Source organism: Microbacterium sp. ZKA21, assembly GCF_050434165.1.
In the GTDB taxonomy this organism is placed as follows: Bacteria; Actinomycetota; Actinomycetes; order Actinomycetales; family Microbacteriaceae; genus Microbacterium.
The window spans coordinates 786187-843857 of record NZ_JBNPVV010000001.1; the positions used below are offsets into that span (position 1 = coordinate 786187).

56 protein-coding genes, 2 tRNA genes and 1 other RNA gene (2 of these 59 only partly in view) are annotated in these 57671 nt (G+C 68.3%); 25 read left to right on the plus strand and 34 right to left on the minus strand.

Annotated features, from left to right (window positions below; translation table 11 throughout):
* Positions 1–1298 carry the 3' portion of an acetate--CoA ligase gene (acs, locus tag M2317_RS03975; protein WP_429457495.1) on the plus strand. It extends 670 nt beyond the left edge of the window, so the window shows 1298 of its 1968 coding nt (coding positions 671–1968); its start codon lies off the left edge, out of view; its stop codon occupies positions 1296–1298.
* Between the two features lie 100 nt (positions 1299–1398).
* Here acs and M2317_RS03980 read toward each other — a convergent pair whose 3' ends face one another.
* The gene (locus M2317_RS03980) at positions 1399–1857 is read right to left on the minus strand and encodes a RidA family protein (protein WP_429457497.1); all 459 of its coding nucleotides are present in this window, start codon (positions 1855–1857) and stop codon (positions 1399–1401) included.
* Positions 1854–2078, minus strand: a complete 225-nt coding sequence (locus M2317_RS03985; RefSeq protein WP_429457499.1) for a hypothetical protein — start codon at positions 2076–2078, stop codon at positions 1854–1856. Before M2317_RS03985 ends, M2317_RS03980 begins: the two co-directional genes overlap by 4 nt.
* Positions 2079–2273: 195 nt before the next feature.
* Here M2317_RS03985 and M2317_RS03990 point away from each other — a divergent pair, with 195 nt between their 5' ends.
* Together M2317_RS03990 and M2317_RS03995 are read left to right on the plus strand one after the other, a co-directional pair.
* Positions 2274–4817: a transglycosylase domain-containing protein gene (locus tag M2317_RS03990; RefSeq protein WP_429457501.1), complete on the plus strand. Its 2544-nt coding sequence runs from the start codon at positions 2274–2276 to the stop codon at positions 4815–4817.
* Positions 4817–5761 (plus strand): metallophosphoesterase, encoded by a 945-nt coding sequence (locus M2317_RS03995; protein WP_429457503.1) that lies wholly within the window; start codon positions 4817–4819, stop codon positions 5759–5761. The genes M2317_RS03990 and M2317_RS03995 overlap by 1 nt, the downstream gene beginning before the upstream one ends.
* A gap of 83 nt (positions 5762–5844) precedes the next feature.
* Here M2317_RS03995 and M2317_RS04000 read toward each other — a convergent pair whose 3' ends face one another.
* Complete coding sequence (locus M2317_RS04000) at positions 5845–6855, minus strand: alpha/beta fold hydrolase (RefSeq protein WP_429457505.1); 1011 nt, start codon at positions 6853–6855, stop codon at positions 5845–5847.
* 193 nt (positions 6856–7048) lie between these two features.
* Between M2317_RS04000 and M2317_RS04005 the strand changes: the two genes are divergently transcribed.
* The 4 genes from M2317_RS04005 to M2317_RS04020 all read left to right on the plus strand — a co-directional run bounded on the left by M2317_RS04005 (position 7049) and on the right by M2317_RS04020 (position 9114).
* A complete protein-coding gene (locus M2317_RS04005) occupies positions 7049–7231 on the plus strand; it encodes a hypothetical protein (RefSeq protein ID WP_429457506.1) in 183 nt (60 codons plus the stop codon).
* Positions 7232–7337: 106 nt separating this feature from the next.
* Positions 7338–7411: transfer RNA gene (locus M2317_RS04010), tRNA-Pro, on the plus strand.
* 55 nt (positions 7412–7466) lie between these two features.
* A complete protein-coding gene (locus M2317_RS04015; RefSeq protein WP_429457508.1) occupies positions 7467–8225 on the plus strand; it encodes an HAD-IIB family hydrolase in 759 nt (252 codons plus the stop codon).
* A 37-nt stretch (positions 8226–8262) separates the two neighbouring features.
* On the plus strand, positions 8263–9114 hold the full coding sequence (locus M2317_RS04020) for a DUF1295 domain-containing protein (protein WP_429457510.1): 852 nt from the start codon (positions 8263–8265) through the stop codon (positions 9112–9114).
* A gap of 84 nt (positions 9115–9198) precedes the next feature.
* Here M2317_RS04020 and M2317_RS04025 read toward each other — a convergent pair whose 3' ends face one another.
* The 12 genes from M2317_RS04025 to M2317_RS04080 all read right to left on the minus strand — a co-directional run bounded on the left by M2317_RS04025 (position 9199) and on the right by M2317_RS04080 (position 25082).
* Complete coding sequence (locus tag M2317_RS04025; RefSeq protein ID WP_429457512.1) at positions 9199–10461, minus strand: alpha-hydroxy acid oxidase; 1263 nt, start codon at positions 10459–10461, stop codon at positions 9199–9201.
* Positions 10461–11198 carry a FadR/GntR family transcriptional regulator gene (locus M2317_RS04030; protein ID WP_429457514.1) on the minus strand — a complete coding sequence of 246 codons (738 nt, stop codon included), beginning with the start codon at positions 11196–11198 and terminating at the stop codon, positions 10461–10463. The genes M2317_RS04025 and M2317_RS04030 overlap by 1 nt, the downstream gene beginning before the upstream one ends.
* A gap of 504 nt (positions 11199–11702) precedes the next feature.
* The gene (locus M2317_RS04035) at positions 11703–12359 is read right to left on the minus strand and encodes a thymidine kinase (protein WP_429457515.1); all 657 of its coding nucleotides are present in this window, start codon (positions 12357–12359) and stop codon (positions 11703–11705) included.
* Between the two features lie 9 nt (positions 12360–12368).
* Positions 12369–13841: a malate:quinone oxidoreductase gene (locus M2317_RS04040; protein ID WP_429457517.1), complete on the minus strand. Its 1473-nt coding sequence runs from the start codon at positions 13839–13841 to the stop codon at positions 12369–12371.
* A 170-nt stretch (positions 13842–14011) separates the two neighbouring features.
* On the minus strand, positions 14012–15082 hold the full coding sequence (locus M2317_RS04045; RefSeq protein WP_429457519.1) for an aspartate-semialdehyde dehydrogenase: 1071 nt from the start codon (positions 15080–15082) through the stop codon (positions 14012–14014).
* A 259-nt stretch (positions 15083–15341) separates the two neighbouring features.
* Entirely contained in the window at positions 15342–16628 is a 1287-nt protein-coding gene (locus M2317_RS04050) for an aspartate kinase (RefSeq protein WP_429457521.1), read from the minus strand.
* 115 nt (positions 16629–16743) lie between these two features.
* Positions 16744–17661 (minus strand): DMT family transporter, encoded by a 918-nt coding sequence (locus M2317_RS04055; RefSeq protein ID WP_429457523.1) that lies wholly within the window; start codon positions 17659–17661, stop codon positions 16744–16746.
* 22 nt (positions 17662–17683) lie between these two features.
* Complete coding sequence (gene recR, locus M2317_RS04060; RefSeq protein WP_429457525.1) at positions 17684–18277, minus strand: recombination mediator RecR; 594 nt, start codon at positions 18275–18277, stop codon at positions 17684–17686.
* Complete coding sequence (locus tag M2317_RS04065; RefSeq protein WP_429457527.1) at positions 18277–20700, minus strand: DNA polymerase III subunit gamma and tau; 2424 nt, start codon at positions 20698–20700, stop codon at positions 18277–18279. The genes recR and M2317_RS04065 overlap by 1 nt, the downstream gene beginning before the upstream one ends.
* A gap of 61 nt (positions 20701–20761) precedes the next feature.
* Positions 20762–21811 carry a DUF2207 family protein gene (locus M2317_RS04070; RefSeq protein ID WP_429457528.1) on the minus strand — a complete coding sequence of 350 codons (1050 nt, stop codon included), beginning with the start codon at positions 21809–21811 and terminating at the stop codon, positions 20762–20764.
* 41 nt (positions 21812–21852) lie between these two features.
* Positions 21853–24336, minus strand: coding sequence for a glycoside hydrolase family 65 protein (locus M2317_RS04075; RefSeq protein ID WP_429457530.1), 2484 nt, complete (start codon positions 24334–24336; stop codon positions 21853–21855).
* Positions 24333–25082, minus strand: coding sequence for an HAD family hydrolase (locus M2317_RS04080; RefSeq protein ID WP_429457532.1), 750 nt, complete (start codon positions 25080–25082; stop codon positions 24333–24335). The genes M2317_RS04075 and M2317_RS04080 overlap by 4 nt, the downstream gene beginning before the upstream one ends.
* A gap of 137 nt (positions 25083–25219) precedes the next feature.
* On the opposite strand from M2317_RS04080, the gene M2317_RS04085 reads away from it, so the two are divergent.
* The gene (locus M2317_RS04085) at positions 25220–26020 is read left to right on the plus strand and encodes a DeoR/GlpR family DNA-binding transcription regulator (RefSeq protein WP_429457534.1); all 801 of its coding nucleotides are present in this window, start codon (positions 25220–25222) and stop codon (positions 26018–26020) included.
* 1 nt (position 26021) lies between these two features.
* Here the strand turns inward: M2317_RS04085 and M2317_RS04090 are convergent, their stop codons facing one another.
* From M2317_RS04090 to M2317_RS04145, 12 genes are all read right to left on the minus strand, one after another.
* A complete protein-coding gene (locus tag M2317_RS04090) occupies positions 26022–26909 on the minus strand; it encodes a LacI family DNA-binding transcriptional regulator (RefSeq protein ID WP_429457536.1) in 888 nt (295 codons plus the stop codon).
* Positions 26910–26964: 55 nt separating this feature from the next.
* Positions 26965–29217: an FAD-dependent oxidoreductase gene (locus tag M2317_RS04095; protein WP_429457538.1), complete on the minus strand. Its 2253-nt coding sequence runs from the start codon at positions 29215–29217 to the stop codon at positions 26965–26967.
* Positions 29218–29267: 50 nt separating this feature from the next.
* Entirely contained in the window at positions 29268–31079 is a 1812-nt protein-coding gene (locus tag M2317_RS04100) for a BNR-4 repeat-containing protein (RefSeq protein ID WP_429457539.1), read from the minus strand.
* Positions 31080–31082: 3 nt separating this feature from the next.
* Complete coding sequence (locus tag M2317_RS04105; protein WP_429457541.1) at positions 31083–32420, minus strand: extracellular solute-binding protein; 1338 nt, start codon at positions 32418–32420, stop codon at positions 31083–31085.
* 49 nt (positions 32421–32469) lie between these two features.
* Positions 32470–33408 (minus strand): carbohydrate ABC transporter permease, encoded by a 939-nt coding sequence (locus tag M2317_RS04110; protein WP_429457543.1) that lies wholly within the window; start codon positions 33406–33408, stop codon positions 32470–32472.
* Positions 33405–34313 carry a carbohydrate ABC transporter permease gene (locus M2317_RS04115; protein ID WP_429457545.1) on the minus strand — a complete coding sequence of 303 codons (909 nt, stop codon included), beginning with the start codon at positions 34311–34313 and terminating at the stop codon, positions 33405–33407. Before M2317_RS04115 ends, M2317_RS04110 begins: the two co-directional genes overlap by 4 nt.
* Positions 34314–34529: 216 nt before the next feature.
* Complete coding sequence (locus M2317_RS04120; protein WP_429457547.1) at positions 34530–35750, minus strand: acetate/propionate family kinase; 1221 nt, start codon at positions 35748–35750, stop codon at positions 34530–34532.
* Entirely contained in the window at positions 35747–37861 is a 2115-nt protein-coding gene (gene pta, locus M2317_RS04125; RefSeq protein WP_429457549.1) for a phosphate acetyltransferase, read from the minus strand. The genes M2317_RS04120 and pta overlap by 4 nt, the downstream gene beginning before the upstream one ends.
* 26 nt (positions 37862–37887) lie before the next feature.
* On the minus strand, positions 37888–38556 hold the full coding sequence (locus M2317_RS04130; protein WP_429457550.1) for a hypothetical protein: 669 nt from the start codon (positions 38554–38556) through the stop codon (positions 37888–37890).
* On the minus strand, positions 38553–39149 hold the full coding sequence (locus M2317_RS04135) for a rhomboid family intramembrane serine protease (RefSeq protein ID WP_429457551.1): 597 nt from the start codon (positions 39147–39149) through the stop codon (positions 38553–38555). Before M2317_RS04135 ends, M2317_RS04130 begins: the two co-directional genes overlap by 4 nt.
* A 54-nt stretch (positions 39150–39203) precedes the next feature.
* Positions 39204–39303, minus strand: an RNA gene (gene ffs, locus M2317_RS04140) — signal recognition particle sRNA small type.
* 5 nt (positions 39304–39308) lie between these two features.
* Entirely contained in the window at positions 39309–40466 is a 1158-nt protein-coding gene (locus tag M2317_RS04145; protein ID WP_429457553.1) for an AI-2E family transporter, read from the minus strand.
* Positions 40467–40570: 104 nt separating this feature from the next.
* Between M2317_RS04145 and M2317_RS04150 the strand changes: the two genes are divergently transcribed.
* The 3 genes from M2317_RS04150 to M2317_RS04160 are packed head-to-tail and all read left to right on the plus strand — an operon-like array spanning position 40571 to position 45020.
* Complete coding sequence (locus tag M2317_RS04150; protein ID WP_429457555.1) at positions 40571–41548, plus strand: AAA family ATPase; 978 nt, start codon at positions 40571–40573, stop codon at positions 41546–41548.
* Positions 41549–41560: 12 nt separating this feature from the next.
* The gene (locus tag M2317_RS04155; protein WP_429457557.1) at positions 41561–42763 is read left to right on the plus strand and encodes a DUF58 domain-containing protein; all 1203 of its coding nucleotides are present in this window, start codon (positions 41561–41563) and stop codon (positions 42761–42763) included.
* Positions 42750–45020 carry a transglutaminaseTgpA domain-containing protein gene (locus M2317_RS04160; RefSeq protein WP_429457559.1) on the plus strand — a complete coding sequence of 757 codons (2271 nt, stop codon included), beginning with the start codon at positions 42750–42752 and terminating at the stop codon, positions 45018–45020. The genes M2317_RS04155 and M2317_RS04160 overlap by 14 nt, the downstream gene beginning before the upstream one ends.
* Before the next feature lie 2 nt (positions 45021–45022).
* Here M2317_RS04160 and M2317_RS04165 read toward each other — a convergent pair whose 3' ends face one another.
* The gene (locus M2317_RS04165; RefSeq protein ID WP_429457561.1) at positions 45023–45925 is read right to left on the minus strand and encodes a rhodanese-related sulfurtransferase; all 903 of its coding nucleotides are present in this window, start codon (positions 45923–45925) and stop codon (positions 45023–45025) included.
* 171 nt (positions 45926–46096) lie between these two features.
* Between M2317_RS04165 and M2317_RS04170 the strand changes: the two genes are divergently transcribed.
* Positions 46097–46184: transfer RNA gene (locus tag M2317_RS04170), tRNA-Ser, on the plus strand.
* 50 nt (positions 46185–46234) lie between these two features.
* Here the strand turns inward: M2317_RS04170 and M2317_RS04175 are convergent.
* Both M2317_RS04175 and M2317_RS04180 read right to left on the minus strand, forming a co-directional pair.
* Positions 46235–47404 (minus strand): tyrosine-type recombinase/integrase, encoded by a 1170-nt coding sequence (locus M2317_RS04175; RefSeq protein ID WP_429457563.1) that lies wholly within the window; start codon positions 47402–47404, stop codon positions 46235–46237.
* Positions 47397–47996: a hypothetical protein gene (locus M2317_RS04180; protein WP_429457565.1), complete on the minus strand. Its 600-nt coding sequence runs from the start codon at positions 47994–47996 to the stop codon at positions 47397–47399. The genes M2317_RS04175 and M2317_RS04180 overlap by 8 nt, the downstream gene beginning before the upstream one ends.
* Before the next feature lie 120 nt (positions 47997–48116).
* Between M2317_RS04180 and M2317_RS04185 the strand changes: the two genes are divergently transcribed.
* The 13 genes from M2317_RS04185 (at position 48117) to M2317_RS04245 (ending at position 54162) form a co-directional block, all read left to right on the plus strand.
* On the plus strand, positions 48117–48323 hold the full coding sequence (locus tag M2317_RS04185) for a helix-turn-helix transcriptional regulator (protein WP_429457567.1): 207 nt from the start codon (positions 48117–48119) through the stop codon (positions 48321–48323).
* Positions 48320–48742, plus strand: a complete 423-nt coding sequence (locus M2317_RS04190; protein ID WP_429457569.1) for a hypothetical protein — start codon at positions 48320–48322, stop codon at positions 48740–48742. Before M2317_RS04185 ends, M2317_RS04190 begins: the two co-directional genes overlap by 4 nt.
* The gene (locus M2317_RS04195) at positions 48739–49077 is read left to right on the plus strand and encodes a hypothetical protein (protein ID WP_429457571.1); all 339 of its coding nucleotides are present in this window, start codon (positions 48739–48741) and stop codon (positions 49075–49077) included. The genes M2317_RS04190 and M2317_RS04195 overlap by 4 nt, the downstream gene beginning before the upstream one ends.
* Positions 49078–49080: 3 nt before the next feature.
* Positions 49081–49458, plus strand: a complete 378-nt coding sequence (locus tag M2317_RS04200; RefSeq protein WP_429457572.1) for a helix-turn-helix domain-containing protein — start codon at positions 49081–49083, stop codon at positions 49456–49458.
* A 389-nt stretch (positions 49459–49847) separates the two neighbouring features.
* Entirely contained in the window at positions 49848–49988 is a 141-nt protein-coding gene (locus M2317_RS04205) for a hypothetical protein (protein WP_429457574.1), read from the plus strand.
* Positions 49988–50632, plus strand: a complete 645-nt coding sequence (locus M2317_RS04210; protein WP_429457576.1) for a hypothetical protein — start codon at positions 49988–49990, stop codon at positions 50630–50632. The genes M2317_RS04205 and M2317_RS04210 overlap by 1 nt, the downstream gene beginning before the upstream one ends.
* Positions 50629–50793, plus strand: coding sequence for a hypothetical protein (locus M2317_RS04215; RefSeq protein WP_429457578.1), 165 nt, complete (start codon positions 50629–50631; stop codon positions 50791–50793). Before M2317_RS04210 ends, M2317_RS04215 begins: the two co-directional genes overlap by 4 nt.
* Complete coding sequence (locus tag M2317_RS04220; protein WP_429457580.1) at positions 50777–51004, plus strand: hypothetical protein; 228 nt, start codon at positions 50777–50779, stop codon at positions 51002–51004. Before M2317_RS04215 ends, M2317_RS04220 begins: the two co-directional genes overlap by 17 nt.
* Complete coding sequence (locus M2317_RS04225) at positions 51001–51618, plus strand: hypothetical protein (protein WP_429457582.1); 618 nt, start codon at positions 51001–51003, stop codon at positions 51616–51618. Before M2317_RS04220 ends, M2317_RS04225 begins: the two co-directional genes overlap by 4 nt.
* Positions 51619–51753: 135 nt before the next feature.
* Positions 51754–52605: a phage major capsid protein gene (locus M2317_RS04230; RefSeq protein WP_429457583.1), complete on the plus strand. Its 852-nt coding sequence runs from the start codon at positions 51754–51756 to the stop codon at positions 52603–52605.
* A 111-nt stretch (positions 52606–52716) separates the two neighbouring features.
* Positions 52717–53079, plus strand: coding sequence for a hypothetical protein (locus M2317_RS04235; RefSeq protein ID WP_429457585.1), 363 nt, complete (start codon positions 52717–52719; stop codon positions 53077–53079).
* A 395-nt stretch (positions 53080–53474) separates the two neighbouring features.
* A complete protein-coding gene (locus M2317_RS04240; protein WP_429457586.1) occupies positions 53475–53606 on the plus strand; it encodes a hypothetical protein in 132 nt (43 codons plus the stop codon).
* 127 nt (positions 53607–53733) lie between these two features.
* Positions 53734–54162 (plus strand): hypothetical protein, encoded by a 429-nt coding sequence (locus M2317_RS04245; protein WP_429457588.1) that lies wholly within the window; start codon positions 53734–53736, stop codon positions 54160–54162.
* 15 nt (positions 54163–54177) lie between these two features.
* On the opposite strand, the gene M2317_RS04250 is transcribed toward M2317_RS04245, so the two are convergent.
* From M2317_RS04250 to M2317_RS04265, 4 genes are all read right to left on the minus strand, one after another.
* The gene (locus tag M2317_RS04250; protein ID WP_429457590.1) at positions 54178–54819 is read right to left on the minus strand and encodes a WhiB family transcriptional regulator; all 642 of its coding nucleotides are present in this window, start codon (positions 54817–54819) and stop codon (positions 54178–54180) included.
* A 516-nt stretch (positions 54820–55335) separates the two neighbouring features.
* The gene (locus M2317_RS04255) at positions 55336–55947 is read right to left on the minus strand and encodes an N-acetyltransferase family protein (RefSeq protein ID WP_429457592.1); all 612 of its coding nucleotides are present in this window, start codon (positions 55945–55947) and stop codon (positions 55336–55338) included.
* Positions 55948–55965: 18 nt separating this feature from the next.
* Positions 55966–56652: a phosphatase PAP2 family protein gene (locus M2317_RS04260; RefSeq protein WP_429457593.1), complete on the minus strand. Its 687-nt coding sequence runs from the start codon at positions 56650–56652 to the stop codon at positions 55966–55968.
* A gap of 43 nt (positions 56653–56695) precedes the next feature.
* On the minus strand, positions 56696–57671 hold the 3' portion of the coding sequence (locus M2317_RS04265) for a multidrug effflux MFS transporter (RefSeq protein ID WP_429457665.1). 254 nt of this gene lie beyond the right edge of the window; the window shows 976 of its 1230 coding nt (coding positions 255–1230); the start codon falls outside the window, past its right edge; the stop codon is at positions 56696–56698.

The following is a 57671-nucleotide window of genomic DNA, read 5'->3' on the forward strand; positions in this document are numbered from 1 at the left end:
TCGTGCGTCGAGGCGAGAACGACGTCGACTGGGTCGAGGGTCGCGACATCTGGTGGCACGACGCGGTGCCCGCGGCATCCGCGGAGCACACGGCCGAATCCTTCCCCGCCGAGAACCCGCTGTTCATCCTCTACACCTCCGGCACGACCGGAAAGCCCAAGGGCATCCTGCACACCTCCGGCGGTTACCTCACCCAGGCCGCGTACACGCACAAGAACGTGTTCGACCTGCATCCGGAGGCCGATGTGTACTGGTGCACGGCCGATATCGGCTGGATCACCGGGCACACCTACGTGACCTACGGCCCACTCGCCAACGGCGCCACGCAGGTGCTCTACGAGGGCACCCCCGACGCGCCGCATCCCGGCCGCTGGTGGGAGATCATCGAGAAGTACGGCGTCACGATCTTCTATACCGCTCCGACCGCGATCCGCTCGTTCATGAAGACCGGGCGCAGCATCCCGAAGAAGTTCGATCTGTCGAGCCTGCGTCTGCTGGGTTCGGTCGGAGAGCCGATCAACCCTGAGGCGTGGATCTGGTACCGCGAGGTCATCGGCGCCGGCAAGACGCCGATCGTGGACACCTGGTGGCAGACCGAGACCGGCGCGATCATGGTGTCGCCGCTGCCGGGCATCATCGCGACCAAGCCGGGATCGGCGCAGGTGCCACTGCCGGGCATCACTATCGACGTGGTCGACGAGTCCGGTACAGAGGTCGGCAACGGCAACGGCGGCCTCCTGGTGATCACCGAGCCGTGGCCGAGCATGCTCCGCGGCATCTGGGGCGACCCGGAGCGCTACGTCGAGACCTACTGGGAGAAGTTCGCCGATCAGGGCTACTACTTCGCCGGCGACGGCGCACGGCTCGACGAGGACGGCGAGCTCTGGCTGCTCGGCCGAGTGGATGACGTGATGAATGTCTCCGGCCATCGGCTCTCGACCGCCGAGATCGAATCGGCGCTTGTCGCGCATGAGGCGACGGCCGAGGCCGCCGTCGTCGGAGCCGCAGATGAGACCACCGGTCAGGCCGTCGTGGCGTTCGTGATCCTGAAGGAGAGCTTCCTCGCCGAGCACACGCCCGAGGGGCTCGCCCAGCAGCTGCGGCTGTGGGTCGGCGAGCAGATCGGCGCGATCGCGCGTCCGCGTGATGTCTACATCGTCGGCGAGCTGCCCAAGACGCGCTCGGGCAAGATCATGCGCCGCCTGCTGCGCGATGTGGCCGAGGGTCGCGAGGTCGGCGACACCACGACGCTCGCCGACACCGCGGTCATGAGCATCATCTCGGCGCAGGTCAAGTAGCCGGTCGGTCCGCTCGGGACCTCTCCCTCATTGCGAAGCCCCGTCGTATCCGCGTGGATACGACGGGGCTTCGCAATTCAGACGGGGTCTCAGAGGGGCATCACGCGAGGATGAACGTGACCTCGACCTCGACCGGGCTGTCCAGCGGCAGCACCGGCACGCCGACGGCCGCACGGGCGTGCTTTCCGGCATCCCCGAAGATCTCACCGAGAACCTCGCTGGCACCGTTGATGACGCCGGGCTGGCCGGTGAACGACGGATCGGATGCCACGAATCCACCGAGCCGCAGCACACCGGCGATCCTCTCGAGGCCACCGGCGGCATCCGCAGCAGCAGCCAGGGCGTTCAGCGCACAGGTGCGGGCGTAGCCCTTGGCGTCGTCGGCGTCGATGCCGGCGCCCACCTTGCCCGTGGCGGGAAGGGCGCCGTCGGTGAAGGGCAATTGGCCGGAGGTGTAGACGAGGTCGCCGTGCACAACGGCCGGCACGTAGGCAGCGACGGGCGCTGCGACTGCCGGCAGCTCGATGGCCAGCTCTTCCAGGCGCGCGGCGAGGGTCATGCGTCGCCGCCCTCGAACTGGCGAGCGGCCTGCTCGGCAGCCGCGAGTCCGGCACTGTTCCCGCCGTCTCCGGCGGTCGGCCGCTTGAAGTAGGCGACGAGGCCGCCCTCGGGTCCCTGGACGACTTGAACCAGCTCCCAGCCCTGCTTTCCCCAATTGTTGAGGATGGCTGCGGTGTTGTGGATCAGCAGCGGCGTGGTGAGATATTCCCACGTGGTCATGGCACTCCTGCGGGTCTGTGACGCCACGGCCGAGGCCCGCGTCGAGGTGGTTTTTCAGGGAACTCCCCTACGATCTAGCGTATGCCTCAGAACAATCGCACGCTGAAGGGTGTGCTCGGCGGCCTGCTCGGACTCGTCGGGCTCAGTGTCGTCGCCGGAGTTCTCGTCACGGCCACCGTGACCCCCGCGATCGCGATGACCGGCCTCACCGGCTCGGCCGCCGTCGACCTCTTCGAGGACATCCCGAACGACCTCAAGCCGGATGCCCCCATGGAGCCGACGACGCTCTGGGCGTCGCACTCCGACGGCCGGACCGAGAAGCTCGCATCGTTCTACGACCAGAACCGCATCCCGGTGACGTACGACCAGGTCGCCCCGATCCTCTACGACGCGATCCTCTCCAGTGAGGACAAGACGTTCTACGAGCACAGCGGCATCAACCTCGGCGCCACCGCCAAGGCGCTCGTCGACTACGCCAAGGGCACGTCCAGCCGTGGCGCATCGACCATCAGCCAGCAGTATGTGAAGAACGTGCTCGTGCAGCGCTGCGAGAAGGAGACCTCGCCCAACGACGCGGAGTTCAAGGACGATGCGGGGAACTACGATCCCCAGAAGTATCAAGACGCCTTGCTCGCCTGCTGGACCGACGCCACCAACGCCTCGGGCACCGAGGGAATGAAGCGCAAGCTGCAGGAGATGCGCTACGCCCTGCAGATCGAGAAGGAGTACTCGAAGAACGACATCCTGGTCGGCTACCTGAACCTGTCGAACTTCGGCGGAACCACGTACGGCATCGAGGCCGCGTCGCAGTACTACTACAGCGTTCCGGCGGCGAACCTGAACATCAATCAGGCCGCCACGCTGGCTGGCATGGTGCAGAACCCGAACTCCTACCGCATCGATATGCCGAACGGTTCGATGACGGACACCAAGACGGGCACGCTCATCAACAGCGCCGCAGACGGTTACTCGCAGACGCTGGACCGCCGCAATTACGTGCTCGGCCGCCTCCTCGCGGACGGAAAGATCACGCAGGAGCAGTACGACACGACGCTAGCCGAGCCGATCATCCCCGCCATCAACCCCGCCCAGCAGGGTTGCGCCGCAGCGGTCAAGAACGCGTACTTCTGCCAATACGTGAAATCGATCATCAAGTCCGACCCGGCCTTCGGTGAAACCGAAGCCGAGCGTTTGAACACCCTGCAGCGCGGCGGGCTGGATATCTACACGACGCTGAACCTGGACATCCAGCAAGCAGCGGTGGACACCATGACGGCGCACGTCGTAGCTTCGCACCCGAACCTGACCCTGGGTGCGGCAGGTGTTCAGCTCGAGGTCGGCACCAGCCGTATCCTCTCCATGACGCAGAACACCGACTTCAATGAGACGGCGAATCCTGCGCCCGGGCAATCAGCCCAGGTTTATGCAGCCGATCAAATGCACGGCAGCTCGACAGGCAAGGAAGTCGGGTCGACATACAAGCTGTTCACGTTGCTGGATTGGCTGGAACAGGGTCACTCGGTCAACGAGGTCCTCAACGGCACGTTCCGGCTCATCACTCCGTTCACAATCTGCGGAGAGACACACAGCAACAATCACAAGTTCGAGAACTCTGGCAAAGTCGGCGGTTACACCGGCACGCCAATGCGCTTCACTGCATCGTCGTTGAACACCGGATATCTCGCCATGGCGCAGCAACTCGACATCTGCGACATCAACAAGATGGCGGAGCGCCTGGGTGTGACGCTCGGAAACGTCGATCCGGACACGGGCGCACTCGAGGCGGTCACCAAGAGCAACAACGTCGGTGATGTGATCGGCTCGAAGAACGTTACGCCGCTCGCCATGGCTGGCGCGTACGCCACTGTTGCGAACAAGGGGATTTACTGCACGCCCCGCGCGATCGACAAGATCGTCAAGCAGGACGGCACCGAGATGAAGCTGCCCGAGTCGTCCTGCGAACAGGCGATTTCCCCCGAAGTCGCGGCGACCGCGGCATATGCACTCGCCGGAGTGATGAACGGCGGAACTGGTGGCGCGGCGCGACCCAACGATGGTATCCCCGTGATCGGCAAGACCGGTACGCACGAAACCACGCAGACCATGATGGTCGAGTCCAGCACCAAGGTGACGACTGCGGTCTGGGTCGGCAACGTCATCGGTGATGGTGTGCTCCGTGATTTCTCGTCCAACGGCACGAGGCTGAACAGCCTGCGCTTCCCGATCGCGAAGGATATGCAGACCACGGCGAATGCTTGGTACCTGGGGGATGAGTTCCCCGGGCCGGACAAGAACCTGACGCGCACGATCCTGCGCGATCTGCCGAATGTGGTCGGCAAGACGATCGACGATGCCACCAAGACCCTTGAGGACGCCGGCTTCACCGTGACGCTCGGCGCGCCGACGGACAGCAACCTGCCCGCGGATCAGATCGCCGCGCAGTCCCCCGGCGCGGGCAAGATCGCCGGCGGCGCGACCGTCACGATCTCGCCGAGCAACGGCCAGGGGGCAACCGTCCCCGACGTCATCGGCGACAAGGCGAGCAAGGCGCAGAGCGAGCTCGCCAGCGCCGGACTCAGCAACCTCAGCTGGGACGCATCCTGCGGTCTCCCGAATGCCGAGGTCGAGTCGACCAACCCGACGGCAGGCACCGCGGTGAACCGCAGCGCCACGATCTCGGTCGTCTGCAGCGCCGACGACGGGAACGGCAACGGCAACGGGAACGGCAACGACGACTGATGGCGAAGCCTTCTTCGGCTCACCCGGCCCTCACCGCGCTCGGCGCGGTGGGGGCCGCTGGCGTCGCGGCCGCGGTCTGGGGCATCGGCATCGAACGCTACCTGTTCGCTGTCCGCACTGTGAGCGCACAGGCTCTCCCGACCGGCTCGGCGCCCCTCCGGGTGCTGCACCTGTCGGACGCGCACATGGCGCCCTGGCAGCACCGCAAGCAGGACTGGCTCGCATCGCTCGCCGACCTCGAGCCCGACCTGATCGTCAACACCGGTGACAATCTCGGCCACAGGCAGGGGCTCGACGGCATCCGACGCGCCTTCGACCCCTTGGCGGGCATCCCCGGCGTCTTCGTGCACGGATCCAACGACGTGCACGTGCCGTCACCCCGCAACCCGCTGAAGTACTTCACCGGGCCGTCCGAGACGCAGCAGGAGCCGGAGCACCTCGACACCGAGTCGATGAACGACTACTTCACCGACGAGCTCGGCTGGATGAATCTGAACAACACCGCCGCGCGCCTGCGGGTCGCCGGGGCGGACGTCGACTTCGTCGGCGTGAGCGACGCACACCGCGACTGGGACGAGCTGGACGTCCTCCCCGATGCCCTAGACGCGCTCGGCGCGCGCGACGACACCACTCCCCTGCTCGGCGTCACCCACGCCCCGTACCGGCGTGTACTGGACGCGTACGTCGATCTCGGCGCTGATGCGATCCTCGGCGGCCACACCCACGGCGGACAGGTCTGTCTGCCCGGGTTCGGGGCGATCGTCGCGAACTGCGACATCCCGCTCAAGCAGGCGAAGGGCCTGAGCACCTGGATGCACGGCGACCGCTCTGTCCCGCTGAACGTCAGCGCGGGCTGCGGCCACTCGATCTATGCCCCGGTGCGCTTCGCCTGCCGTCCCGAGGCGACGCTCCTGACCCTCACGGCCCGCGAACCGGTCGAATAGGCGCAATCGACAGCCGGGCCCGCTCCCCATCTACGGCGCGAGGCTTCGATCCCGATGGCGCAGCCTCCGGTCGTGTCGGCGGCTCACGCGGCGACAGCGTGCGGCCGCGCCAGGTTCACGAGGCTCACGAGGAACTTCCCCGGCTCTTCGTGCATGCAGAGATGCGCCGAGTTCTCGAACCAGACGACGGCTTTCGACGGCGCTGTCACGCGTGCGATCCAGCGCTCGACCGGAGCGGTCGGCGTCGTCCAATCATGGCGCCCCAGGAACTGCAGCATGGGCACATCGAACCCGATCCGCTCGCGCCCGTCGAAGGTGAGCAACGCGGGAAGGACACGCGGCATCGTCGCCACCTGGCCCACGCCGATCAGCCTCAGATCGTCGGAGGTGTAGTACGGCGACAGTTCCTGCGAATCCATGAAGTAGTCGAAGTCGGATCGAAATGCGGACAGCCCGCCGTAGTACTGGGCCCATTTCCTGCATGTCACGATTCGTTCCGTGGTCAAAGGCTCCGAACCGGGGTACTCCCCGAGCGCTTGAAGCTCCGCGATCGCCTCCCTGTTCTCGTCCGACGTCGCGCTTCGCATGGCGAAACCGTAGCTCTCGATCTCGTTCTCGGCACCGGAGATCACCTGACCGACGCCGATATACGCCCAGAGCAGGTCCGGCCGCCGCTCGGCCAGGGTGACGCCGATGATCGTGCCCCAGCTATGCCCCAGAACGCCCACCTTGCTCACACCGAGTTCGTCCTGAAGCCAGGCGATCAGCTCGATGAGATCGTCGACGTACCTGTCGACGCTCAGATCTGTCTCGTCGGTAATCGCGGCCGCGGACTTCCCGCTGGCGCGCTGGTCATAGTTGACGACGGTGAAGTAGTCCTCGACTGCCCGTTGCCAGATCCACGATGACGGCAGGGACGGGAGCGCCGGTCCGCCGTGGCAGACGATGAGCACCGGGTTCACTGTGCTTCGGCCTCGAATCGAGACGAACTGCTCGACTCCGCCGAGTTCGACGAATGCCGTGCGATCGATTGATTCCGGGTTGGGAATGCGGCACAGATCTGCGATGACCGCTCGGCCGGATTCGTCGTTCATTCGAGTCAGTATAGGAGGGCATCCAGCAGGCTTACACGACCCCGTGCAGAACGATCTCGACGGCGAAATCGAGCTCGGCAGGCGAATCCGTCGCATCCTGTCCTGGTGCGTCCTTCAGCGCCGGGTACCGATCCGCGATGGCTTCGCCCGACGATGGCGCATGCGGTGCGCTCCTACTTCTCAAGCCCGGCGCTTGCGCGACAGATGTCGTCCGTCGACGCCGTCGCAGAGATGGATCGTCAAGGCGGCTCTCACGACGCGGCCGAAGACCCGCTACCGGATCGGCCCTGGCGCGAACATCGCCGTCGCTCTGGCAACGCTTCTGCCCGACCGCACGTTCGAAGCCATGACCCGCAAGCAGTTCGGCTACGCCTGAACCGCCCTCTCCGAAAGACAGTGACGAACAGTCTTCGCCGCGCCCCCGCCTCCCGCCTCGATTCGGTCTCACGCGAGATTCGTTGTAGACTCGAACGGTTGTCAAACGGGGTGTGGCGCAGCTTGGTAGCGCGCTTCGTTCGGGACGAAGAGGCCGCAGGTTCAAATCCTGTCACCCCGACAACAGAGAGGGCCCGCCGCAAGGTGGGCCCTCTCGCGTATCAACTCCCAGGAGCATGATGACCCCCACTCGCCTCGTCGCGTTCGACCTCGATGACACGCTGGCCCCGTCGAAGGGCGCCATCGATCCTCGGATCGCCGGCCTGCTGCGTGCCCTGATGCGCACGGTCGACGTCGCCATCATCTCCGGCGGCAACGAGGACCAGTTCCGCGCTCAGGTCATCGCCCACCTCGGGGATGCGGATGCCGCAGAACTCGGCCGCCTGCACCTGCTGCCCACGTGCGGCACCCGCTACCTGCGTCACGACGGCCACGACTTCACCGCGGTCTACGCGCACGACCTCTCGCAGGACGAGAAGGATGCAGCACTCACCGCCCTGCGCGAGGAGGCCGAGCGCCTCGGACTGTGGGAGGCCGAGCCGTGGGGCGAGATCCTTGAAGACCGCGGATCTCAGATCACTTTCTCCGCGCTCGGCCAGCGGGCCCCGCGCGATGCCAAGCACGCCTGGGACCCGACCGGCGAGAAGCGCCTGGCGCTGCGGGATGCCGTGGCTGCACGACTCCCTGGCCTCGAAGTCCGAGCCGGTGGCTCGACCTCGATCGACATCACCCGCGCCGGGATCGACAAGGCCTACGGCATGTCGGCCCTGACCGAGCACACCGGCATCCCGCTGTCCGACATGCTCTTCTATGGCGATCGCCTGGATGTCGGCGGCAACGACTACCCGGTGCTCGCGCTCGGCGTCCGCTCGATCGCGGTCGACGGCTGGGAAGACACCGCCGACAAGCTGGACGAGCTGCTCACCACCCTCTGACGGGCCCGTCGGGCGCTGAGCCCCCTACGATGGCGGCATGGACGCTCTCGCACTGGTCATCATCGTGGCCGCCGTCGCCAGCGCGGCCTGCTGGCTGCTCTCGCTCATCACCCGCGACACGTCATGGGTGGATCGCGCCTGGTCGATCGTTCCGGTGGTCTACGTCTGGATCTTCGCCGCCGACGCACTGGCGTCCGGACTCGACGCCACGCGCCTCGTGATCATGGCCGTCCTCGTGACGGCGTGGGGCGTGCGCCTCACGTTCAACTTCGCCCGCAAGGGCGGCTACACCGGCAACGAGGACTACCGCTGGGCGATTTTGCGCGGACGTCTCCCCGCCTGGCTGTTCCAGGTGTTCAACCTGCTGTTCATCGTCGCGTTCCAGATGACGCTGCTGGTGCTCATCACGCTCCCCGCGGATGTCGCGCTGCGCAGTCCGGCGCCGTTCACCGCGTGGGATGCCGTGTTCGCCGTCCTGTTCGTCGCACTGCTGATCGGCGAGACGATCGCCGACCAGCAGCAGTGGAATTTCCATCAGCGCAAGAAGGCCGCCGGCGGCACGCTCGGCGACGGGTTCCTCACCGAGGGATTGTTCCGGTACAGCCGTCACCCGAACTTCTTCTTCGAGCAGGCCCAGTGGTGGGTGTTCTACGCGATCGGCGCCACCGCAGCCGTGGCATCCGGTGCGGGGTTCATGGGAGGTGCGGTCAACGCGTCGATCATCGGCCCTGTGCTGCTGACCGCGCTGTTCATCGGATCGACGATCTTCACCGAATCGATCTCCGCCTCCCGTCACCCCGCGTACGCCGAATACCAGCGTCGGACGTCGATGATCGTGCCGTGGCCGCCGCGCAGAAGCGCACCCCGCTCGTCCTCACCCGTTCACTGAGCGAGGACGAGCAGGAAGGCGGAGCCGTACTTCCCTCGTTCGTCGAGCGAGGAGGGGGCGCGCTCGATCGACGAGGGGGCGCGCTCAACGAACGACGGATGCCTCCGCGCCGACACCGGCGACCGGAACCAGACGCTGCAGCTGCGTCACATGACCCGGCTCCAGCTCCGCCAGCGAAGAGACGCCGAGCAGACGCATCGTCCGCTCGATCTCGGTGCGCAGGATCGCGATCGTCCGATCGACCCCCTGCCGCCCACCGGCCATGAGCCCGTACAGATACGCGCGGCCGATCATCGTGAAATCGGCGCCCAACGCGATCGCGGCGACGATGTCGGCACCGTTCATGATGCCCGTGTCGATCATGACCGTGAAGTCGTCGCCCACGGCCTGCCGCACCTTCGGCAGCAGGTGGAACGGGATCGGGGCGCGGTCGAGCTGACGTCCACCGTGGTTGGAGAGCACGATGCCGTCGACTCCGGCATCCTTCAATCGGACGGAGTCCTCTACGTTCTGCACGCCCTTGATGACGATCTTGCCTGGCCACAGGTCGCGGATCACGGCGAGGTCGTCGTAGCTGATCGTCGGGTCCATCGCGGCATCCAGCAGCTCCCCGACCGTGCCGCCCGTGGTGCTGAGGGATGCGAACTCGAGCTTGGGGGTGGTGAGGAAGTCGTACCACCACCAGGGCCGAGGGATTGCGTTGATGATCGTCCCGAGCGTCAGCTGCGGCGGGATCGAGAACCCGTTGCGCTTGTCGCGCAGGCGGGCGCCGGCGACCGGGGTGTCGACGGTGAACTGCAGCGTGTCGAATCCCGCGGCGGCAGCACGGCGGGTGAGCTCGTAGGAGATCTCGCGGTCTCGCATCACATACAGCTGGAACCAGTTGCGTCCGTGCGGGTTCGCCGCCTTCACGCCTTCGATCGAGGTGGTGCCGAGTGTGGACAGTGTGAACGGGATGCCCGCGGCTCCCGCAGCTCCTGCTCCGGCTTCCTCGCCCTCGGTCTGCATCAGACGGGTGAAGCCGGTCGGTGCGATGGCGAACGGCAGGGCGGACGGGCCGCCGAGGATCTCGACGGACGTGTCGACATCCGGGGCGGGCTTGAGGATGCCGGGGTGGAACTCGACGTCCTCGAACGCCTGCCGTGCGCGCGACAGCGACAGCTCCCCCTCGGCGGCGCCGTCGGTGTAGTCGAACGCCGCCTTGGGCGTGCGGCGCTTGGCGATCGTGCGCAGGTCGGAGATCGTCAGGGCCGCATCGAGGCGGCGCTTGCGACCGTCGAACTCGGGCTTCTTGAACGACATCAGCTCGAGGATCTCGGCCGGGTTGGGCAGTTGGCGCTTGACCATCATGGTCCTTTCGGGGTGCTCGGGGTCGGGTGGCCGCGGGTGAGGCCTGCGGCGGTGTAGTAGCCGGTGATGTGGGTCTTCAGGAGCGTGCGCGCGTGTTCGCCGTCGCCGGCGTCGATCGCCTCGACGATGGCATGGTGCTCTGCGCGCAGGTGCGCGGCCATCGCTGCCCAGTCGTCTATGCCTGCGACGCCCGCCTGCACGTAGGACTCGATGGACGTCCGCAGGCCCGCCATCATCGCGGCGATCACAGCGTTGCCGGATGCCTCGGCCAGCGCGAGGTGCAACTGGGCGTCGAGGGCGAGGAACTCCGCCGGCGTCAGTGCGTCGGAGTCCATCGCGACGAGCATGCGATGCGCCTCGCCGGTGTCGCGGTCGGGGTCGGCGGCGAGGGCGGTGGCCACGGCATCCTCGAGGACGAGACGGGTCTTCACGACATCCGCCAGCGGGAAGCCCTGCGCGGCCACCTGCAGGCGCAGCAGTGCGGACATGCCCCCGGTGGGCGTCGCGATCACGATCGCGCCGGCCTGGGGCCCGGAGCCGCTCGCGGTGCGGATGAGTCCCATCACCTCGAGGACACGCAGCGCCTCGCGGACGCTGGAGCGGCCGACGCCGAGATCGGCGGACAGGTCCCGTTCGGACGGGAGGCGGTCGCCTGGTCCGAGCCTGCCCTCGAGCAGATCCGCCTCGATGCGCTCGAGCACGGTGCGCCAGGCGCGCGGCGTGGACTCCGGCATCCGATCCTCCTGTGGTCTGACCACAGGTTAGCCTGTGTGGTCAGACCACGCAAGCCATACGGTGGTGTTCCGGTCGCAGTTCGTGCCGGATAGCGCCCCACTTCAGCGGTTCCCGTCGCAGTTCATGCCGGTTGTCGCGCGCAGAAGCGACACGAAGTGCGACCGGAACACCCGGCACGCAGGCGGAAACGACACGAAGTGCGACCGGAACGCCCGGCATGCACGCAGACGCAACACGAACAGCGACCGGAACGGCCCGCGCGCGGCCTGCACCGACACGAAATGCGACCGGAACAGGGCGAGACGCGTCCCGGCGAGGCGTCTGCCGACAGCGCGAGACTCCGGTCGCAGTTCGTGCCGGATAGCGCCCCACTTCAGCGGTTCCCGTCGCAGTTGATGCCGGTTGTCGCGCGCGGAAGCGACACGAACTGCGACCGGAACACCCGGCACGCAGGCGGAAGCGACACGAACTGCGACCGGAACCGAGGAGGCGGCGACGCGCGCTCAGCCCAGACGACCGCCGGACTCCTCGAGATAGCAGTTGCCGCACAGCGACTCGTACGTGACGACGTCGACGGGTGCTCCCCCGCCGGCGCCCTCGTCGATCGCGACCTGGTCGCCGTCGAACACGAAGCGCCCACCGATGACGCGCCCGTTGAACACGGCCTTGCGCCCGCAGCGGCAGATCGTCTTCAGCTCCTCCAGCGAATGCGCGATGGCCAGCAGTCGGGCCGACCCTGGGAAGGCGTGCGTGAGGAAGTCGTTGCGGATGCCGTAGGCCATCACCGGGATGCCGTCCACGACCGCGATCCGGAACAGATCGTCGATCTGGGCCGGCGTGAGGAACTGCGCCTCGTCGATCAGCAGGCAGGCGACATCCGCCGGCCGCTCGGCCGGAATGAGTCCCTCGTCGTCGTGCCGCCGCATCCGCTCGCGCTCGCGCAGGAACAGCTCACGGGCGTCATCCTGCGGGCCGATCAGGAAATCGACCTCACGGGTGACGCCGAGGCGGCTCTCGATCTGCGCCGCGCCCTTGGTGTCGATCGCAGGCTTGGCGAGCAGCACGTGCTGACCGCGCTCCTCGTAGTTGTACGCGGCCTGCAGCAGCGACGTGGACTTGCCCGAATTCATCGCGCCGTAGCGGAAGTAGAGCTTCGCCACGGTCGCCTGCTAGCGGTTGATGCCGAGGGTGGCAGCCGTGGACGTCATCGACTGCTCCGCGGCCGCGGCATCCGGGTTCAGCTTCTCGCCGTACGTCGGGATGAGTTCGCGCAGCGCCGGCTCCCACGACGGGTAGTCCTCCGGGAAGCACTTCTGCAGCAGCTCGAGCATGATCGGGACCGCAGTGGATGCCCCGGGCGACGCACCGAGAAGCCCGGCGATCGAGCCGTCGGCCGAGGAGACGACCTCGGTGCCGAACTGCAGGATGCCGCCCTTCTGCGGATCCTTCTTCATGACCTGGGCGCGCTGACCGGCCTGGATGAGCGTCCAGTCCTCGTCCTTCGCCGTCGGCATGAACACGCGCAGGCTGTCGACCTTCTTGCGGTGGTTCTTGACCAGCTCGCTGACCAGGTACGTGATGAGGTCAGGATTCGCGAACGCCACGCGCAGCATCGGCCAGAGGTTGTGCGTGCGGACCTGGCCGACGATGTCGAACATCGAACCGTTCTTGAGGAACTTCGGGCTGAAGGTCGCGAACGGACCGAACAGCAGCGATTCCTCGCCGTCGACGACGCGGGTGTCCAGGTGCGGCACCGACATCGGCGGAGCGCCGACGGACGCCTGCGAGTACACCTTCGCCTTGTGCTGCGAGACGACCTTCGGGTTCGTCGTCTTCAGGAACTGCCCGCCGATCGGGAAGACGCCGTAGCCCTTGATCTCGGGGATGCCGGAGCGCTGCAGGAGCTTCAGCGCCCAGCCACCGGCGCCGACGAAGACGAACCGCGCCTTGACCTCGCTCGGCGTGCGGCCGAGCGTCGTGCGGTACTTGACCAGCCAGGTGCCGTCCTTCTGGCGCTTGAGGCTGCGGACCTCCTGGTTGGTGCGCAGGTCGACCCCGCTGGAGGTGAGGTGGTCGAAGAGCTGGTGGGTCAGCGCACCGAAGTCCACATCGGTGCCGGCCGGCACGCGCGTCGCGGCGAACGGCTCGCCCTTGCGGCGCTTCTGCATGAGCAGGGGCGCCCATTTGTTGATGACGCGGGAGTCGTCGGAGTACTCGATGCCCTCGAACAGCGGCTGCTGCTTGAGCACCTCGTAGCGCTCCTTGAGGTAGGCGACATCCTTCTCGCCGCGCACGAACGTCATGTGCGGGGTGGCATTGATGAACGTCGACGGTTCGTCGAGCACGCCCTTGTCGACCAGCGAGGACCAGAACTGGCGGCTCTGCTGGAACTGCTCGTTGATCGACACCGCCTTGGCGGGGTCGAGCGGGCCGTTCGGGTTCTTGGGCATGTAGTTGAGCTCGCACAGGGCAGCATGGCCAGTACCCGCGTTGTTCCACGGGTTGGAGCTCTCCTGGGCCACCTCGCTCAGTCGCTCGAAGGCGACGATCTTCCAGTCCGGCTGCAGTTCGTGAAGCAGCGTACCGAGGGTGGCGCTCATGATGCCGCCACCGATGAGGACGACGTCGACGGATTCAGTCACCTGAACAGTCTAGTTCGCCGCGGCATCCGCTCCGACCGGCGGCCGCACGGACCGATCTCGGGTACGGATGTCAGGAAATCCCCCGGATGCAGGGCCATCCAGGGCTGCATCGTCCGACACCCGGGAATCGTCCCGACATTCGTACCGCGGTGACGGATGAGGCGGCCGGGTCAGGCCGGGACGGCGAGACGTGCGGCGACGATCTCGGCGATCTGGACGGCGTTGAGCGCCGCGCCCTTGCGCAGGTTGTCGTTGCTGATGAACAGCACGAGGCCCTTGCCCTCCGGTGCGGACTGGTCGGCGCGGATGCGGCCGACGAAGCTCGGGTCCTTGCCGGCGGCGTACAGCGGCGTCGGGACCTCCTCCAGCACGACACCGGGCGCCGCCGAGAGGACCTCGCGCGCACGGTCGGGAGTGATCTCTCCCGCGAACTCGGCGTGGATCGACAGCGAGTGACCGGTGAAGACCGGGACGCGCACGCACGTGCCGGCGACGCGGAGGTCCGGCAGCTCGAGGATCTTGCGGCTCTCGTTGCGGAGCTTCTTCTCCTCGTCGGTCTCGTTCTGCCCGTCGTCGACGAGGTTTCCCGCGAACGGGATCACGTCGAACGCGATCGGGGCGACGTACTTCTCCGGCTGCGGGAAGTCGATGGACGATCCGTCGTGCACGAGCCGCAGCGTGTCGCCCTGGGCGAGGACGCCCTCGACCTGCCCGAGCAGCTCCTGCGCACCGGCGAGACCGGAGCCGGAGACCGCCTGGTACGTCGAGACGATGAGCCGCTCGAGGCCCGCCTCGGCGTGCAGAGCCTTGAGGGCCGGCATCGCGGCCATCGTGGTGCAGTTCGGGTTGGCGATGATGCCCTTGGGGCGCTCGTCGATGGCGTGCGGGTTGACCTCGCTGACCACGAGCGGGACCTCGGGGTCATTGCGCCAGGCGCTGGAGTTGTCGATCACGACGGCACCGGCCTCGGCGAAGCGCGGCGCGTAGGCGCGGCTGGCCGTGGCACCGGCGGAGAACAGCGCGATCTCGATGCCCGACGGGTCGGCGGTCTCGACGTCCTCGGCGATGACGGTGACGCCGCCGAACTCGATTGCGCTGCCCGCCGAGCGGGCGGACGAGAACAGGCGCAGTTCGCGGATCGGGAACGACCGCTCGCTGAGAATCTCACGCATCACGGTGCCCACCTGGCCGGTGGCGCCGACGATGGCGACGGAGAATCCTGAGTCGGAGATGCGGGTCATGGGGCTTTCCTCGGGCTGATGCAGAACTGCAGGCGAGGCGCTCGGCACGGCGTCGGAGTGCGGATGCCGCGCCTGGCGCCGGTGTCAGGGTTTCCGCGAGTCTACCGCGCCGGGAGAGCGCCGGCTCCCGGCGAGACGTACTTTGCGGGGTGAGGCTTTGATGCCGCACCCAAGCCTCACCCCGCAAAGCAAGTCTCGCGGTCTGGGACGGCCCGGGAACGGTTCGGGGACGGTCTGCGGCGGTCTGAGAAAGACCGGGTCAGCGGCCGGTGCCGGCGTGGACGGTCGCTTCGATCTCGTTGTCGAGACCGTAGGCGGTGTGCACGGCGCGGGCGGCGTCAGCCAGTTCGTCGCCGCGGAGCACGACGGAGATGCGGATCTCCGAGGTCGAGATCATCTCGATGTTCACGCCGGCGATCGACAGCGCCTCGAACAGCTTCGCCGAGACGCCGGAGTGCGTGCGCATCCCGGCACCGACGACCGACAGCTTGCCGATCTGGTCGTCGTGCACGAGGCTCTCGAACCCGATGTCGGACTGCTCTCCGGCGAGCGCCTTGAGAGCGGCCGAGGCATCCGCCTTGGGAAGGGTGAACGAGATGTCGGTGCGGCCCGTCGCCGCAGCCGACACGTTCTGCACGATCATGTCGACGTTGGCACCCGACTTCGCGACGATCTGGAAGATCTCCGCGGCCTTACCAGGCACGTCGGGGACGCCGATGATCGTGATCTTGGCCTGGCTGAGGTCGGTCGCGACTCCGGCGACGATCGGTTCTTCCATGACTTCTCCCTCAGATTCGCGGGGGTTGACCATCCCCCGGCCCAGAACGTAGGTGCCCTCCGCCGACGAGAACGACGAACGGGCGTGGATCAGGACGCCGTGACGGCGCGCGTACTCGACGGCTCGGATGTACAGCACCTTGGCGCCGTTGGCCGCGAGTTCGAGCATCTCCTCGCTGGAGACGTGGTCGAGTTTGCGCGCGTTCGGGATGACTCGCGGATCCGCCGTGAAGATGCCGTCGACGTCGCTGTAGATCTCGCAGACGTCGGCGTCGAGCGCCGCGGCCATGGCGACGGCGGTCGTGTCCGATCCGCCGCGGCCGAGAGTGGTGATGTCCTGCGTATCGTCGTTGAGCCCCTGGAAACCGGCGACGATGACGATCGCGCCCTCGTCGAGCGCCTCGCGCACGCGCTTCGGGTTGACCTCGACGATGCGGGCGGAACCGTACTTGTCGTCGGTTCGCATCCCGGCCTGCGGGCCGGTGTAGGAGCGTGCGTCGAAGCCCATCGAGTGGATGGCCATCGCCAGCAGCGCCATCGAGATGCGCTCACCGCTCGAGAGCAGCATGTCCATCTCGCGGGGGGCGGGAATGGGCGCGACCTCGGCGGCCAGATCGAGCAGCTCATCCGTGGTGTCGCCCATCGCGCTCACGGCGACGACCACGTCGTGACCGGCGCGACGGGTGTCGACGATGCGCTTGGCGACGCGCTTGATGCTCTCTGCGTCGGCGACAGACGAGCCGCCGTACTTCTGCACGATGAGGGCCACGGAACACTCCCAGGGATTTCGGGCGGATCCGCCCACCGCACATTCTACTTTCGCGCCGTATGCCCCATTGCGCATGTGACGCACCAGCCGGCGGACACGGCGTCGGATGCCGTGGTCACGGCGTCTGCGGCGGACTCGGCGTCACGGCGGGTGCGGCACGCAGGCGTCCCCCGGTGGCGGCGAACCAGCAGCCGACGATCACCAGCGGGAATCCGATCAGAAGCCCCGGCGTGATCGGCTCGGACAGCACGATCGCGCCGAGGATGATCGCGACCACCGGGTTGACGTAGGTGAACAGCGGTGCCCTGACGGGACCCACCTCGCGGATCAGGGCGAAGAAGGCCAGGAAGGCGATGGCCGTGCAGATCACGGCGAGCGCGAGCAGAGCACCGGTGGATTCGAGCGTGGGGACCTCATGCTGCGTTGCGAACGCGATGGGGAGGTAGATGACGCCGATCGCGATCAGCGCGAGCGTGATCGTCCCGAGCGAAGGCACGTCGCCGAGCTTCCTCGCGATGATGAACGGCGCGATCGCGTACAGCACCGCGACCAGCAGCACCTCCCCCGCCGCGACCAGATCGCCCGATGCGAGACCCGGTCCGGCGACGACGATCGCGACGCCGGCGAACCCGACCAGCAGTCCTCCGAGCCGCACAGGGCGCAGCACCGTGCGGTCGCCGCCGCCGAGCGCGATGAGCGCCGCGAACAGCGGAACGGTCGCGACGAGCAGACCGGTCGGCCCGGAGTGCAGCGTCTGCTCTGCGTGGCCGAGCAGCACGAAGGGCCCGCCCATCTCGACGAGTCCGAAGGCCAGCACCCACGGCCACTTCTTGAGCGCCGGACGCAGCGCACCGCTGCGGATCGCGAACGGCAGGAGCAGGAGCGCTGCGATCAGGGTGCGACCCGCCACGATCGCCGGCGGCGAGTAGGATTCCACCGCGATGCGGATGAACAGGTAGGGCACGCCCCACAGCAGCGCCATGGCCCCGAAGAGCAGCCAGCCGCGTCGGCTCACCGTGGTGTGCGCGTTCACGACCCCGCCTCGCCGTGCCGCATCACAAGGTGCGACGGCCTTCGAAGGCACGACCGAGAGTGACCTCGTCCGCGTACTCCAGGTCGCCGCCGACCGGCAGCCCGGAGGCGAGCCTCGAGACGGTGATCTGCATCGTCGTAAGGAGCCTGCTGAGGTAGCTCGCGGTCGCCTCGCCCTCGAGGTTCGGGTTCGTCGCGAGGATGACCTCCTGCACGGTGCCGTCCGCGAGGCGCGTCATGAGCTGAGTGATGCGCAGGTCGTCCGGCCCGACTCCGGCGATCGGGCTGATCGCGCCGCCGAGCACGTGGTACAGGCCACGGAACTCACGGGTGCGTTCGATCGCCGCGACGTCCTTGGCGTCCTCGACCACGCAGATCAGTGCGCTGTTGCGCCGCGGGTCGCGGCAGATCGCGCAGCGGTCCTGCTCGGAGACGTTGCCGCAGATCTCGCAGAACCGGACGCGCTCGCGCACTTCGGTGAGCAGTTCGGACAGCCGCGCCACATCGAACGACGGCGTCTGCAGGATGTGGAACGCGATGCGCTGCGCGGACTTCGGCCCGATCCCGGGGAGTCTCCCGAACTCGTCGATCAGCTCTTGGACGATGCCGTCGTACATCAGCTGAACCTCGTCGCGGTCGGGGGCTCATACGGCTCTTCGCGCACGAAGGTCGCGCCGAGCACCTGTCGGACCACGGCCTCGCCGTAGCGCTGGATCCCCTCCGGCGCCGCGGACCGAGCGGTCACGACAGGAGCCTGCGGGGCTGGTCGGGTCTGCGCTGCGGGTGCTGCCGCCCGGCTGACCGGTGCGGATGCCGGGCTCGCCGGTGCGGTTGACGGGGAGGGAGCGGATGCCGTGGCCGGCGCGGCCGGGTACGCCGCACCGTGATCGGACGGATCGTATGGCGGTTCGTCCTCGTCCGGTGCGTCGTCATCGCCGGGCAGCGGAGGTTCATCGTCGGAGACGCGTCCGTCGACGGGCGGCTGCGGTGCGGACGCTGCGGATTCGACCTCGGTCGGCTCGTCATCGACGGGCAGCGGGGTCTGCGGCGTCTCGTTCCCCTGGGGGATGGGCGCCACGGCCCACTCCGTCACGGGCGACGACGATAACGCGCTCGGCCGTGGTGCCCGCTGGGATGCCGGAGCCGGAGCCGCGGCCGGGGCAGGTGCTCCCCCGGCCGGAAGCGGCGCCGGCTTGTACTTCACCTTGACGCCCAGCTCCTGCTCGATCGCCGTGCGCAGGTGATCGGACGGGCCGGGGCCCGGAGTGGGGCCCTTGAACCGCGGGACGTCCTGCGGGCTGACGAATCCGAGCGTCAGCACTTCGGAATCGGACGCGTAGGCGAGCGGCTGGATCGTGGTCACCATGAGCCACGCGGAGCGGCTGATGCCCTCCAGTCGCGTCAGCACGGCGGGCCATGCGGCGCGGATGCGATCGAAGTCGACGGGCCCGGTCGCGGCGGACGTCGGCACCGACTCTGCGATGGGTGCTGTTGCGGGCTCGGGCGACACGGATTCCGGCGCCGGCTCGACAGGAACGCGTTGCGGGTCGCCCGCGGCTCGCTCATCGCGCGAGGAGGCATCGGCCAGCGGGGCGGGCGAGGGAGCGGCAGTCTCCGGCGATGCGGGCTCGGATGCAGCGGTCTCGGCAGGAACACGATCCGGCTCACCGGCGGTTCGGTCGGCGGAGGGAGCAGCGGAGGGGACCGTCGTCCGAGCGACCGGAGCTGCCGCAGGCGGTGTCGCGGCGGCAGACGCGGACAGCGCAGCAGCAGACGAGGCGGCGGGCGCAGCCGGCGTGGGAGCGGGCGCAGCCGCAGAGGCAGCCTGCGCAGCAGTGGCCGGAGTCTGAGCCGGAGCCGCCGGCGCGGACGCCGGGGAAACCTGCGCAATGGAAGCCGGAGCAGCAGGGCTCGCTGCCATCGCCGGAGCGAGCACACGGGCGATCAGCAGCTCGAGATGCAGGCGCGGCGACGTGGCACCGGACATGTCGTCCAGGGCGGCGCTGACAACATCGGCTGTGTGCGACAGACGTGCCTGCCCGAAGCCGGCCGCCTGCGTCTGCATGCGCTGCATCTCGTCCGACGGGATGCCGCGCAGCACTGCGGAGGCGCCGTCGCCCACGGCGGCGATCACGATGAGGTCGCGCAGCCGCTCCAGCAGATCGTCGACGAAGCGTCGCGGGTCCTGACCGGTCTGGACGACGCGGTCGACTGCCGGGAAGGCCGCGGCCGCATCGCCGGCGGCCAGGGCATCGACGATCTCGTCGAGCAGAGCGGCGTGCGTGTAACCGAGCAGCGACACCGCGCGCTCGTAGGCGACGAACGGCGCCTGCCCCGAGCCTGCCGAAGGGTCGGACCCGGCGATCAGCTGGTCCAGCAACGACAGGGTGTCTCGCGGCGAGCCGCCGCCGGCGCGGACGACGAGGGGCAGCACGCCCTGCTCGACCTGGACGCCCTCTTCCGTGCACAGCTTCTCGACGTACTCGAGCATCGCGGCCGGCGGAACGAGGCGGAACGGGTAGTGATGCGTCCTCGAGCGGATCGTGCCGAGCACCTTCTCGGGCTCGGTCGTCGCGAAGATGAACTTGACGTGCTCGGGCGGCTCTTCGACGAGCTTGAGCAGCGCGTTGAACCCCTGCGGCGTCACCATGTGCGCCTCGTCGAGGATGAAGATCTTGAAGCGATCGCGGCTCGGCGCGAAGGTCGCGCGCTCGCGCAGATCGCGGGCGTCGTCGACGCCGTTGTGGCTGGCCGCGTCGATCTCGACGACATCGAGCGAACCGCCGCCGTTTCGCGACAGCTCGACGCAGCTCGGGCAGACGCCGCACGGGGTGTCCGTCGGGCCCTCGGCGCAGTTGAGGCAACGCGCGAGGATGCGGGCCGACGTCGTCTTGCCGCAGCCGCGAGGCCCGGAGAACAGATAGGCGTGCCCGACTCGGTCGCTGCGCAGCGCCGTCATGAGCGGTTCGGTCACCTGCGACTGCCCGATCATCTCCGCAAAGGTCTCGGGCCGATAGCGGCGGTAGAGGGCTGTGGTCACCCGTCCAGCCTACGGCGTGCCGCCGACACGAGTTGCTGTTCCTCCACATCCGGCCCGGGGGTCAGCTCAGAGCGTCGAGCACCGACCCGATGCCCTCGATCGCGCCACCCGTCGCGTCGGCGAGATCGCCGACCGCGGTGATGAGATTCAGGGCACCGCCGACGAGCTCCAGCACCACCAGCACTCCCTCCACCGCGTCGAGCACGTCGTCCATCCCTTCCACGTGCGCGAGGTCCTGTCCGTCGAGCTTCAGCATCCGGGACCAGCTCCTCTCCTCACCGAACAGAACCGCGTACGGCAGCAGCCGTTCGTTGAGCAGGAACCGCTGCAGCCGGGCATCGGAGGCCTCCGCCGAGACGTCGGCCCGGAGCAGCGCGCCGTCGACGGACTGGCCGAAGCGCAGCGGCTCGCGCTCCGCGAGCGCGATGTACTCGCGGACGCCGGCCAGATGCGTCCGCAGCGGATCCGCGGCCGGTGCGAATCGGCGCCACGGGCGCGGGATCAGGCACATCGCCGCGATCACGACGCCCGTCGAGACCAGCAGCAGGACGGCTCCGACGACGTCGTCGTTCATGAACGTCCCGAGGGCGAAGAACAGTGTGCTCGCGATCCCCGCCCACGCGAACACCCAGAGCACCACCACCGGCCACGTCCGGCGGCCCCTCCCCACGAGCCCCGCATCGATCAGCCGCTGCTCCGCGTTCGCGAGGAGCGTGCGCACGCGTCCGGACAGCGCACGACGGTCCTTCGAGAACCGCCGCACCCGGCCGGGGGTGTGATCCGGACCGAACAGGGCCTCGAGCACAGCGATCTCACCGGGCGTGAACTGCGCACCGTCGACGACTTCGACCCCGACCGGAGTCCGCTTGTCTGCGTCGTCGGGAGCCAGCAACCTGACCTTGCGCCGAACGGCCATGTCGACCAGCGCGGCCGCGACCGTCCGCCGATCCGCGCGCAGCAGGAGCCCGTCGGACACGACGTCCGCCCCGTCCGATGGCGCGAAGCGCGCCCCGGGTGACGCGGGCGTCGCATGCGCGACCGCCCGCGCCCAGAGCGCCCCACCCAGCAGAAGGAGGGCGGGGATGAGACCGAGGATGAGGGCGACGAGCACCTGATCAGTCTAGGAAGTGCCGCGCCGCCGCCATCGACGCCTCAGTCCGGGAAGCCGGTGATCACCGGGATCGCGCTCGTCACCACGGGCACGGATGCCGACATCAGCGTGCCGTCGTCGCGCCGTGCGTCGGCGAACTGCCGCAGCGTCGGGCGTCCGGGGATCACGGGCCCCTGCCCCACCAGCGTCACGACGACGTCCTGCCCCTCGGATGCCGTGAACGACGCGCCGCGCACGGTGAACGTCACGGGGTCGCCGACGCGCACCCGCACCCGCAGCTCGTCCCGGGTGAGTGCGACCTCGAGTGCCGTTCCCCGCCACTGCAGCGGATACGACAGCGACGGCCAGTCGACGGGAAGGCGCGGATCGAAGCTCAGCTCGCCGCCGTGATCGCGCATGCCGCCGAAGCCGCTCACGAGAGCCGTCCAGACGCCGCCCGCCGACGCCACGTGCACGCCGTCCGCGGCGTTGTGGTGCAGGTCGCCGAGGTCGACGAACAGCGACTGCTCGAAGTACTCCTTCGCGAGATCCTGGTAGCCCACCTCGGCGGCTAGGATCGACTGCACGACCGCCGACAGCGTGGAATCGCCGGTGGTCAGCGGGTCGTAGTACTCGAAGTCGGCCAGTTTCTCCTCGGCCGAGAAGTGGTTGCCCTGCAGGAACAGCGCGAGCACGACATCCGCCTGCTTGAGCACCTGGAACCGGTAGATCACCAGAGGGTGGAAGTGCAGCAGCAGGGGACGCTGGTCGTCCGGCGTGTGCGCGAGGTCCCACACCTCGCGCTCCAGGAACAGCGAATCCTGCGGGTGGATGCCGAGGCCGTCGCTGAACGGGATGTACATCGCATCCGCCGCCTGGTCCCAGGCCTCCGCCTCCCCGGCGTCCAATCCGGTGCGCTCCACGAGCGCGTCGAAGGCGCGCGGATCGCTCGCCGCGAGTTCGCGCACGACGCGGGCCGCCAGGCGCAGATTGAACCGCGCCATGACGTTGGTGAAGAGGTTGTCGTTGACGACCGTCGTGTACTCGTCAGGCCCCGTGACGCCGTGGATGTGGAATGTCGCATCGCCGTTCGTGCCGCGCCAGAACCCGAGGGTCGCCCACAGCCGGGCGGTCTCCACGGCGATGTCGACGCCCTCGCGATGCAGGAAGTCCACGTCACCGGTGGCGCGCACGTACTTGCCGAGCGCGAAGCTCACGTCGGCGTTGATGTGGTACTGCGCGGTGCCGGCGGCGTAGTACGCCGAGGCCTCCTCGCCGTTGATGGTGCGCCACGGGAACAGCGCCCCTGCTTCGTTGAGCTGCGCGGCGCGGCGACGCGCGGCCGGGAGCATGAGCACGCGAGCGCGGAGCGCGTTGCGCGCCCACTGCGGCGACGTGTAGGTGAGGAACGGCAGGACGTAGATCTCGGTGTCCCAGAAGTAGTGCCCGCTGTACCCGGACCCCGAGACGCCCTTGGCCGGCACGCCAGAGCCGTCGGCCCGTGCCGAGGCCTGCGCCAGCTGGAACAGGCACCACCTGGTCGCCTGCTGCAGGGCATCCTGTCCGCCGATGCGCACATCGCTGCGCTCCCAGAAGGCATCCAGCCACGCCTCCTGGATGCGGAACTGCAGCTCGACGCCCTCGACCGCGACCCGGTCGAGCGATCGGCGGCAGCGATCCACGAGCTCGCGCGCCGGAACGCCGCGGGAGGTGTGATAGCTGATGAGCTTCGTGATGCGGATCGGGACGCCGGCCTTCGCCTGCACGCGGAACACGTTCTTCGCGATGTCGGGTTCGATGAGCTGGCGCGCGCTGTACTCGTTGTCGGTCTCGATGACGTGATCGGCGACGACCGCCGCCGTCATGCCGGACTCGGTGACCTGGTACGACAGCGCGGAGCGCAGTCCGTCCTGCCAGTACTCGACCGGCTGCAGCACCCGCTCGGTGATCTTCTCGGCGCGCCGCGGGTCGAAGCCCGCCTTCTTCGCCGCCACCGGCGTGCCGCCGTAGACGTTCCCGCCGTCCTGTCGGTTGAGGATCTGACAGCTGATCGTGACGGGAGCATCGGAGTTCTCGACGGTGACCTCGAGGCGGAGGATCGCGAGGTGGCGCTCTTCGAAGCTCACCATGCGCTCATCGCGCATCCGGACGCGCTTTCCGGAGGGCGTCTCCCACACCAGGTCTCTGCTCAGGATGCCGGTGCGCATGTCGAGCGAGCGGGTGTACTCGCGCACGTCGGCTTCGTCGAACGAGATCGGCTCGTCGTCGACGTACACCCGCATGACCTTGGCGTCCGGCGCGTTGATGATCGTCTGACCGACCTCGGCGAAGCCGTACGCCTGCTCGGCGTGACGGATCGGCCAGGTCTCGTGCAGGCCGTTGATGAACGTGCCGTGCTCGTGTGCGCCCCGGCCCTCGATGTGGTTGCCGCGGAGGCCCAGGTAGCCGTTGCCGACCGCGAAGAGCGTCTCGGAGACGCCGTCCTCGGTGTAGCGCGTCTCGACCAGGCGCCACGGGTCGACGGGGAAGCGGTCGCGATCGATCATGCGGTCTCCGAAGGGGTCGTCGGGAGGAGTCGGGAGAGGTCATCGACGATACAGGTGGCACCGGACTCCCGGAGCACATCGGGGCCGGCGCCGCGGTCGACGCCGACGACGGTGGCGAACCGGGCGGCCGAGGCGGACGCGACGCCGGCCACGGCATCCTCGACGGCTGCGCCCGTGGCGACGTCGATGCCGAGCGCCGCAGCACCGGCGGTGAACATGTCGGCCGCCGGTTTCGACGCGAGCGCGTCGCGCTCGGCGACGACCCCGTCGACGACGATCTCGAAGAATCCGCGGATGCCGGCGCTGCCGAGGACCTCCTCGGCGTTCTTGGAGCTCGACACGACGCCCATGCGGATGCCGGCGTCCCGCAGATGCTCGAGCAGTGCGAGCGATCCCGGGTACGGGGCGATGCCCTCCGCCCGCAGGGATGCCGAGAACGCGGCGTTCTTGCGGTTGCCGATGCCGCAGATCGTCTCAACCGCCGGATCATCGTCGACGGCGCCCCACGGGATCTCGACGTTGCGGCTGCGCAGCAGGCTCGCCACGCCGTCGTAGCGCTTCTTGCCGTCGACGTACGCGAAGTAGTCGTCATCGGTGTACGGAGGTTCGATGCCCCACCGTGCGAAGACGTCGTCGAACACGGCCTGCCATGCGCGCATGTGCACTTCGGCGGTGGGGGTCAGAACGCCGTCCAGATCGAACAGGACGCCGGACATGGTGCGCAGATCGGGCAGGGTGTCGGACACGCGGGCCTCCAAAGGAGCAGCGGAGTTCGGGCCGGCACCTCCGTGTGCCACTGCCAGCGTAATGCGCCGAGCGGGGGCGACGCTACGTCCGCGCCGCCGCCCATGGCAGACTGGCGTGCAGATCGAAAGGGGTCCAGGTGCTCGCTGCCGAACGCCGCTCGCGCATCGTCTCAGAGGTGCGCCGCACCGGCGCTGCAGGCGTCGCCGACCTCGCGGCGGCGCTGGACGTCAGCGAGATGACCGTCCGCCGCGACATCGACGTGCTCGCGATGCAGGGCGTCGTCGACAAGGTGCGCGGAGGCGCGACGACACCGCGCCTGCCGGACCGTACGGATGTCGACTTCACGTCACAGGCACGGCTTCGCCTCGCCGAGAAGAACGCGATCGCCCGGAGCGCGGCCGAGCTCGTCGAACCGGGCATGGCGATCGGCCTCTCCGGCGGCACGACCGCGTGGGCGCTCGCCCGTGCGCTGCGCGGCATCCCCGATCTGACGATCGTCACGAACTCCCTCCCTGTCGCCGAGGTGTTCGCCCGGCCTGACCGCGCGGATGAGCCGTACACGCAGACGGTGGTGCTCACCGGCGGAGTCCGCACGCCGGCCGACGCCCTGGTCGGTCCGATCGCCGTGCGCGCGCTGGACGTGCTGCACTGCGACCTCGTGTTCCTCGGCGTCCGAGGCGTCGACCTGCAGGCGGGTCTGACGACCTCGAATCTCCTCGAGGCGGAGACGGATCGCGCCCTCATCGCGGCGGGAAGCACCTCGGTGGTCCTGGCGGATCACTCGAAGTGGACGGCCGTCGGCCTCACCACGATCGTCGATGTCGAGGACGTCGACCGCCTGATCATGGACGAGGCCCTGCCGGCCGACGCGGCGGCACAGCTCGCCGACCGCGTCGCGCTCACGCTCGCGCCGCTCGAAGCGCCTGCGGACGTCTGACTCAGCGCGCGGTCGATGCCCGCGCGACGATGCGCGATGCGACGACGACGTGCTGCACCGGCATGTCCATCCCGGGCGGAGTGCTCATCTGGTGCGCCAGCGCGTCCAGTGCCGCATCCACCAGCGCACCGTCGTCCGGCGCGACCGAGGTCAGCGTCGGCGTCGAGAACTGCGCCGCGTGCACGTCGTCGAAGCCGATCACCGCCACCTCGGCCGGGACACGGAGCTCCGCCTCGTGCAGCGCGGCGAGCACGCCGAACGCCAGCGAGTCGTTGGAGCAGACCACGCCGTCGCAGTCGACGCCGCGCGCGATCAGCTCGGACATCGCACGGCGACCCTCCTCCGCTGTGAAGGCGTCGACGGTCGCGATGAGTGCGGCGTCGTCGCTCAGCCCGAGTCGCTGCACGGCCGCCAGGTAGCCGGCGACGCGCTGGTCCGCGGCATCCGAGGGCACCGCATCCCGTCGGCCGACGAACGCGATGCGCCGGCATCCGGCATCCGCGAGGTGCGCCGTCGCGGCATCCGTACCGGCCTTGTTGTCGACTGTGACGTGCGTGAAGGGACTGACCTGGATGTGCTCGCCGAGCAGCACGATCGGTCCGGGTGCCGTGCGCCGGGTGAGATCGCCGACCGTCAGCGAGCGCGGAATGTGGATGAGCCCGTCGATGGGAGGGAGCCCGACGCCGTTCGCGATATCGACTTCGCGCTCGTGCAGACCCGCGGTCTGCTGGATGAGGATCGACAGCCCGCGCTCGTGCGCTCTGGTGACGAACAGCGAGGTGAGCTCGGCGAAGTACGGCTCGTTCAGATCGGGGATGGCGAGCGCGACGATACCGGTCCGCACGCGCCGGGCCACCGGCGCGCTGCGTCGTGCGCGCGCTTCGTTCACGGCTCCGCTCCTCGTCGAGATGCTCTGGCGTCTCACGCTACCGCTCACGCGCGCCTCACCTCTGCACCCGGAACGCGATGACGCGCGCCTGTCGGGCCCCGTTCGTCGCGGAGATCACCAGCCGGGCCGCCGTGATCGGTCCGCTGTCGGCCGGCAGCTCGTGACGACGGTGCCGGCGCCGGTTGCCCTGCACATCCGCGACCGCACGCCATCCCTCCGAGCCGAGCACGTCGACCCGGTAGTCGCGCACCAGCTGCGGGATGATGCGGTCCGGGCTGCGATGGTGATGCAGCGTGTTGAGCTCGAGATCGACGTCGTCGTCGAAGACCAGGCGGATCTCGGTCGCCGAGACCGGTTCGTCCCAGTCCAGCCGCAGCCACTCGTCGCGTCCGGGGACCATCGGCTCGGATGCCCACATGTTCGGGCCGTCGAAGGGGCGGTTGCCTCCGCTGATCGCGCGCTCCGGGGCCAGGACGGCGGATTCGCGGAGCGCGCGGAACAGCACCGACCGGCCGCGCAGCGGCTTCGTCGGCCACTGGACGATGAGCTCATCCCGGCTGATCTCGACGTTCTGATCGTCGTTGTCCAGGCGGTGGACGAGGGTGAGGACCCCAGGGGGCAGTTCCGGGGTCGTGAAGAGCGTGACGGCCGGATCGTGCCGGACGACCACGATCACGTTGCGCGCGCGGTCCGCCGTGAACGCGAGCGGCACATCGACCCAGCGCGCCTCACCCGCCGGGAGCGGGACGGATGCTGCGGCCACCCGCTCCACCGGGATCACGTTCTGCGGGAGATCGGAAACGTACGCCTCGACGACGAGCGTCGTATCGGCATCGCTCGCGGCACGCAGGGCGATGCCGCCGAGTTCGCCCGTCATCGGCACGACGATTCCGATGTCGTCCTTCAACCGATACGGGATGCCGTCGTCACCGGCATCCGTCCCGATCGTGCGGGTGAAGCCGGATGCCGTGATCGACGCCCCCCTGGCGAGGTCGTCCGGATCCTCGTTCGCGACCCCGATCAGCGTCGCGTCTGCCCGCAGCAGGGTCTGGCGCAGCTCCGGCAGATGCTGCTCGTACACGCCGCGCGGCGTCGTCGTGCGGCGGACGCTGAGCGCCGCCGCGGTACCGGCGGCCTCGCCCATCGCCGCGCAGGTGGCCATGACCCTGGCCGCACCGAACGCGATGTGCGTCGCGGAGACGAGACGACCGGCCATCAGCAGGTTGCTCACGTTCCGCGAGTAGAGCGAGCGGTACGGGATCTCGAACACGCCGTTCGAGAAGCGCTGGACTGCGCCGGCACCGGTGGCGTACATGCCGCCGGCCGGGTGCAGGTCGATGGACCATCCGCCGAACGCGACGCCGTCCTCGAACGACGTCTGACCCACGATGTCGCCCTGATGCAGGGTGTAGTCGCCGATGAACCGGCGGTACTCGCGCTTGCCTGGGATGTTGCCGATCCACTCGAGATCGAGGGTGTCGGCGTCGAAGCGTCCGGAGTTCTTGATGTAGTCCCAGATGCCGAGGATCACGCCACGCAGCTCGTCGCGGATGCGTTCGTTGTCGTCGACGATGTCGAGCTCGCCGCCCCACTCGACCCACCAGTACGCCGCTCCGCTGTCGCCGGATCGGATGATGCGGGACTCGGGGATCGGCGTCGTCGTGATGTCGATCGTCGAGTCCGGTGCGACGAAGTCGACCGGCCGGCCGAGATCCTTCGAGTAGAACAGCAGCGTCGACCCGAGGAACTCCTGTTTCGGCTCGTCGGGTGCCCACTCCTCGCCGAACTCGGCCTTGCCCTCCTTGCCGAGCCGGTAGCGGGCACCGGCCAGGTGGCCGACGAGACCGTCGCCGGTGCAGTCCAGGAAGATCGGCGCAGTGAAGGTCGTCGTGATCTCGGATCCCATGGTCCAGCCGGTCACCGAATCGATCACCCGATCGTCCTCCGGTCCGTGGGCGGCGACCTCGCGGACGTCGGTGTTGAGGAAGAGGGCGATGTTCTCCTCCGCCCTGACCGCATCCAGGACGACGTCGTCCCAATGGATCGGGTTGCCCTCCGGGTTCCGGTACTGGTTCTCGACGTACAGCTCGCCGATGATCCCGGTCTCGCGCGCCCATCGCTGGTTGCCGTGGGCTGTGGCCCCGCACACCCACACCCGCACCTCGGACGACGAGTTGCCGCCGAGGACGGGCCGGTTGCCGATCAACGCGACGCGCTGTCCGAGCCGGGCGGCTGAGATGGCGGCCGAGACACCGGCGAGACCTCCTCCGACGACGACGACGTCGGTCTCGATCCTCTGGCTGCGCATGCTGATGGGTTCCTTCCGTGGGTGGGGTGTGCGAGGCGCGGGCGGCGTGCTCAGCCGGTCGCGGCGATCGCTTCTATCTCGAAGACGCGGGCGACATCGGTCGCCGACGCCGAGGGATCTGCGATCTCCAGCCGGACGCCGTCGGCGACCAGGCCTGCGGTGTCGACTCGAACGAGACGATCGGAATTGGCGGTGTAGGAGCCGACGTCGGTCCACCCCTGGGCGGTGTGGATGAGGACGGTGAATCCGCGCAGCACCGCCGAGGTGCCCGGATCCACGCTGTAGCCGCTGCGCACGCGCACTTCGGCGAGCGCTGCAGCCTCCGGCCAGCTGATCTCGATGGTCGGTGTCGGGTCATCGAGCGCTGAGATCCAGCGGCTGGCATCCGTGCAGATTCCGTCGACGGCGAGTTCGGGTCCTGTATCGGCGCGCAGCTGCGAGGAGGCCGTGACCGCCGCACCCACCGCGAGGTTCGTTCCGCCGAGATCTCCGCGCAGAGCCGCGACGATGTCGACGAGGTCCTCACCGGTCGTCTTCGGGCCCGACCGCGGCACCGCGACGTAGGAGAGCACGGCCGGGGCGGCGTTCGGGGCGCTGAGATAGAGCAGGTCCGTTCCGGCATCCGTCGTCACGGCCCGCAACCGCTGCTGGCCGCTGCGGGCGTCGCCGACCGTCTCGTAGCTCCAGCCGTCGCGTCCTTCGGCCTGCTCGATCTTGACGACCTGGCTGCGCAGCTCGCCGCAGACCTGAGTCGTGACCGCTGCGTAGACGCGGACCTTCGATCCGTGGGCGGTCGTGTCGATCGTCGCGCTCGTCGCGGTCCCCGCGCCGAGCGCGGAGGTGTCGACGAGCATCTCGCTGGACCAGCCGGAACGGCTCCAGGATGCGTAGAGCACGTCGTACGCGGTGGCGTCCTTCTCCACGAAGCGGTAGGTGATGCCGACGAGGCGATCACCGCGCAGAGCCATCTTCGCGGTCTGGAGCGCGGGGGTGTAGCTCGAGATGTCCTCCTCCGCACCGAAGTCGCGCCAGATGACCGCTCCGCCGCTGTCCGGTGTGACAGGACCGGCGACGGCGGTTCCGGCGACGTCCTCGATACCGCCTGTCGCGGGGTCGTACACGGCGTACGAACCGAGGTGCCTCGCGGGATCAGCCGGCCAGGGGCCCCATTCCCAGAGCACGTGGACGCGGCCGTCGCCGTCGACCTGGAGGTCGTCAGGATAGAAGGAGTAACCGACTGCTGCGGCGATCGTCGTCTCTGTCTCCCACCTGCCGACCGTCGGGTCGTAGTGGTAGAGGACTCCGTCTCTGCGGCGCTGATCGTCGGCGCCGCTGCGCACGAGCAGCCAGGCATCGCCGTCCGCGCCGTGCGCCGTGATCGGATACGTGATGGTCGCCGTCTGGTCGGGCATCTGCGCCGTGGCGTCGACCAGACTCGTGACATCGCCCGCCGTCTCGGAGCGGAAGTAGTTCCACTGCTCGTGGTGCATCGAGACGAACGCGTGGATGGTGCCCTCCCCGTCGACGACGATCGACGGCTGGTTGTGACCGTTGTCGTCGACGAAGCTCACGCACGCTCCGGCGCCGTCGTGGAGACAGCCGTCTGTCCAGGTGCCGTCCTGGGACCGCGCGGCGATGTGCACCTCGTGCGTCGCCGCGGTCGGGCCGGGGGCGTTGTAGGCGAAGTAGGCGATCCCGTCGACTTCGTCGATCGGGTTCCACCACCCCGCCTGGTTCGAGGCGTCGACGCGGAACGGCAGATCCTCCGCAGCATTCTGCGGCGGTGCCGCGACGGCGGGGATGATCCCCGCCGTCGCGAGCGCCGCACCGGCGAGCGCGCTGAGCGCGATACGGCGGCGCATGGCTCAGCCGACGAGCTTCTGGGCCGCGTCGCCGGCGGCCTTCATGGCGTCGGCGGGCGTCGCCGAGCCGACGAGCACTGCCTGCACCTGCTCGGCGATCTCGGTCTCGATCTGCGAGTAGGTCGTGAACGCCCAGAACGGGTTGGTCGTGGCCGTCGCCGTGATGCGCTCGCTGAACTGGGTGCCGAAGACGTCGTCCTTCACGACGGCGGACTCCTGCGCCTCGGTGGTCACGGGCGGCAGGCCGCGCACGGCGTAGTCCGCCAGCACCGTGTCCAGGTCGCTCGTAGCGAACTGCGCGAAATCGCCGGCCGTGGGTGCGCCATCCCCGTCGATGACGGCGATCGCACCGCCCCAGACCAGCGCCCGCGGAGTGTCGCCCTTCTTCAGCACCGGACGCGAGACCGGAGCGAGCTTGCTCGCGAGGTCGGGGTCCGGCGACTCGCCCACCACCGCATTGCGCCCGACCGGCGCGTCGTCGTAGATCGCGGCGCGCCCCTGCGCGAACAGCGACCGGGCGTCGAACCGGTCCACGTCCGCCGCGATCAGTCCCTGGTCGTACAGGCTCTTGTACCAGGTGACGGCCTCGATCGAGGCGTCGTCGCCGATCGTCACGGTGTCGCCGTCGACGAGCGGGCTGCCGAAGGTCTGCATCCAGATCAGGATGTCCTTCAGCTGCGCCGCCTTGGTGGATGCCGCATACGGGATGAGTCCTCCGCCGAGCCCCTTGAGATCCTTGAGGGTCTTCTCGTAGGCATCGATCGTGGTCGGGAACTCCTCTGGGGTCACGCCGACCTTGGCGAGGATCTCGGAGTTCGTGACGAGACCGATCGCACCGATCGTCCACGGCAGCGCGTACTGGGTGCCCTCGAACTGCGCGGCCTTCAGCGCGGCATCCGTGTAGCCCCGTCCCTCGGTGAGCGACGAGAGATCCTGGAGCTTGCCGAGTGCGGCGAGCGAGCCGAGCCACGCGACGTCCACGTGCGCGGCGCCGGTGAACTGGCCGCCGCGCACCTGCAGCAGCAACTGGTTGAAGTACTCGTTGTAGGGGAAGGAGACATCAGTCACCTTCACGGACTGCTTGTCCTGGTACGAGGCGACGATCGCCTCCAGCGCGGGGGCCGCGGCCTCCTCGGTGAACGACCACGAGGCGAACGAGAAGTCGGTCGGGTCGGCGCCGTCGAGTCCGGCTGTCGAACCTCCGCCGGCGGCCGGTGCGGTTCCGGCTCCCGTTCCGGTCGGCGCACAGGCCGCCAGCGTCACGGCGGCCGCACCGATGCCGAACAGCTGCAGCGCGCGACGGCGGTTGAACTCGAGGTTCATGAGGGGTGATGCGGACATATCGTCCTCCTTGTCGATGTGTCTGGTTGGTGGAGTTGCGTGATGCGGATCAGCCCTTGACCGCGCCGGCGGTCATACCGCCGACGAGGTAGCGCTGGAGCAGGATGAAGACGATCGCGACAGGGAGCGAGACGACGAGCGATGCCGCCATGAGCTCCGGCCATGCGGTGGACGCCTCGCCGACGAACGTGTTGACGAGCCCCGGCGGGAGCGTCTGCTTCTCGGGGCCGGCGAGCGTGAGGGCGAAGATGAAGTCGTTCCAGCCGCGAACGAACGCGAACAGCCCGGCGGCCACGAGACCGGGAGCCGAGAGCGGCAGCACGATCGAGTGGATGATGCGCATCCGCGAAGCGCCGTCGACGCGCGCCGCTTCGATGAGCTCGTCCGGGATCGTGTCGAAGAACCCCTTCAGCATCCAGACGCACAGCGGGAGTGTGAAGGTCGTGAACGACAGCACCAGCGCTGTGTAGGTGTTCAGGAGGTTGTAGGCCGCGAACACCGTGTACAGCGTCACCAGCAGCAGAGCCTGCGGGAACATCTGCGACGCGAGCACGAAGTACATCAGGGCGCGGCGCCCCGTGTAGCGGAACTTCGAGAACGAGTAGCCCATGTAGGCGGACACGAGCACCGACAGGACGGCCGTGATGACCGAGACGATGACGCTGTTCTGCAGGTACACGAACAGCTGCGGGTTGGAGAACAGCGAGGCGTACGCCTCGAACGAGATCTCGCTCGGGAACAGCTTCGGCGGATAGGCGAAGACGTCGGTCTTCGGCGTGAGCGACGTCGCGAGCAGCCAGTACACCGGGAGCAGCGCGAACCCGCCGAAGACGAGGATCGTCAGCCAGGCGGCGATGCGCACCCCCGGCCGCTCCCGACGTTCGGCGGATGCCGGCCGAGGTTTGCGGACCTTGCGAGGAGGGAGCACCTGGGCGGCCGTGGCCCCCGCCGAGGTGGCCGGGTTCTCCGGCAGCAGCGTGGCGGTCATTTCTTCTCCCCCTTCTCCGAGAAGCGCACATAGACGACGACGAGGATCATCAGCAGCAGGAGCCAGAGCAGGCCCAGGGCGCCGGCATGACCGAGGTCGAAGCTGTGGAAGGCGGTCTCGTACACCGCGGTCGCGAACGTCTGCGTGCTTCCGGCCGGTCCTCCGCCGGTGAGGACGTAGATGATGTCGAAGTGCTGGAAGTTCCAGATGAACTCGAGAAGCAGGACGAGGCCGATGATGCCCTGCATCTGCGGGACGGTGATGGAGAAGAAGCGGCGGATCGTGCCGGCGCCGTCGATCTCGGCCGCCTCGTGCAGCTCGCGGGGCACCGTCTGGAGCCCCGCGAGAAGCATGACCATCATCCACGGGAAGGACTGCCAGGTCTTCGCGATGATCACGGCGACCATCGCGGTCCCCGGCTGCGCGAGCCACGCCTGCGGTTCGTCGATCAGGCCGATCCCTTGCAGCAGGGCGTTCATCACGCCGTAATTGGCGTTGAAGATCCACATCCACAGGAACGACACGACGACCCCGGGCACCAGCCACGGGATGAGCATGAGCCCGCGCATGACCTTGGATCCGGCGATCCGCGTGTTGAGCGCGAGCGCCAGAGCGAAGCCGATGATGAACGGCAGCACCGTGGTCCCGATCGTGAAGACCATCGTCTGACCGAACAAGGTCATGAACTCGCCCTGGAGGACATCGATGATGTTCTGCAGCCCGACGAACTCGCGCCCCGGGAAGAGAAGGCTCTGCTCGAAGAACGCCGTGACGAGACTCGTGATGAGCGGATAGACGACGACTGCCGCGAGCAGCGCGAGCCCGGGGACCACGAGGAGGAAGGCGAAGAACTTGTCCGAGATGCGTCTCGGCTTGTTTACTTCTGTTGCTAATTGTGAAGTCATGTTTCCCACGTCTCTGTGCAGACTCTGTCGCCTTTGAGCAGGCAACCCAGCAGGGTTGCGGGAACCAGCTTCGCGGAGCGGAGCGCGCGCGTCAATTCACGACGGTAACGCTTGAGTAACGGGAAGTTCTTACTTGTTTTAACTTGTTTACTTACGATGTGCGATTGCGGCAGCGTGAGGCAGCCCTACTGCGCATGGGCAGGGGAACGAGACGTCTCAGACCAGGCTCAGCGCCTGTCGGGCGATCTCGAGTTCCTCGTTCGTCGGGACGACGAGGACGTCCACGGTCGACTCCGTCGTCGAGATGCGACGGATGCCGGGGCGCCGCTGCTCGTTGAGCTCGCGGTCGAGCTGCACGCCCAGGAATCCGAGAGTCGCCAGCGCCTCCGCGCGCACCCGCGCGGCGTTCTCGCCGACACCGGCGGTGAACGAGATGACGTCCACTCCCCCGAGCTGCGCGATGTACGCCCCGAGGTAGGCCCGCAGACGGTGGATGTACACGTCGAACGCCAGCGTCGCGGCATCCTCTCCGGCATCCACCCCCGCGAGGATGTCGCGCATGTCGCTGCGTCCGGCCAGCCCGAGCAGGCCGCTCCGCTTGTTCAGCAGGGTGTCGAGGTCGTCCGTGCTCAACCCTGCGCGGCGGGCGAGATGGATCAGCACCGCGGGGTCGATGTCGCCGGAGCGCGTGCCCATGACGAGCCCCTCGAGCGGCGTCATGCCCATCGAGGTCTCCACGGACCGTCCGCCGTCGATCGCGGTCATCGAAACGCCGTTGCCGAGGTGCAGCACGATCTGCCGCAGGTCCTCGAGAGGTCGATCGACGAAGGCGGCCGCCTGCTCCGAGACGAACTTGTGACTCGTGCCGTGGAAGCCGTAGCGGCGCACCCTGTGCCGCTCGGCGAGCGACTTGTCGATCGCGTACGTGTAGGCCGCGGGCGGCAGCGTCTGGTGGAACGCCGTGTCGAAGACGGCGATGTGCGGCACCGAGTCGAAGGCGCGTCGCCCGGCACGGATGCCGGCGACAGCGCCGGGGTTGTGCAGCGGAGCGAGGTCGGCGAGATCCTCGATGTTGATCTCGACGAGATCGTCGATGAGCGTGGGAGCGAAGAAGCGCGCCCCGCCGTGCACAACTCGGTGTCCGACCGCGACAGGAGGCTGGTCGTCCAGTTGCGGACCGTGCTCCGCGAACTGCTCGAGCATCAGGCGGAACGCCTCGTCGTGGTCGGCGATCCGGCGCGAATCGCGATGCTTCTCATCGAGCACCGTCGGTGCCGCCGTGCCGTCCGAGACGCGACGGACCGTGTGGGTGATGTCTCCGGCATCCTGCCCGATGCGCTCGATCAGCCCCTCGCCCAGCGGAAGCTCTCGGTCCATGTCCATGAGGCTGTACTTCAGCGACGACGAGCCGCTGTTGATGACGAGGACGACGCTCATGCGGCACCGCCCTGCGCCTGGATCGCCGTGATCGCGACGGTGTTCACGATGTCCTCCACGAGCGCCCCACGACTCAGGTCGTTGATGGGCTTGTTCAGCCCCTGCAGGACCGGCCCGATCGCGACGGCGCCAGCCGAGCGCTGCACGGCCTTGTAGGTGTTGTTGCCGGTGTTGAGGTCGGGGAAGACGAAGACGGTCGCGCGTCCCGCGACAGCGGACTCGGGCAGCTTCGCCTTCGCGACGGCCGCATCCGCCGCCGCGTCGTACTGGATCGGCCCCTCGACGAGGAGCTCGGGGGCCCGCTCGCGCACGAGAGCCGTCGCCTCGCGCACCTTGTCGACGTCGGCCCCCGACCCGGATTCCCCCGTCGAGTACGACAGCATCGCGATTCGCGGATCGATGCCGAACTGCCGCGCCGTCTCGGCCGACGAGATCGCGATGTCGGCCAGTTGCACGCTCGTCGGGTCGGGGATGACCGCGCAGTCGCCGTACACGAGCACGCGATCGGCGAGCGCCATGAGGAAGACGCTGGAGACGACGTCGACGCCTGGTCGGGTCTTGATGATCTCGAACGACGGCCGGATCGTGTGCGCCGTGGTGTGCGCCGCCCCCGAGACCATGCCGTCGGCGAGTCCGAGATGCACCATCATCGTCCCGAAGTACGACACGTCCGTCACGGTGTCGGCCGCCTGTGCGAGAGTCACGCCCTTGTGCGCGCGCAGCCGCGCGTACTCGGCGGCGAACTTCTCGACGTACGACGGATCCGTCGTGCTGATGATCCGGGCCGCGGCGATGTCGACGCCCAGCTCGACGGCTCGCGCCCTGATCGCGGGTTCCTCCCCCAGGATCGTCAGTTCGGCGACGTCGCGGGCGATCAGTGTGGCCGCCGCCTGGAGGATGCGGTCGTCGCCGCCCTCCGGCAGCACGATGCGCTTGCGGTCGGAGCGCGCACGCTCGATGAGTCCGTACTCGAACATGAGCGGCGTGACGACCGTCGCCTCGGCCAGACCGAGCAGACGGGTCAGCTCCGAGATGTCGACGTGCGTCTGGAACAGCCCGAGCGCGGTGTCGTAGCGCCGGCGGGAGTCCGCGGCCAGCCGGCCTCTGGCGCCCATCACGCGGACCGCGGTGTCGTACGTGCCGAGGTCGGTCGCGATGATCGGCACGCGCGACGCCAGCCCGTCCAGCAGCGTCTCGATCGACTCCGGCAGTGGGAAGGGCCCGTTGAGCACGATGCCCGCGATCGACGGGAACGTGCCGGAAGCATCCGCGAGGAGCGCCGCCAGCAGCACCTCGGTGCGGTCCGCGGGGATGATGACGACCGAATCGGCGGTGAGTCGCGGCAGCACGTTCACCATCGACATGCCGGCGACGACCACGCTGAGCGCCTCCCGCGCGAGGAGATCGTCGTCACCCTTGACCAGTCGGCCGTCGACGGCGTTCAGGATGCCGCGGATCGACGGCGCGACGAGCGAACGGTCCTCGGGGATCGCCCATACCGGCGTCGCCTCCGATTGCACCGCGTGCACGGCGTCGATCGTGTCGGCCGCGGCATCCGGATCCGCACGGTTCACGATCACGGCGAACAGCTCCGCCCGTTCGGCGGCGAGCTCGGCGAGCGCGAGGGCCGCCAGCTGGCTCACCGCGGCAGACGTGCGCGCGGTGGTCGTGCCGAGCTGCTCGGCCCGATGCTGCTGGTCGCGGCCGGACAGCACCAGCAGCACCGGTGCACCCAGGTTGGCCGCGATGCGGGCGTTGTAGCCGAGTTCGGCGGGGCTGCCGACATCCGTGTAGTCGCTGCCGATGACGACGACCGCGTCGCACTGCGCCTCGACCGCCTTGAATCGGGCGATGATCGTCGACAGGGCCCGGTCCGGATCGGCGCGGACGTCGTCGTATGTGACTCCGACGCAGTCGTCGTAGTCGAGCTGGACGCCGTCGTGCGCGAGGAGCAGTTCCAGGACGTAGTCGCGTTCGGCGGACGAGCGCGCGATCGGGCGGAACACCCCCACGCGCGGCGTCACGCGCATGAGCGCGTCGAGCACGCCCAGGGCGATCGTGGATTTGCCGGTGTGTCCCTCGGCCGAGGTGATGTAGATGCTCCGCGCCACGACCCCAGCCTACGCGCCCGCGTGTTTCAGCCGTCGACCTCGCAGGCGCCGGAGAGCGCGTCGACGACGGCCTCGGCATCCGCGTGGAATCGGGCGTAGTGCTGCGGGTCGCTGTTGATCTGCACCCGGTGGATCGCGATCGACGGCTCCAGCTCCTGCCAACCGGTGAGCCGTCCGAGACGGTCGAAGAACAGGCCAGCGGAGGATGCCGGGTCCATCCGCTGCTCGGCACTCCCCCACCAGTCCTGCTGCTGGAACAGGCCGATGCTGCTGGTGCGCGAGCCGTCCGGATTGGTGACGCCGGCGGTCTCCCAGTCGCCGTAGTCGATCACGCGCAGCGAGCTCTCGCCCATCGCCGCCATCACGCCGATGACCTGACCCGCGCGGTCGAAGCCCCGCTCGCGTGCGGTCAGCACGATCGTGGCGGCGTTCTCGAGTTGCTCGCCCTGCCAGCCCTCGATCCCCGCGACGGGGAAGCTCGCCGGTTCGGCGGCGCAGACCGGAGCCTGCGCGGTCATCGGCAGCAGAACGGCCAGCGCGGCGACGGCGGCCACTGCTGCGCTGCCGATCAGCACGCGCCGTGCGACGAGCCGCCGCTGCCGGCGCAGCGCCGCGCGCTTGCGAGCACCCGGTTTGCGGCGCCGAGCGCGGCGGCGGGTCACCGGACGGCGACGGGCCGCCGTGCGACTGCTCACGGGCGCCGCCCTGGTGCCCGTCCGATGAACACGGCGAGCGCGCCGCCGATCGCGCCGAACAGGTGTGCCTGCCACGAGACGCCGTCCGCGACCCCGAACACACCCGAGAACATCGCGGTGCCGTACAGCACGATGACGATCAGGGCGATGAGCGCGTACCCGATCCGGTGCGCCACGCGCCCCGGCGCGCACACGCGCACGACGACGTAGCCGAAGTAACCGAACACGAGAACGGACGCGCCGACGGTGAGCGTGCCAGGCGCGTTGACGAGCCACGTGCCCGCACCCCCGACGACGGCGATGATGGCCGTGACGAGCCAGAACCGCCCTGCACCCTCGATCGCGACGAGGCAGCCCAGCACGAGGAAGGGCAGCGAGTTCGCGATCAGGTGCGCCCAGCTCGCGTGCAGCAGCGGGCTGAGGACGATGCCACCGAGTCCGGAGACGTCCCACGAGCGGAGACCGAACCCGGTGAAGGACCCCGGCAGCACGGCGTCCGCGAACTGGACCGCCCACATCAGCGCCAGCAGGATCACCGGCGACGCGAAGCGGGCGACGGCGCTCCGCCTGGCAGGGGTCCGCGGTGTGGTCACATCCAGATCCTGTCAGTGCGCACCCGAAGGATGCTGGGAGAACAGGCATCCGGAAACGGAAAGACCCTCCGCGCACCCGGCAGAGCCCGGTTACCCTTGCTACGTTTCCGTCCTGGGGGAATTGGCCTGGATGCCGTCACGCGGAGGGCTTGGAACAGTCTACCCGGCTTCGGCGGGTGCTTTCGCCCTCGCCCATCTGGCTGGTGTGTGCGGCCCATCCCAGACCTGGATCACGCCCCACAGCGCCGCAGTGATCGGCACGGCCAGGATCGCTCCGACGATGCCGCCGAGCACCGTGCCGACGGTCAGCGCGACGAGGATGACGAAGGCGTGCAGCTTCATGGACCGGCCCATGAGGAACGGCTGCAGGAAGTTGCCCTCGAGCTGATTGACGAGCACGACGACGCCCACGACGATGAGCGCGACGACCCAGCCGTTCGCGACCAGGGCGACGAGAGCGGCGAGGATGCCGGCGACCGTGGCGCCGACGATCGGGATGAATGCCAGCAGGAACACGAGCACGGCCAGCGGGATCGCGAGCGGCACCTGCAGGATGAGCAGACCGATCAGGATGCCGATGGCGTCGACGGCGGCGACCGTGGCGGTCCCGCGGACGTACGAGCCGAGCGTGCTGACCGTCTTGTCGCCGATGCGGCGAGCGCGCAGGTAGTTCTCGCCGCGGAACGGCCGAAGCAGGAACTCCCACATCTGCGGGCCGTCCTTGAGGAAGAAGAACAGGATCGTCACCATCAGCACGAATCCGGTGACGAAGTTCGCGACGGCGCTGACACCGGCCAGCGCTCCGGATCCGAACTGGGCGCTCGTGACGAAATCGGTCAGCGCGGCGATCCCCTCATCGATCTGTTCGGGTTGCAGGAACTCGAACGGCAGCGTCTGCGACCAGGCGAGCAGCTGCTGGAAGCCCTCCTCCGCCTGGGAGTACAGCTCATCCCACTGATCGCGCACGGCCCACACGATCAACCAGCCGAGAAGGCCCAGGATGACGACGATCGCGAGCAGCGTGATGAGCGTCGCCAGCACGGACGGCACGCCGCGTCGGCGCATCGCATTCATGACGGGCGTGAACGCGCAGGCGAGGATGAGGGCGATCATGAGGGGAATCGTCACGAGCGTGAGCTGCTGGATCGCGAAGATGATCGCCGCCGCGACCACCACGACGACGATGATCTGGATCGACCGGATGCCGAGCTTGCCGAATCCGTCGGCCCAGAGACTCCACGGTGCTCGTGTGGCCTTCAGCTCGACGTCCTGCGACTCCAGTCGCACGCGCTGCGGATCGTTGCGGAACAGTCCCATGCCACGAGGCTAACCGCATCCTGGACCCAGCGGTACGCCCGCGCCCCTGGCGGGTTACGATCGGTTCACAGCCCGACGCGGGGTGGCAGGGCGAGAGGGGACGCATGCATCAGGACGCATCCGCCATGACGGCCGAACGGTTCGCGGAGCAGACCTCCGCCATCCTCGGCTCGGTCGGCAAGGTCATCGACGGCAAAGCGGATGCCGTGCGCAGCGCCCTGGTGTGCCTCCTCGCCGAGGGGCATCTGCTCATCGAGGACGTTCCAGGCGTCGGCAAGACCATGCTCGCCCGCGCCCTCGCCGCAAGCGTGGACGCGACGGTGCGCCGCATCCAGTTCACGCCCGATCTGCTGCCCGGCGACGTCACCGGTGTCAGCGTATACAACCCGGTCGACCGCGAGTTCGAGTTCAAGCAGGGCGCGGTGTTCGCGCACATCGTCATCGCCGACGAGATCAACCGCTCCTCCCCCAAGACGCAGTCGGCGCTGCTCGAGGCCATGGAGGAGAAGCAGGTCACGGTCGACGGCCGGACGCATCCGCTGCCCGATCCGTTCCTCGTCGTCGCGACGCAGAACCCCCTCGAGATGGAGGGCACGTACGCCCTGCCGGAGGCGCAACGCGACCGCTTCATGATGCGCATCTCGATGGGCTATCCCGACCCGGCCGCCGAAGCGCTCATGCTGCGCCAGCGCGACACCGTCAACCCGCTCGCCGCGATCCGCCCGGTCGTGGGATCACGGGACGTGAGCGCCCTCATCGAGGCGGCGCGCGCCGTGCACGTCGCGCCGAGCATCGAGGAGTACGCGGTCGCCCTCGCACAGGCCACCAGGTCGGATCCGAGCCTGCATCTGGGCGCGAGCCCTCGGGCGACGCTGCAACTGGTCCGCGCGGCCAAGGTGTGGGCCGCGTTGGATGCCCGCGAGTTCGTCATCCCCGACGATCTCGCGGCGCTCCTGGTCCCGGTCTTCGCGCATCGGCTGCTGCCGGCGCGCGGCGTCCATCGTGCCGGAGCCCAGCCCGTCGAGGCCGCACTCGCGCAGATCATCGACCGGGTGCGCGTTCCCGTCGCGACCCGCGCCTGAGCGGATCCGGTCATGTCCGAGCGCCGTCGTCGTCCTCTCACCGCCCGCGGGCTGGGCGCGATCGTCCTCGGCGTGCTGTTCGCGATCGCGGCGAACGTCGTGTCGGCGCCGATCCTCGTCTACGTGGCGGTGCTGCTGTTCGTCCTCACCGTGCTCTCGGTACTGGTCGTGTACGTGCCGCGACGCAGCGGCACCGTCACCCGCCAGGTCTCGACGGACCTGCTGACCGTCGGCGAGGAATCGCGCGTGACGGTGCGCTTCGCGCTGCGGTCGCTGCGCATCCCGCACGGCCGCTGGCGCGATGTGCTCCCGGATGCCGTGACCGGCGATGCCGCAGGCGATTACCCGCCGGATGCCGGGGTGCTGCGCTACCCCATCACCGGCGTGCGCCGCGGGATCTGGCCGGTCGGCCCGCTCGTGCTGCGGACCGTCGATCCGTTCGGTCTCGCTCAGCGCGAGCAGGTGTTCGGTGAGACCAGGACCGTCACGGTGGTGCCGGAGGTGATCCCGCTGGCGCCGCTCGCGGCGCATTGGGGCGCCGCGGGCGGCACCGCGCACATGTCGTCGAGTCGGCTCGGTCAGGGCAGTGACAACCTCTCACCTCGGCACTACGTGTCCGGCGATTCGATGCGGCGCATCCATTGGCGCGCGACCGCGCATCGAGGCGAGCTGATGGTGCGTCAGGAGGAAGAGGAGTCCAGCCCCGATGCGATCGTCGTGATCGACCGCGCGGCCAGGCGCTGGGCGCGGCCGGACCGCGGCGTCGACGCGGCGTTCGAGTCGGCCGTGTCGGCGTGCGCGTCGATCGCGCTGCACCTGGCCGGCGAGGGGTACAGCGTCGACGTGCTCGACAGCGCCGGGACCACGATCGGCACGCTGCGCGGTCACGAGGACGACCGCGACGAGCTCCTCGTGGCGCTCGCGATCCTGGCCCCACGAGGCGAATCCCGTGATCTGGCATCCATCGTCGGCGGCACACCTCCCGGTCCGCTGGTGGTCATCACCGGCAGCATCTCCGCGGCCGATCAGGAACTGCTGCATCACGGCGGCGCCGCCGTCCCCATTCTGCTCGCCGCCCACCCGGCGCCCGAGCTGCTCACCACGGCATCCGCAGCCGGCTTCACCTGCGCCGTCCTCACCGACGACATCGCCGCATCGTGGGAGCTCGCGCTTCCCGAGCGCATGCTGGCAGGGGGCGGTCGTGTCCCGCGTTGAGACGCCGACCGGCGCCTGGGCGATGGACGTCGAGCCGCGCCGTGAAGGGATCGTGGGTCGATCTCTTCTGGCAGCGTTCGCAGCGGTCATCGCGCTCTGGCCGTATGTCCCCGTCGTGCACGCCGGTCAGTGGAGTCTCGTCGCCGGCACGCTCATCGTCGTCCTCTGTCTCATCGGCGCGATCATTCGCGTGTTCCTGGCCGAGCGCTCGGCGGTCGCCCGGACGCTGACGACAGTGGCCGTGCAGGTCGCGGCATCCGTGTTCCTGCTGACGGCCATGCTCCTGCCGCAGACGGCTCTGCTCGGCATCCTCCCGACAGCGAGCACCGCGACGGCGTTCGCGGAACTCGCGGCGCAGGCCGGCGCCGAGGTGTACAACGGCTCCGCGCCGCTGGAGGACACACTGGCGCTGCGGACCGTGATCGGTGCGGCGTTCGCGGTGGTCGTCATCGCCATCGATCAGCTCGTCGCCCACCGCCGGGCGCTGCCTGCGGCAGTGCTCGTCACCGTCGTCGGTGCGCTGCCGATGATCATCACCCTCGGCGACGCCAACGTGATCTGGTTCGTCGCGCTGGCGGCGCTCATCCTCATGCTGCTGCGCAGCAGCGCAGGAGGCGACCGTCGTTCGGCGCAGCGCACGTCGGTCGCGGTCATGGCCGGTGTGGGCGTCACGGCGATCGCGCTCACCGTCATCGTGGCACCGACCCTGCCGGTGTCCGCCTCGTGGGTCGGCGCAGGGTCCGGCGTGACGATCGACGCATCGCTGCGGCTGGGCGACGACCTGCGACGGCCGAATCCCACGCAGGTGATGTCGCTCGCGACCAGCGCCGAGACGGCGCCGTACCTGCGCATCGCCACCCTGTCGCGCTTCAACGGCGAGGTGTGGCGCCCGGATCAGGAGGACACGCAGCCGCTGGCGCAGGGCTTCGGCGAACCCGAGTGGGAGGACGAGCTCACCGGCGACGCCCGGCAGACCTCGATCCGGATCCTGGGGCTGTCGAGCTCGCGCCTCCCGGTGCCCTACCCGGCCGAGCGCCTCGTCGGCGTCTCGACGGGGTGGGACGTCATGAGGTCCAATCGCACTGTCGTCTCGGATGTCGCCGATGCCTCGGGGCGCGACTACACGGTCACCTCCGCACTCGTGCGGCCGACGTTCGAGCAGATCGCGGCATCCCGCGCCGCGGGCGGCGACGTGATCCTTGACGATGTGTCGGAGCTGCCGGCGATCATCGCCGAGACGGCGAGCTCCGTCACCGCGGAGTCAGCGAGCGACTACGAGAAGCTCATCGCGCTGCAGAACTGGTTCCGCAGCGAGTTCGAGTACTCGATCGACACCCCCGTCGAGGAGGACTTCGACGGCACGGGCGCTGATGCGGTGGCGACGTTCCTGGATGTGCGATCCGGCTATTGCGTGCACTTCGCCGGTGCCTTCGCCCTGATGGCCAAGACGCTCGGGATGCCGGTGCGCGTCGTGGTCGGCTATCTCCCCGGGCAGCTGACCGACGAGACCCGCGGCGACGAGAAGGTGTACGCGGTCATGAGCGACCAGCTGCATGCCTGGCCGGAGGTGCACTTCGAGGGGATCGGCTGGGTGCCGTTCGAGCCGACGGCGACCCTCGGGACGCCGACCGCCTTCGCCCGAGGTGAGACGACCGGCGGTCCGGGCACCGGGCCGGGGCAGACGCCGACGCCGACGACCGCGCCGTCCGCTGCGCCGTCGGAAGTTCCGACGATCGCTCCGGAGAACCCCGACCAGGCGCTCGGCGGCGACGTGGTCCGGCAGCGGCTGGATCCGACGCCGGTGCTGCTGACGGTCGCCGCGGTCTTCGTCCTGCTGCTCCTGCCGTTCCTGGCGAGGAGCGTGCGTCGTGCCGCGCGGACCGGGCGCGCGCGCACCGGCGATGCGGCGAGCGCGTGGAGCGAACTGCGCGACACCATGATCGATCTCGGCCTGAACCCGTCGGATGCCCAGAGCCCCAGGATGCGCGCGGCGCAGCTCGTCTCCGAGCGCGGCGCGGACGCCGACGCGCTCAGCGAGCTCGTGGCTGCGATCGAGCGGGTGAGCTATGCGCGAGCGGGCACGGACGCCACTGGTCGGTCCGTCCGGTCTCAGGATGCCGAAGACCTCGCCGAGCCGCTGCACCGTGTGCTCGGGGAACTGCGCTCCTCGGTCGACGCCCGTTCCCGATTCGGCGCGGCATTCGCGCCGCGGTCGCTGTTCCTGCAGCGTCCATCGACCGCGCAGGCCGGCGTCTGAGTTCAGGCCGTCGCCGCGGTTGCGGCATGCGCAGCGCAGGCCAGCGCGATGCAGTCCGCGCAGACGACCTGCTGGACGCGGCACGACGGATCGGGGCAGTTCGCCGTGCGGTTCGTGGAGCGACGGCATCCGACGCACTCTCCGATGACCGCGGCATGATCGGAGAAGTCGACGGACCCGCGGCCGTCGAAGACGTACAGCGAGCCGTCCCACAGGCCGTCGTCGCCGAACGTCTCGCCGTACCGGACGATGCCGCCTTCGAGCTGGTACACCTCGCCGAAGCCGCGCGAGGTCATGAGGCTCGACAGCACTTCGCAGCGGATGCCGCCCGTGCAGTAGGTGACGACCGGCTTGCCCTTGAGATCGTCGTACGCACCGGAATCCAGCAACTCGATGAAGTCGCGTGTGGTCTCGGCATCCGGGACGATGGCGTTCCGGAAACGACCGATCTCGGCCTCGAGCGCATTGCGGCCGTCGAAGAACACCACGTCGTCGCGCTCGGCGACCAGCTCGTGCAGAGCCTCGGGGCTCAGCCGCGTGCCGCCGCCCACGACGCCGTCCGCGTCGACGCGCAGTTCGCCGGGTGCTCCGAACGAGACGACCTCATCGCGCACCTTGACGCTCAGCTTGGGGAAGTCGAGGCTGCGCCCGGCGTCGTCGAGGCCAGTGCCCTCGCTCCACTTGATGTCGACGTGCGCGAACGGGGCGTACGAGCGGAACGAACGGGCCCACTTCTTGAGCGCCGGAAGATCGCCGCCGAGGGTGCCGTTGATGCCGTCCTTCGAGATGATCAGCCGGCCGCGCAGGTGCAGCGCCTCCCCGAGGTCGCGTTGCCACAACCGGATCGCCTCGGGGTCGGCGAGCGGGGTGAACACGTAGAACAGCACGATCTTGGGAGTTGCCACCCTGCGATTTTAGGCGGCGTCTGCTGGGCCCACCCCGCGAGACGTGCTTTGTGGCGTGAGACTTAGCCGCCCTGGTCAAGCGTCACCCCGCAAAGCACGTCTCGCGGAACAGCACGGCGGCCGTGGTCACGGCGGCGCGGGCGATCGGATAAGATGGACAGGTTGTTCCCTGGTGACGTGTCCGAGCGGCCGAAGGAGCACGCTTGGAAAGCGTGTGTTGTGCAAGCAACCGCGGGTTCGAATCCCGCCGTCACCGCCAGATCGAAGGCCTCGACTCTCCTAGAAAACACTGGGAAGTCGGGGCCTTCGTCATTCTCCCGATGCACCCCGTGGCAACACTTTGGCAACAACCGCTGCACGGCGAGCCTGATCGAGCGCGACGGCAACACTGTCGAGATCGTCGTCGAACAGGTCCGCGTACGTGTCCAGCGTCATGCTCGCAGAGGCGTGCCCGAGCATTCGTTGCACGGCCTTCACGTTCGCGCCGGCGCTGATCGCCAGAGACGCCGCCGTGTGCCGGAGATCGTGCGGAGTGATGCGCGGCATCCGCACCGGCTCTTCCTCGCCGCGAGCCTTCGCCGCGGCCGCCGCCTTCGCTTCGACCTCGAGCACGCGGTTCACGGCGCCGGCGAACCATCCCTTCACGCTGTTCGGCAGCCGCATGTAGTTGATCCCGTCGCCGAACAGCAGCTCATCGCGACTCTTGCCCTCGCACAGCTTCGCGATCGGCAGCGCCAGGAACTCCGGATACGGGACCGACCGCGCCTCGTGCATCTTCGGCGTACCGACGTGGATCACGCCGCCGACGAGCACGGCGTTCTCCTCGACGTTCACCCGGCGCCTGAGCGCGTCGACGTGCTTGACCCGCAACCCGGTCGCTTCGCCCCACCGGAGGCCGGTGTACGCGAGGAACAGGACCAGCGTGGGATGCGCGGAGGCTTCGGCGAGAGTCTGCACCTGGTGGTGTGTGAGGTACGGCTTCGACTTCGGCACCTTCCGCGGGAGCGCGATGCCGCGGGCGACGTTCCGGCTGACGCGGCGATCGTTCACGGCGACGTCGAGGATCGCAGCGAGAACACCATGCGCACGGAGGACGGTCGAGGCGGCGCGTCCGCGTGAGAGCTCAGCGATCCAGTCCTGCACCTCGGAGTGCTTCACTCCCCCGACCTGACGTGCACCCCAGCGGGGCTGTACGTGCGTCTCCCACGATCCGCGCAGTGCTTGGTAGCTGGACGGCTTCATGACCTGTTCGCGCGCTCTGAGCCATCCTGCGGCGATCGAGGCGACGTCTTCGCGGGCGTCGGCGGGGTTGACGTAGTCGCCCTTCGCTTTCCCGATCTCGACCTCGGCGAGCCGCAGCTCGGCGTCGCGCCGGCGGGTGAAGCCGCGTTCCTGGGTCTGCTTGTGGTCGGGGCGACGGTAGACGATCCGGTAGAGCTTCTTGCCGGCCTTCGTCTCGTAGGAGTGGACGCTACCCATCGGGGAGCAACCCAGCGTTTCGGGCTCGCAAGATCCAATTCGTGGCCGTGCGCCGCTCAAGGCCGAGGGAGTCAGCAACGGCTTTGGCGGGCGCATCCCGAACGATGTACGCGAGGCGATAGACCGTAGCCACCTCCAGAATCTCTGTGTGAGTTGGCCCAATGGCTCCCCGGGGCCGAGGTTCGAGGTCGATTCGGCGCTCCGGGTAGATGTAGCGCATAACGGCCGGCGTCGCCAATCCGACGTCACGAGGCTGGAACGTTCGAGGCAGCACCCAGCGCATGATTCGGAGAGGGGCGACCTCGCGTAGAAGAGTGCCCGTGACCTCGCGCCCTTCTGGAGCACTGAGCTCCAACTTGCGAAGCAGGTAGCGCTCTTCCGTCGCGTCGTAGCTCGCCTCGATCCTCACGAGCGCGTCCTCAGCCTCCAAGGCTTCCGCTGTCGCCTCGGAGAGGGATCGCGTGTCCATGACACGAGAAAGCGGCCCAGTTGCCTCGATCCATGCCGGGAGGGAGATGCCCGGCGGCACAGTCAAGCGCTCTGTCGACTGATTGCCGTCCCACTTCACGAGGGACAAGTCCTGTAGGTGCATGATTCAAACTCTACTTCCGCGTTCTGACAGAGTCGAGAAATACCCAGTGTTGACACAGGTAGGAATAGTGATCTACGCTCCAACTGTTCGCACTCCCGTCAACGAAAGGAAATGGACAAAATGGAAACTGAGTACCTGACCCCCGCGCAGGCCATCGAGGTGATCCCCGGCATGACCGTCGCGCATCTGGCTCAGTTGCGATTCACCGGGAACGGCCCGAAGTTCCTGAAGCCGACGCCGCGGAAGGTGCTGTACCGGCGATCGGACCTCATCGCGTGGCTCGAGGCTTCGGAGCGCACGAGCACCGCGGAGGCGGCGCGAGCATGACCGAGCAGAGGAATGCCCCCGCGGCCGTTGCACCGGCCGACAGGGGCGAGATCGTTTCCTGCCCCATCCCAGAGGAGAACCCGAACACGGACAGCGTATCTGAGTGGCCGTGCTCGATCTACTCCTGGTGCCGCGGCCATGACTCGCTGTTCCCCGAGTCGGACGGTGCGCACTTCGCTGAGATCCGGATCGGAGAGTACGCCGGCGGAGAGCCGCGCGAGCTGCTGATCACGCGATACGAGGTGTCGGAGTACGACGAGCAGGCCCGGTGGTCATTCGCGCTGCCTGACAACACCGACTGGACCTTCGACCCTGACGCTGTCGACGAGGAGATCTCCGGGGCGATCGACGAGCTGCTGCGAGCACGCACTGCGATCCGGGAGTTCCTGGCCCTGCACGATGTGGCGGTGCCGGAATGAGCACCGGCACGTACCCTCGCAGCAACTGGATCCCTGTGCATCTGCTGCGGCTCGACGTCGGCCCTCTGATGCGCGACAGCCTCGTGCGCGAGATGGCGGCCGCTGAGGAGGCGCAGAGCGGCCGGATGATGCTCGTGGAGGAGAACGGCCGTGCGCTGCTGGATCCGGAGCTCTACGAGGCGGTGCGGCACTGGTATAAGGCGCAGGCTGAACTGCTCGCCCAGCACACCCCGACCGCCCGCGCGGCACGGCTCAACGTGGAGCGTGAGAGTCGAGAGCTGCGGCGCCCTGCGTCCGTCGACGAAGCGCTCCGCGACCGTGAAGGAGGTGTGTGACGTGTGGCGCGAATCACTGCACGATGGCTGTTCCGTGAGGGCATCGGAGAGCTCGGGCTCACCAAGAGCGAGGCGCTCGTCCTCCTCGCGCTGCTCGACCACGCCGAGAAGGGCATCGCATGGTGCCCACAGACTCGCCTCTCGCGAGAACTCCGGATCTCACGATCCCAGATCAACCAGGCACAGGCTCGGCTGCGTGAGATCGGCGCGCTCATCGAGCATGAGCCAGGACGACAGGGGCGCGCGACTCGCTATCGATTCGGGGACGTCGGAGAGCTTCGAACATGTCCGCCCACTGGACAGGTTGAGGGGCCGAACATGTCGGATTACCGGGGCAAGTTCAACGTGGTCGACATGTCCAGCTATCGGACTGGAGGGTAGAACTACTTACGTCAGGCGCACTCGCGGACTTTCAACCCGCGCTCTCACGTCACCTCCGACCTCGCAGCGGTCACTGCTCTCGAAGAACAGAGAGATCCCCATCCATTCATCGCGTCATCGCTGCGGAGCAGTGATGGTTCCCCCGGAGGGGGCGGAGGGGGCGATCGTTCCCGACATGGTGAGCCGCCGACGTTGCGTTCCAGCGGGCTCACGGTCTTACGCGCTCCCGCGCGCGCTGGCTGATGAGGGCGAGCTGGCAGGGTGCTCGCGTTCGTCCGCCGGCCAACGTCGTCGAGGTGGAGTGGTCGGCGCCCGAGGCGACTCAAGTACGCGCGTGGTTGTCGCGCGATCGATCAAGGCCGCACACGCGGCAGAGCAGGAGAACGCACATGGCTGACTCGGTGTGGCCTGGAGTATTCCAGTACTGGTTCGACACGATGCCCACGATCGCCGGAGGTGAGGTCGGCCTTCCGCCGAACACGTTCTACATCGACGCGGACACGGGCCAGGTCTACAGGACGGTGAGCTGATGGGCGGCGATCAGACAACCGTTGCATCACGCGAGCGGACGGCGCGAGAGGAGCGCGCACTCGAGCTCGCCAATGCGATACAGACACTGCAGAGCACTGCGCCGAGCGCGCAGAAGCCGGCCGCGGATTGGGTTCGGGAATTCCGAGCGTTCGGGTTCTTCCGCGCGACACAGATCGGCGCCGTTCTCGCTGGGACTGCCCGGAATCTGCAACTGGTGTCGTTCGCGGACACACGCCCACGGGAAGCGGCAATGATCTTCAGAGTGAGCGCGCCGGACGGTCAGCACCGGGTGTCGTGGACGCCGCTGGTCTCGGCGGCGCTCAAGTACGCGCCCGGCGGGGAGAACTCCGGGCACGTCAAGCACGATGATGCCCGGTTGTTCTCTGCGGTCGTAGAGCCTGACGACGTGCTCGCCGTGCTCAATGACTACGAGTGGATCGTCGACACCGCTCGGCTCACCGACGTCCGTGATCACGGCCCGATCGTCGCGACGCTCCCTGTGAGCGTCGTGAGCGATCTTCCCGATTCGCCAGGGAAGGCGCTGGCTATGAAGCTTCTTGGGCCGGGTGCTCTGGTCAAGATAATCGGGGAGCCATACCGGCTCGATCTTCCGATGGACGGCACTTTGCGGAGGGCAGCATGAGCGAGCAGGAACGACAGCGGCTCGAGGCGGAGCTTCGCGAGATGGAGCTGCAACTGGCCGCGGCGAGGGCGGAGGCGCGTGCGTTCCGCACGGCGTTCCACTCGCTGCGTCTGTCTGTGGAGAAGCACATTGAGGAGGTGCCTCGTGTCGACGCACGATGAACGGTTGCGGGCGGCGCTTGTCGTCCGTGAGCTCGATGGGCGCACGGAGCAGGTCGTGACGATGGTGGAGGACGTCGACGGCCGGCCCTTGCACATCGATGAGATCTATCAGCAGACGGTCGTGTTCGTGCCGGAGGCGTTCGGTGTTGCGGCTGAGGAAGTGGAAGCAGCGGCTCTGATTGAGTCCGCAGAGATCGAGGAGGAAGCATGACGGATGCAACGGGCGCTGAGAGCGCCGCAGAGGGCCAGGAGCCGGTGACACCGGTCGAAGGCGAGGAGCAGCCGCAGGAACGGCAGGAGGGCGCGCAGGACGCCGGACAGGAGCCCGCCGAGAGCGAGAAGCGCGGCAATCCGGAGGCAGCGAAGTACCGCACGCAACTGCGCGCCGCGGAGGCAGCGATCGCGGATCACGAGGCGCATATCGCGGAGCTGCAGGAGCACGTGATCTCGAGCATGATCGCGAATCGTGTCGCGGATCCGAAGGTGTTCGCGAAGCTCGTCGACCGCGAAGCGTGGGCAGGCGGGGACGGCCGAATCGATGTCGCGAAGCTCGATGCGTCGGTGGCACAGCTGCTCGAGGATCATCCATCGTTGAAGATCGTCAAGCCGCGCCCCCGGACATCTCCGCAGGTGAACCGAGGGACCCCGGTGGGTGGGGCTGCGCCTGCGTCGACGAGCGCAATCGATCGGGCGTTCCCGAAGTCAGGGACGACGATGCAGAACCTGCTCGAGAAGCGCCCGGATGCGGGCACGGTGGGCGACACGATCCAGTCGCGCAACAAGAAGCGCCAGATCAGCGCTAGAATCGGAGGTGAGGACGAGTAGCAGATCTGGAGTCGCACTCGTAGCTCACGAAGGCTCCTGAGGGGCACACGCAAGCGGCTGGGCCGCAGCGTTTGACAGCCAGTTCCTGGCACACGTCATCGCAGTGCGTGTGCCCCTCTCTCGTTTGGAGCCACCATGGCACTTTTCACCAACACCGAGGATGTCTCCGGCATCCTGCCCGAGGACTACGCGTCCCTGATCGTCCAGCCCACCCGTGACGCCGCCGTGGCGCTGCAGGACAACGTCTCGACCGTCATCGTCACCGACTCGCACGACCTCGTCGTCCCCATCGTCGTCAGCGATGGCGACGCCGGCTGGTACACCGAAGGCGCCGACATGTCCGGCGACGACGGCGAGCTCGACAGCGTGAAGATCACGCCGGCGAAGGTCGGTCGCGTCCGCAAGATCAGCAACGAGCTCGCCGACGACTCCTCGCCCGAAGCGCAGGAACTCGTCGCGACGATGATCGGTCAGGCGATCGCGACCGGCATCGACCAGGCATTCTTCGGCACCGTCGCAGCCCCGGCACCTGCCGGCCTGCCGTCCGTCGCGGCGACCGTGTCGAACGTGAACGGCGTGACCGCCTGGGCGGACCTCGACCCGTTCGCGGAGGCGATCTCGATCAGCCAGGCGAACAACGGCATCATCTCGGCATTCGTCGCCAGCCCCGGCGATGCCCTCGCGCTGATGAGCCTCAAGACCCAGGCGGACAGCAACGTGCCGCTGCTCGGCACCGACGCGACCTCGGCCACCGCTCGCCGCATCCTCGGCGTGCCGCTGCTCGTCTCGCAGCACGTGGAGCCCGGAGTGATCTGGGGCCTCGACAAGCGCTTCGTGACCGTCGCGCTCCGCAAGGACGTCGACATCGACGTGTCCCGCGAGCGGTACTTCGAGACGGACCAGACGGCCGTGAAGGGCGCGATGCGGGTCAGCTGGGCATTCACGCACCCGAAGGCCCTCGTCCGCATCACGCTCGCCGCGGCGTAACAGACCAGGTCGGGAACCTTCCACCGGTATGCGGATGCCGGTGCCCGACCTTGAGAGCCGGAGGCGTCACCTTTCCGCCTCCGGCTCTCAGAACCTCACAGGAGGCCCAGAATGCTCCAACTCACACTCGCAGCCCTGCTGCCCTTCACAGGCCCGCTGAGCCCACAACAGCAGGCGCGCGTGGCCGCATGGCTTCCCGTCCTCGATCAGATCCTCAACGCCCGCTACGGGGACAGGATCACCGAGCACACCGAGCCCGCATTCACCTCGGCCGCAGCAGATGCAGTGATGACCCGCCTCGCACGGCCAGGCCTCATCGCACACCAGACCATCGGACCCGCGAACGTCCGCTACAACGACCGCGCCGCCCTGCTCCGCTGGTTCCTCCCGGAGCAGCTCGATGAACTCGACGCCATCACCGGCACAGGCAACGTCCGCACCGTGATGCTCACCGCAGGCACACCACTCGCATGACCGCCACCCCCGGGGATACACCCCCAACTCGGATCGACGGGACACCTCCCGCTCGGCCTGGCCATATCTCTCCCCGCGTCAATTGACGCTCTGACGCTGATTCGCTCTGACGCTGATTGGAACCTCTGATGGCTCGTCCTCCGGCCCCGTGTGGCACGTATCCGGCGTATCGGCGCCATCTTCGCAAGCACGAGAATGTCGATGCTGCGTGCCGGCGCGCTCAGCGTGAGCATGACGCGGCGCGGAGCGAGGACAGCGATCGTGAGCCGGCTCCTGTCGCCCCGATCACGCCGCGGCCGAGGTTGCTCGAGCATGCAGCGGAGGGTCTGCGCCTTGAGATCCTGGCGAAGGCTCGCGAGCTTGTGGCCGCTGTCGTGGATGATCACCCTTACAACGTGATCGACAGGCACTACGAGCTCGACAAGCTGATCGAGGCGTGGACTGAGGCGCTGGACGACGTCGAGGAGTCGAAGGGCTGGCCGGGCCTCAGCGAGGAGACCCGGGCGAAGTTGCTCGAATCGCGATAGCGGAGCGTCGGCCCTGCGCATTATGGTCAGGGGCATGATGAACACCGCTGAATTCCGAGTCAAGGCGCGACAGATTCTCAATTCGCTCGATCCGAGTACCGCCAGTTGGTGGGAGAGTGCCCTCGGTATGGGGAACACCGCTGCGCGGCTTCTCCGCGAGGCGCTCGATCGAGTGGTGCTGCTCGTCGGTGCTTCGACTGTCGAGCTCGTCGACGGGAAGCTGAGCGACGATGACGGCGCGGCCGGGTTCCTGCACGTCGTGACGGGTGACCGCCTGATCCGAGCGGTGTTCAGCACGACACGCAACAGCGACGGCAACGTGACGACAACACTTCGTGCGGAGTCCGTGCCTCTCTCCGCCGTTCGCTCAGTGCGCGTCGAGCACGTCGGGACATCATCGGAGGAAGATGACGCGTGGCCGTCCCGGGCGCGCATCCGGCTCATCCTCGATCGTGAACTCGCCGGAGAGACAGAGATAGAGCTGCCCAGTGCAGTCACTGCCGAGAGTCACCACGCGTCGGCGGTTGCAGCTCTGGCGCAGCGTCTCCCGGTTTGATCGGTGCCGGTGCGCTCAGGCGGCCCGTGCGGGTTGCACCTGTCCTCTGCGGATCTCGGCCGGCGTCATCCCAGCCCACATGCCGGCTGTCGGCTTCCCGGCGCCCGCAAACGCTGCGCACAGGTCCAGCAGCGGGCACAGTCGGCAGATGCCGCGCATCATCTCTGTCTCTTCGGGATCGGTGTACCGGTCACGGGTGAACACCTCGAGCCCGTCGCATCCGGGCACCTCGGTTGCCATGGCGGCGATGAGCGCTGCGTGCTCACGTTGGCCGACGAACTCGGCCATATCCGCTAGGACGTCTGTAACGGCCTCTGAGGCCCTGCCAGCACCATCCCGGCTCTCGGGTACTGAGGAGGCCTGAGAGGCCGTCAGATCGCGTTTGGTGAACCGTTCCGGCACGGGTGGAGGTGTCTCGCCCCGTTCGATCGCATTCGCACGCATCCGGTAGAAGTGCACGGGACTGTTCTGCATCTTCTGCCGCCACCAGGAGAGCAGCACCTGAAGTTCTACGACCCGGTATCGCTGCCCGAGCTCGTCGACAGCCCATTCCATCGGCATCCCTTGCCGGCGCCATAGCTGCACGGTGTGCTTGGTCGATCGGACGCGCTTCGCGGCCTCGGCGTAGCTCAACCAGGTCTCGTCATCCATCCCCATGACGACCAGTCTGCGACAGCAGGATGCCCGCTTACGCCGTGGCAACACTGTGGCAACAGAACTCGTGATTGACGACCGATTCTGGTGATTCCGATGACTGTGGATCGGTGTAATCATGCGGATCTACGACGAGGTCACGCCAGTACGCGGCACCAATTCGGGTTCGAATCCCGCCGTCACCGCCAAAACGCCGAAGGGCCTCACGAAGTGGGGCCCTTCGGCGTTTTCGCGTCGACGTCTGGCACTTCGGGCAACAGGGCCCCACGCCGCCAGAGGCTCCGCGCGGCGCCTTCTGCACCCAACGTGACGTGCCTCCCCAACGAGCGCCGCGTGGAGGAGGCGACGAGGGACCGAATCCCGCCGTCACCGCCGAAACGCCGGCGGCTCACAAAGTGAGCCCCCCGGCCGTTCGTCCGTTCGGCATCCAGAACGCCGAGGGGCTCACGAAGTGAGCCCCTCGGTCGTTCGTCCGTCCGGTCGTTCGGCCGTCCGTCCGGCCGGCCGGCCGTCCGTCGATCAGCTGTCAGAGCCCCCGAACCGGATCCCGTACTCGACGCTGCCCTCCCCGCTCGGCAGCCGGTGCATCCCGATCCGGTCGTAGAACACCCCCGCTCCCGTGTTCGTCGGGCTCATGCCGAGATGCAGCCCGGGCACGCCGCGACGCCGCAGCTCGGCGAACAGCGTCTCGATGAGGCGCCGTCCGAATCCCTCGCCCTGCGTCTCGGGCAGCAGATCGATGTGCAGGTGCGCGGGGTACTCCCCCGCGTGGGCTTGCTGCCCTGGTGCCCGACCGTATGCGTAGTCCAGGAGCTTCTCCTCGCGGGTCTGCGCGTCGACCGGTTTCGGGAAGCGGTCGGTGAAGCGCGGCCACCATTCGTCGCGGAACCACTGCTCGAAGGCATCCGTGTCGTCCGTCGCGACGATGTAGCCGATGACGCGGCCGTCCTCGGACTCGACGACCCAGCACAGTTCCGGCGCGTGCTCGGCGTACGGCACCGCGAACAGCAGTCCCCACAGCTCGTCGTCCGGAAGCATGCCGGTGGCATCCGCTCCCGAATCCGCTGTCTTCACACAGACCTCGGACAGTCCGTCGCGGTCCTCTGGTCGATACGGGCGGATCTGCGGCACGGCCTGCTCCTTCGCGATCTACGTGCGGCCGTCGGCGTGGTCGGCCGGATCCACCCTATCCGTCGGGATGCCGTCGCCCGCCGCCCGCGGGACGAGTGCCGTATCGCGTTGCACCCAGGGAACCAGCAGCGCCGCGATCAGAAGAGCCGCCGACGCCCCGACCAGCGCGCCGCCGACCGTGTCCGTGACCCAGTGCACTGCGAGCACGGTCCGCGACAGCGCCATCGTGAGCACCCACAGCGCGCCCAGGACGAACGCCCAGACACGTGGGAACAGCACGCACAGCACCACGGCGATCGTCGCCGCATTCGCCGTGTGCCCGGACGGATACGACCCGTAGTCGCTCACGACGAGCATGTCATCAGGGCGCGCACGGCCGAACAGCTCCTTGAGCAGCTGGACGAGCAGGGCGCTGGCCGCGAAGGCGGCGAGCGCGAACACCGCCGACCGCCAGCGCCGCGCGATCAGCAGCCCGAGAGCCACCACGCCGGGCACGACGAGGATCGCGATCCATCCGCCGCCGATGCGGTTCATCACGTGCGAGAAAGCGATGAGCACATCCGGTGCGACGTCGACCATCAGGTCGTGCCACCAGGTGTCCACAGCGGATGGAACGTCGGCACCGCCGTCGAAAGTCAGTGCGGCTCCCAGCGCGATCGCCGCCAGCAGGGTGCCGATCCCCCACCACACCAGCTGCCGTCTCATCCGCCCATTCTGCCGTGCGGCGCCGAGGAATCCGGCATCCGGGTCAGGGAGTCAGCATCCCTACCGTGCGCGGACGCACGATCAGCCACAGCGAGAGGATGCCGATGACAGCGCACCCGACCATGACCGAGGCCATCGTGGTCGCTGTGACGCCTCCGGCGCCGGCGATCAGGAACACGATCGGAGAGATGATCGCCGCGACGCCGTTGTTGCTCGCGCCGAGCACGGATGCCGCGGTGCCCGCCGCCTTGCCGTGCCGGTCGAGCGCGAGCACCTGAACGCACGGGAACGTGAAGCCGCACGAGGTCATGAAGAGGAACAGCGGGATCACGGTTCCCCACAGGCCGAGGCCGAGCTGGTCCGTGACGATGATCGCGAGGCCCGAGAGCAGCAGCGCGACCGTCGAGAAGGCCAGCACCCACTGCGGTCCGAATCGCGCGGCCAGGCGCGACGAGGTCTGCACGCCGATCACGAGTCCGATCGAGTTCGCCGCGAACAGCAGTCCGTACTGCTGCGCGTCCAGTCCGTGCGTCTGCTGGAACAGGAACGAGGAGGCCGAGAGGTACGAGAACAGACCCGAGAACGTCATGCCGCCGATGATCAGCACGCCGACGAACACGCGGTCCGAGAAGACGCTCTTGTAGCGCTGCAGCACGGTGGACGAACCGCGATCCTGGCGGCGCTCCTTCGGCAGGGTCTCCGGGATGAAGAACAGCCCCGAGACGAGCATGACCCCGCCGTAGCAGGCGAGTACGACGAAGATGCCGCGCCAGTCCATGACGGCCAGCAGCGCGGATCCGGCGAGCGGCGCGACCACCGGAGCGACACCCGAGACGAGCGCGAGACGCGACAGCATCACGACGAGCCGCCGTCCGCCGAACAGGTCGCGCACGATGGCCATCGCGACGACGCCACCCGCCGCGGCACCGATGCCCATGAACACGCGGGCTGTTCCGAGAAGGACGAGATCAGGGGCGAGCGCCGCGGCGACGCTGGCGATCACGTGCAGTGCCGTCACC

Bases quoted from the DNA above. Each gene is read 5' to 3' on its own strand.
- M2317_RS04100 (WP_429457539.1), bottom strand. From the start codon at position 31,079: ATGCGCCGCCGTATCGCGCTCAGCGCGCTCGCCGGTGCGGCGCTCGCG.
- M2317_RS04015 (WP_429457508.1), top strand. From the start codon at position 7,467: ATGATGACCCCCACTCGCCTCGTCGCGTTCGACCTCGATGACACGCTG.
- M2317_RS04115 (WP_429457545.1), bottom strand. From the start codon at position 34,313: ATGACTTCACAATTAGCAACAGAAGTAAACAAGCCGAGACGCATCTCG.
- M2317_RS04180 (WP_429457565.1), bottom strand. From the start codon at position 47,996: ATGCACCTACAGGACTTGTCCCTCGTGAAGTGGGACGGCAATCAGTCG.
- M2317_RS04230 (WP_429457583.1), top strand. From the start codon at position 51,754: ATGGCACTTTTCACCAACACCGAGGATGTCTCCGGCATCCTGCCCGAG.
- M2317_RS04000 (WP_429457505.1), bottom strand. From the start codon at position 6,855: ATGAACGACGAATCCGGCCGAGCGGTCATCGCAGATCTGTGCCGCATT.
- M2317_RS04025 (WP_429457512.1), bottom strand. From the start codon at position 10,461: ATGGTCAAGCGCCAACTGCCCAACCCGGCCGAGATCCTCGAGCTGATG.
- M2317_RS04020 (WP_429457510.1), top strand. From the start codon at position 8,263: ATGGACGCTCTCGCACTGGTCATCATCGTGGCCGCCGTCGCCAGCGCG.
- M2317_RS04190 (WP_429457569.1), top strand. From the start codon at position 48,320: ATGACCGAGCAGAGGAATGCCCCCGCGGCCGTTGCACCGGCCGACAGG.
- M2317_RS04105 (WP_429457541.1), bottom strand. From the start codon at position 32,420: ATGTCCGCATCACCCCTCATGAACCTCGAGTTCAACCGCCGTCGCGCG.
- M2317_RS04110 (WP_429457543.1), bottom strand. From the start codon at position 33,408: ATGACCGCCACGCTGCTGCCGGAGAACCCGGCCACCTCGGCGGGGGCC.
- M2317_RS04145 (WP_429457553.1), bottom strand. From the start codon at position 40,466: ATGGGACTGTTCCGCAACGATCCGCAGCGCGTGCGACTGGAGTCGCAG.
- M2317_RS04150 (WP_429457555.1), top strand. From the start codon at position 40,571: ATGCATCAGGACGCATCCGCCATGACGGCCGAACGGTTCGCGGAGCAG.
- M2317_RS04235 (WP_429457585.1), top strand. From the start codon at position 52,717: ATGCTCCAACTCACACTCGCAGCCCTGCTGCCCTTCACAGGCCCGCTG.
- M2317_RS03985 (WP_429457499.1), bottom strand. From the start codon at position 2,078: ATGACCACGTGGGAATATCTCACCACGCCGCTGCTGATCCACAACACC.
- M2317_RS04075 (WP_429457530.1), bottom strand. From the start codon at position 24,336: ATGATCGATCGCGACCGCTTCCCCGTCGACCCGTGGCGCCTGGTCGAG.
- M2317_RS04120 (WP_429457547.1), bottom strand. From the start codon at position 35,750: ATGAGCGTCGTCCTCGTCATCAACAGCGGCTCGTCGTCGCTGAAGTAC.
- M2317_RS04260 (WP_429457593.1), bottom strand. From the start codon at position 56,652: ATGAGACGGCAGCTGGTGTGGTGGGGGATCGGCACCCTGCTGGCGGCG.
- M2317_RS04245 (WP_429457588.1), top strand. From the start codon at position 53,734: ATGGGGAACACCGCTGCGCGGCTTCTCCGCGAGGCGCTCGATCGAGTG.
- M2317_RS04045 (WP_429457519.1), bottom strand. From the start codon at position 15,082: ATGACCCGCATCTCCGACTCAGGATTCTCCGTCGCCATCGTCGGCGCC.
- M2317_RS03995 (WP_429457503.1), top strand. From the start codon at position 4,817: ATGGCGAAGCCTTCTTCGGCTCACCCGGCCCTCACCGCGCTCGGCGCG.
- recR (WP_429457525.1), bottom strand. From the start codon at position 18,277: ATGTACGACGGCATCGTCCAAGAGCTGATCGACGAGTTCGGGAGACTC.
- M2317_RS04030 (WP_429457514.1), bottom strand. From the start codon at position 11,198: ATGCCGGAGTCCACGCCGCGCGCCTGGCGCACCGTGCTCGAGCGCATC.
- M2317_RS04175 (WP_429457563.1), bottom strand. From the start codon at position 47,404: ATGGGTAGCGTCCACTCCTACGAGACGAAGGCCGGCAAGAAGCTCTAC.
- M2317_RS04095 (WP_429457538.1), bottom strand. From the start codon at position 29,217: ATGCGCAGCCAGAGGATCGAGACCGACGTCGTCGTCGTCGGAGGAGGT.
- M2317_RS03980 (WP_429457497.1), bottom strand. From the start codon at position 1,857: ATGACCCTCGCCGCGCGCCTGGAAGAGCTGGCCATCGAGCTGCCGGCA.
- M2317_RS04225 (WP_429457582.1), top strand. From the start codon at position 51,001: ATGACGGATGCAACGGGCGCTGAGAGCGCCGCAGAGGGCCAGGAGCCG.
- M2317_RS04195 (WP_429457571.1), top strand. From the start codon at position 48,739: ATGAGCACCGGCACGTACCCTCGCAGCAACTGGATCCCTGTGCATCTG.
- M2317_RS04210 (WP_429457576.1), top strand. From the start codon at position 49,988: ATGGGCGGCGATCAGACAACCGTTGCATCACGCGAGCGGACGGCGCGA.
- M2317_RS04155 (WP_429457557.1), top strand. From the start codon at position 41,561: ATGTCCGAGCGCCGTCGTCGTCCTCTCACCGCCCGCGGGCTGGGCGCG.
- M2317_RS04215 (WP_429457578.1), top strand. From the start codon at position 50,629: ATGAGCGAGCAGGAACGACAGCGGCTCGAGGCGGAGCTTCGCGAGATG.
- M2317_RS04250 (WP_429457590.1), bottom strand. From the start codon at position 54,819: ATGGGGATGGATGACGAGACCTGGTTGAGCTACGCCGAGGCCGCGAAG.
- M2317_RS04205 (WP_429457574.1), top strand. From the start codon at position 49,848: ATGGCTGACTCGGTGTGGCCTGGAGTATTCCAGTACTGGTTCGACACG.
- M2317_RS04185 (WP_429457567.1), top strand. From the start codon at position 48,117: ATGGAAACTGAGTACCTGACCCCCGCGCAGGCCATCGAGGTGATCCCC.
- M2317_RS03990 (WP_429457501.1), top strand. From the start codon at position 2,274: ATGACCGGCCTCACCGGCTCGGCCGCCGTCGACCTCTTCGAGGACATC.